Here is a 56,215-nt window from a genome sequence, read left to right as displayed (position 1 = left end):
GCGCGCGGGCTGTCGGCGCCGCTGAACATCCCCTACCAGGTGGCGTTCGTCCTGGACGTGGCCGGGGACAACGAGGCGCTGGTCGCCCGCGACGGCGCGGGCATCTCGTCGGTCGAGGACCTGCGCGGCAAGAAGGTCGGCACCCCGTTCGCCTCCACCGCCCACTACAGCCTGCTCGCGGCCCTGGACAGGGCGAAGGTCCCCGAGTCGGCCCTGACCGTCGTCGACCTGGAGCCGCAGGACATCCTGGCCGCCTGGACGCGCGGCGACATCGACGCGGCGTACGTCTGGCTGCCCGCGCTCGACACCCTCAAGAAGAACGGCAAGGTGCTCGTAAGCAGCCGCGAGCTCGCCACGGCGGGCAAGCCCACCCTGGACCTCGGCGTGGTCTCCACCGCCTTCGCGGACGCCCACCCCGACGCCGTCGACGCCTGGCGCAGGGCCGAGGCCAGGGCGCTCACGCTGATCGCGAGCGACAGGGACGCCGCGGCCACCGCCGTCGGCGCGGAGCTCAACATCAGCCCGGCGGACGCCGCGAACCAGCTCGGCCAGGGCGTGTTCCTCTCGCCGGCCGACCTTGCGAGCCCGGAGTGGCTGGGCACGCCGGACCAGGTCGGCGGGCTCGCGCGGAACCTGGTCAGCGCCGCGGAGTTCCTCAAGCGGCAGCAGAAGATCGACGCGGTGCCCGACCTCGCGACCGTGCGGAAGGCGATCTACAACAAGGGGCTTCCGAGTGCGCTCTCCTGACATCGCGGACCCGGCCGCGCGGACCGCGGAGGCCGCCGCCGTGGACGTGCGCGAGGTCGAGCACGTGTACGGCCGGGGCCAGGCCGCCGTCACCGCGCTCGGACCGGTGTCCCTCACGGTTCCGCGAGGCGCGTTCCTGGTGCTCGTCGGGGCGTCGGGATGCGGCAAGAGCACCCTGCTGCGGCTCATCGCCGGGTTCGAGCCGCCCACCTCCGGATCGGTGCGCATCGGCGGCGTCGAGCCGGTGCCGGGCAGGGGCGCGGGGGTGGTGTTCCAGCAGCCGCGGCTCTTCCCCTGGAAGAGCGTCGGCGGCAACGTCGAGCTGGCCCTGCGCTATGCGGGGGTGCCCCGCCAGGAACGCCTGCGCAGGGTTCCCGAGCTGCTCGAACGGGTCGGACTGCACGATGTGGCCGGCCGGAGGATCTGGCAGATCTCCGGAGGCCAGCAACAGCGCGTGGCCATCGCCAGGGCACTGGCGGCCGACAACCCCCTGCTGCTGCTCGACGAGCCGTTCGCCGCGCTGGACGCCCTCACCCGGGAGCGGCTGCAGGAGGACCTGCGCCAGGTGAGCGCGGACACCGGCCGCACCTCGGTGTTCGTCACCCACAGCGTCGACGAGGCGGTGTTCCTCGGCAGCCGCGTCGTCGTGCTGACCCGCCGCCCGGGACGGGTCGCCCTCGACGTCGAGGTCGGCCTGCCGAGGACCGGAATGGAGCCCGACGAGCTGCGCGCCCTTCCCGAGTACGCGTCCCTGCGCGCCACCATCGGCCACGCCGTGCGCGCCGCCGCCTGAACCCCGCAGGCCGGCCACCGGCCGGCCGGCACCATCCGAGACCGGAGGACCCGAGATGACGTACACGTCCGAGCAGCCGATCACCGGCCTGACCCTCGACCCGCTGGGCCCGCACTTCGGCGCCGAGGTCTTGGGGCTCGACCTGGCCGCCGCGACCGACGAGGAGCTGGCGGCGGTGCGGGCCGCGCTCGTCGACCGCAAGGTGCTGTTCTTCCGGGGGCAGGGCCTCGACGAGGACGGCCAGGTGGCGCTCGGGCGGCGCCTCGGCGAGCTCACCGTCTCCCACCCCGTCGTCGGAGGCGTGGACGAGGCGCACCCCGAGATCTATGCCATCGACAGCGCGGACAACGGCTTCGCCGACGTGTGGCACACCGACGTCACGTTCATGCCCCGCCCGCCGATGGGCTCCATCCTGCGCGCCGTCAGCCTGCCGGTGTCGGGCGGGGACACCAACTGGGCGGACAGCCAGCTCGCGTACGACTCCCTGGCCGCGCCCGTCCGGGAGTTGGTGGACCAGCTGACCGCGATGCACGACGGCACCCGCGAGTTCGGCTACTACCTGGCCCAGCGACGCGGCGGCAGGGGCAACGTCTGGGAGGGCGAGACCGTCACCCGGCTCGACCCGGTGGAGCACCCCGTCATCCGCGTGCACCCGGAGACCGGGCGCAAGGGGATCTTCGTCAACCCGGGGTTCACCTCCCACATCGTCGGGGTGTCGGACGCCGAGAGCCGCGCCATCCTCGACCTGCTCTACGCGCACCTGACCAAGCCGGAACACGTGATCCGCCACCGGTGGCGGGCCGGCGACGTGGCCATGTGGGACAACCGCGGCACCGCCCACTACGCCAACCGCGACTACGGCTCCGCCCACCGCGTCATGCACCGCATCACCCTGCGCGGCGACCGTCCCATCGGCCCTGCCCGGTAAGGGCGGACGGTCCCCTTCCTTGACGGCGCACGCTTTCAGTCGCTGACGGTGGGTGCGGCCCTCTGAGGCACTCCGGCGGGGTCCCGCCGGTCAGGCGTCCTCCCAGAGGACCTGCCGAGGGGGGCGGGGGAGACGTACGGCCCCGCTGCGGTCGGCCAGGGTCGCGGCCCTGAGGAACAGGGGATGCCCGTCCCCGAGCGGCGGGCGGCCGTGGGAGAGGGGCGCGCGGTCGAGCAGGGGGGCGAGGAGGTCGTCGAGCCCGTCGAACCGGCCGGTCTCGAACCGGTGGGCGGCCTCGTCGTAACGCCCTTCGAGGAGCAGCGGGTGCGCGGCGTCCAGCCCGCTCGCGGTCAGGCCGGCCAGCGCGGCGCGGTGACGTCGCGCGGCGCCCTCGTCGCCGCGCGCGTCCTCGCAGCGGGCGGTCAGCAACAGCGTACGGGCGCGTCCCGGCGGGTCTCCGGGGTCGGTCTCCGCGGCGCGGACCTTCTTCAGCGTCGCGGCGGCCGCCGTGGCGTCCCCGTTCCAGAACTGGACCTCCGCCAGGGCGCGCCGTACCGACAGGACCAGGGCGTCGGACGGCGCCGCCGCGAGAAGGGCCGCCAGCTCGGAAAGCGCGTCCAGCGCGGCGCCGGGGTCGTCCCCGAGCGCGGTCGCGAGCGCGTGCGCGACGCGGGCCTCCGCCCACAGGCGGAAGGAGACGCGCGCGGCGAACCAGTCGTCGAGCACCGGCGCGCGTTCGAGCAGCCGCAGGACGGCGCTCGGGTCCCGCAGGGCGAGCTCGGCCTGCGCCATCCGCACCGTGTCGTGGTTCGGCCAGTAGGCCGTCGGCTGGAGCAGGTCCGCGCGCTGGCGCCCGGCCTCCTGGAGCAGGTGACGCGCCTCGATCGGCTGACCGGCCTCCAGCAGGGCCTCGCCGAGGGACACCCGCGCCGCGACCACGTTGATGTCGCCGGTGTCGCCGAGCCGCGCCTGCCGGTCGGCGACCACGGCCTCGGCCTGGGCGAGGCCGTCCGCCACCCTGCCGGCGCGCGTGGCCGCGCGGGCGGCGGCCTGGGCGGTCAGGGTGAAACGCCGCCACGCCGACGAGACTCCCGTGGCGGCGTCCGCGCCCTTCGCGCGCGCCGAGCGGGCCTCCTCGATGAGCCGCGCGCCCTCGACGGGGCGGCCCTCCTCCACGAGCACCTCGCCGAGGTTGTGACGGGCCCGGGCGGCGTAGGAGGCCGCACTCTCGGGGTCGTTGACCTTCACCTCGGTCTCGGCGATCTCCAGGGAGGACTCGAAGCCGGCCCGGGCGGCGTCCAGGTCGCCGTATCTGAGCAGCGCGAGCCCCATGCGGCTCCGCACGTCGCAGCGGGACCGCAGGCCGGTCTCCGTGCCGGCCTCGGGGCCCGAGAGCAGCCGTGACAGCTCCCCGGCCTCGCGGGCGGCCCGTTCCAGCAGGATTCCGGTGTCGAGGAGCGAGCGCAGGACGTTGGCCTGGGCGTCCGCCTCGGCGGACGTGCCGTCGCCGCCCCTGCGCGCCACGTCGCGGGCCCGTTCGGCCACGTCGAGGTCGTTGATCCAGGTGCCGGCGAGCGGGATGAGGTGCCTCTCGTACCAGTGGGCGCTCAGGGCCGCCGCCTGCCGGTCGACGGGACCGTCCGGGTCGTCGGTCAGGGCGTCGAAGGCGAGGTCGGAGAGCTTCTCGGCGCACGCCCGCGCCCAGCCCGGGGGCGGGAGGCACACGGCGTGCGCCGCCGCCGAGATCACCGGGGCGAGGTGGTCGGCGTAGGCGACGACGCGGCCCGCCCAGCCCGCGGCGGCGGCCCGCCCCATCGCGCTGTCCGGCCAGCTCGGCGGCCCCTGCGGCGCGGACTGGCGCTTCTCCGACGTCGCGATGTCGCCGATGCCGAGCTGGACCTGCTGGGTGAGGAACGCCTCCGTCCGGTGGAAGCGGGCGACCAGGAGCAGCGCCTGGGTGACCAGGTCGCGCGCCTCGACGAGGCTCCCGGGGGTCGCCGGCCGCTCGGGCGGACCGTTGCGGTCCGCGAACTCGACGAAGGCGTGGTGGAGGGCGAGGGCGACCAGGACCCTGCGGCTCTTGACCTCGTTGTAGAGCCAGACGGCGCTGCGGCGCCCGCTCTGGCCCTCCCGCGAGAGCCGCACGGCCGAGGCGACGTCCTCCGCCCTGACGAGGTGGTAGTCGGTGTGGCGAAGGACCCCTGCCGCGGCCTCTCCGATCGCCGAGAGCCGTCTTTCCTGCGCCGACACCTGGAAACCTCCTCCGTCAGAGCCGCGGTTCACGCATGTGAGGGGATATCAACGGCAAAAGCCATATTGATCTCCAAAGCATATATCTCGGGCATGTAGCGGGCTTCATGGGGCTCGTGCGGGGCGGGGCCGGTTCACGAGGGGCCGGAACGAGGTTCTCATCTTTCGCCGTGCCCGGAAAGCGAACGGGAGCGGACTACGAAACCCCTGGATGTAACGGCTTTTTTGGTAATAAGCACGCAGATCTGGCATGTCCCGGCGTCGCCGGGCGGCGAGGCCCCCGCCGGGCCGCAGGCAGGGCCGCCCGGGGCCGCTCAGCCTCAGGCTCACTCCGGGTGCTCGACTCAGGCTCCTCCGGTCCGCCCAGCTCAGGCCGCTCCGGGGTGCTCAGCTCAGGCCGCTCGGGGGCCGTCCAGCCTGGGCCGCGATGGCTGTGCCTGCCTGTTACGCAACCGCCCACAACGGCGTTCCTGGCTACACACCCGCCCATAATGGCGCTGCCGGATCCACACCCGCTCACGACGGTCCTGCCGGATCCACATGGGTCTCGGCGTCCTCTCCACCGGTCCGTGAGGGGGGATGATCGGCGGTTCTCCAGTGGGGAAGCGTACGAGTCCTGATATTTCCGTCTTTAGGTGCATTTCTCAGCTAATGCCGCGTATTTCCGGTTTTGCGCTATGGCGTGCGCTCGCCCGGCGCATGCGCCGCCCAGCTCTCGTCCCGCGCGGGGATGGTGCCCTGCCCCGCCACCCCGCGGGGCAGTACGGGTCGCCGAGGAGGGCGCGGAAACGTGAGGCTGGACAGCAGCGCCGCGCTGTCGGCAGACCAGCCGGCGGGCGGGTCGGTCACCGCCCGCGCGGCCTCCGCCCGGCGAGCCTTCCGGGTGGAGTCAGCATCACCGGAATCCGGCCCCACGGTGAGTGCCGGCTACGGTCGGTCTACTCGGGCCCGTCGCGAGGAGACCGCCTCGGGCAGGTCATCCGGCGTCGCCGGTCACCCTGACCCGTGCGCCCCGGCGCGGGCGGCGCGGCCCGCCGGCCTGCTCCCCGTCCCGCCGCCGGAGCTCGGGAATGTACGCGAGGACCAGGGCGAAGTCCCGAGCGGGATCGGTGTACCACCGGCCCAGCGTGAACCCGCTGCGCATCAGCTCGCCCTCCAGCCGGTACCGGTAGAACTTGGAGCTGATCTCGGTGCGCATCTCCTCGCCGGCCTTGAACGAGACGGTCAGGTCCAGCTCGCGGAAGCGGACGCGCATGGGACGGGTGGCGCGCAGACGCATCTCGATCCTGTGCAGCCTCCCGTCGTAGAGGGCCACGTGGTCGAAGGCCTGGGGGTTGAAGTCCGCGCCCAGCTCGCGGTTCATCACGGTCAGCACGTTGCGGTTGAACGCGGCCGTCACCCCGGCGGCGTCGTCGTACGCGGCCACCAGCCGGCCGGTGTCCTTCACGAGGTCGACCCCGAGGAGGAGGCTGTCGCCCGGGGACAGGGTGGCCCGCAGCTCGGCGAGGAAGGACTCCCTGGCCTCGTGGTCGAGGTTGCCGAGGGTGCCGCCGAGGAACGCGACCAGCCGCCTGCCGACGCGGGGCAGCCGCGCGAGGTGCCGCTCGAAGTCGGCGCAGACCGCCCAGATGGCGAGTCCGGGGTAGGCGTCGGCGACGCGGTGGGCCGCGGCGTCCAGCGTGGTCGCGTCCACGTCGACCGGCGAGTACGTCTTGAGCGTCCCCGCCGCGGTGAGCGCGGAAAGGAGTATGACGGTCTTCTCGCTGGTGCCCGAGCCGAGCTCGACCAGCGTCTCGGCGCCGGCCAGCCGGGCGATCTCGGCGGCGTTCTCGCGCAGGATGGCGAGCTCGCGGCGCGTCGGGTAGTACTCGGGCAGCGTGGTGATCTGGGAGAACAGCTCGCTTCCCGTGGCGTCGTAGAACCATTTCGGCGGCAGCCACTTGGGCGCCGAGGTCAGCCCGGTGCGGACGTCGTCGGCGAGGGACTTGCGGAGGTGGTCGGGGCCGAGGTGGTTGACCGTGTACAGGAACGGCAGCGGGATCTGTGTGACGGACACGCGGGCCTCCTGGTGTGACGGTGGAAGGGTGGCTCCTGAGGATCGGAAGTCGGTCGGTCGTCCGAGATGGGCCGAAGGGTCAGAGCGGCAGGATCCGCACGCCGCCGGCGGCGGCGACGACCAGGTGGCGGTCGGGGACGGCGTCCCAGCCCGGCCGGTCGTCCAGCGGCTCGCTCGCGAGCAGCACGCCTTCACCGAGCGGCTCGCCCGTGAACCGGGAGGTGGCGGCTTCGCCCCAGCACAGGAACAGGGTTTCGTTCCAGGCGGTCGCGGCCACGGCGTCGCCGTCGGTGAGCAGCAGGTTGAGACGCGCGCCCGGGTCGTCCGCACCCGCGCGGGCCACCACCTCGGCCAGCGTGTCGCCCATCGGGACGCCCGTGCCGAGCCTGGCGAACACCGCCGCCGCCAGCCACGCCGAGTCGCAGGTGCTCTCGGGCTCGCGGCCGTCGGCGAGCGGCCTGACCGCCTTGCGCGCCACCCTGCCGTTGTGGCTGAGCAGCCACCTGCCCTCGGTGAAGGGCGCGGTGGCGGACTCCTCTATCGGCATGCCCGGGCTGGCGGAGCGCACGGCCGCGAGCAGGCACCGCGAGCGGGCCGCGGCGGCGAGGCCGGGCAGGTTCGCGTCCGTCCAGATCGGGACGCAGCGGCGGTAGCGCACCGGTTCCCGGCGCGCCGCGTCGTACCAGCCCATGCCGAAGCCGTCGGCGTTGACGGCGCCGCACCGCTGCAGGCGCGGCGCGTAGGACTGCCTGAGCAGGCCGTGCTCGGGCTCCTGGATCAGCGACGCGAGCGGCTGGGGAGTACCCAGCCACGCCGCGTGGCGGCACATGTCAGGCCTCCTCCGGAGACGCCGCCCGCGCGCACCGGAACCCGGCGAAGATCTGCCGCCGGGCCGGGTAGTCCCAGTTGCGGAAGGTCGTGCGGATGGCCGTGGGATGTGTGGCCCACGATCCGCCGCGCAGCACCCGGTAGGTCTCGCCGAAGAACACCTCGCTGTACTCGCGGTAGGGGAAGGTCAGGAAGCCCGGGTAGGGCAGGAACCACGAACCGGTCCACTCCCACACGTCGCCGATCATCTGCTCGGCCCCGTAAGCGCTGGCCCCCGCGGGGAAGGCGCCCACGGGCGCGGGCCGCGAGGCGCGGTGCCCGAGGTTGGCGTGCTCGGGCAGCGGGTCGGCGTCGCCCCACGGGTAGGCGCGCGCCCGGCCGGTCGCGGGGTCCCATCCGCAGGCCTTCTCCCATTCGGCCTCGGTGGGCAGCCTCCTGCCCGCCCACCGCGCGTAGGCGTCCGCCTCGTACCAGCTGACGTGCTGCACGGGCTCGGCCATGGGCACCGGCTCGGTCCGCCCGAAGCGTGTACGCCACCACGTGTCGCCGTCGCGCGCCCAGAACAGCGGGGCCCGCACGCCCTGGCCCACGCGCCAGGGCCAGCCCGCCGGGTCCCACCAGCGCGGGTCGGCGTACCCGCCGTCCTCGACGAACTCGGCGTACGCGCCGTTGGTCACCGGGTGGCGGTCGATCCAGTAGGCGGGCAGGTCCACCCGGTGCGCCGGTCGCTCGTTGTCGTACGCCCAGGGCCGGGTGCCGGTCCCCGCGACGAACGGGCCGGCCGGGACGAGCACCTCGCCCGCGCCATCGGCCCGTCCCGGGGGCAGCTCGCCGTCGCGCACCACGCCCGGCTCCCGCGAGAGCTGCAGGGTGGCGAGCATCGTCTCGTCGTGCTGGTGCTCGTGCTGCAGGATGAGCCCGAACACGAAGCCGTCCGACCGGAGCGGCTCGGGGTCGCGCAGGTCGACGGCGTCGAGCACGTCGAGCACGCGCCCGCGCACACCCGCGATGTACGCGCGCGCTTCTGCGGGGCCGAGCAGCGGCAGGCTCGGCCGACGCGCGCGAGGGTGCGCGAAGGCGTCGTAGATCGCGTCGATCTCCGGGCGCAGCGGGGTGGCGCCGCCGACCTCGCGCAGCACCCACAGCTCCTCGTAGTTGCCGATGTGGGCAAGGTCCCACACCAGCGGTGACATCAGGGTGGAGTGCTGGCGGACCAGCACCTCGTCGTCGGTGTCGGTGTAGGCGAGCGACCGGCTCCGCCCCTGCTCCAGCTCGGCGGCGATGCGTTCCTTGAGGCCGGTCATGCCGGGACCTCCTCGCCGAGCCAGGCCCTCCCGTGCGGGCCGGGCTCGCGCACGCGCGTCAGCAGGTCGAGGGCGGGGGAGCGGCCGGTGGTCACGTGCCGGTCGGCGAAGGCGTCCACGTCCGCGACCAGGCCCGGGCCCGCGCCGAGGCGCGGCAGCGCCCCGATGGCGGCGCGGAAGCAGTCCTCGGCGGCCCGCCGGAGGCGCGCGTCCCCGAGACCCACCTGCGCCGCCTGCCACCAGCGGTCGGCGAAGGGCTCGGCCGAGGCGAGCGCGGCGTCGGCGGCGCGGTCGTCCAGCAGGAGCGCCGAGGTCACCGCCACGCAGGCGGGCCAGGAGCGCGGGTGCAGCGCGTCGAGGTAGCGGATCTCCAGCCAGCCCCGCGGCCGTACCGGGGGGAACACCGTGGTCGCGTGGAAGGCCAGGTCGCGCTCGGTGGGCTTGCGGCCGACCAGGCCGGGGGTGGCCATCCAGTCGCCGAAGGTGGCACGGCTCGGCGGGGTGTGGTGGCGCGCGTACTTCTCGCCGACCAGCATGACGCGCGCGTCCATCAGGTACCTCGCCCATGCCGAGGCCGGGTCGCCGTCCCACACCAGGGGACGGGTCCGTGTGGGGTCCAGGTGCAGCCATACGGCCTGCCGCCCCGACATCCATCCGCACGGCCGGGAGGAGACCATGGGGGAGTTGGCGAACGCGGCGTTGAGCACGGGGCCGAGGCGGTTGGCGCGCTCCCACCGGGTCTCGGGGCGCTCACCGAAGTCCACGTTGACCTGGATGGACGCGGTCAGGCACATCATCATCGGCCCGTAGGGGACGCCCAGCAGCTCGGCCATCGCGTCGTAGCGCGGCTCGCGGATCTGGCGCAGGGGCGGCCGCACCGGGTCCAGGCCCATCCCGGCGAGCACGAGCCCCTCGTCGTGCAGCGCCTTGTGCACCGCCTCGACGTCGGCGGCGGCCCCGGAGACGGCCCGCGCCAGGGTTCCCGGCGGGCCGGAGAGCTCCAGCTGGCCTCCGGGTTCGAAGGTGACGGCGCTGCCGCCGGATAGGAGGGGAAGGGACTCGGCGATGCGCTCGACCGCGACCTGCCTGGACGGGTCGGCGCGGTCGAAGACGAGGAACTCCAGCTCGATGCCGATGCCGTCGCCTGGTGTGCCCTGAAAGCACTGTCGCGCGAACCCTTCCACGTCCGCCAGGTCGCGGACTCGCGCGTCGCTGTACTCCGTACCGATCATGGACCCTCCTACGCTGAGGTGTTTCGGTCGGCAGAGCTCTGGGAGACCTCCCGTTCGCGTGATCCGGCTCGCAAGGGCATGCGAAACCGGCAAGAGGTGAGTGGGGTAGGCGAGAGAGTGTTTCCATCCGGCGAGGTCATGCCTCGCGGGTAAGTGATCGCCGGCCGGGGTCGCGGCGTCGGCGAGATCGAACGGCCGGTGGGATGGGCTGAGCCCCCTGCGGACCTCCGAGTTCCGATCACTGCGGCGTTTGACTAAGCATCTCGTACCCGTCGTTACGCCATATCAAGCCCAAAGGGGACGTTCGCCTCAAACGATACGATCTACCCTCATAGCACCAGTCGGGTGACTCCCTCGGGAACGCGAAAGCTCCGCCGGGAACCACGGAGGTTCCCGGCGGAGCAGGTGCGGGCGGTCAGCCCTCGGAGAGCAGGCGGTCGCGCGTGGCGCGGGCGATGCCGGGGTTGTCGGAGAAGACGCCGTCCACCTTGAGCGAGTACAGCTTGTCCAGGTAGCGCATCACGTCCCCGGTGGCACGCGGGTAGACCGGGCTGTCGGGGTTGCCGAGCCGGTAGTCCACGGGAAGCTGGGAGTTCTCCGGCCGGACCGTCCAGGTGTGGACCAGGAGCCGCGCGCGGTGAGCGTCCCGCACGAGCGGCGTGGGCGCCTGCGTCCTGCCGTCGGGGCCGGTCGGGATGATCCGCGTGGTGGCCACGCCCACGCCGTCGGCGTACCGGGAGATCTCCCGCAGGCCCTCGGGCGTGACGAGGTCGGTGTACGTGCGCGGGTCGCCGGCCGCCACCAGGTCGTACGGCGCGCCGCTCGCGTTGATGAGCTGGATGAGCCGCAGGCGGGTGGCCGAGCGCAGCTCCTTGAGGTTCTTGGTCTCGAACGACTGGATGAAGACCGGGGACCGCAGGCTGTCCCAGCCGTGGCGCTTGAGGGCCGCCAGCAGGGGCTCCTCCAGCGACAGGCCGATCGAGTCGAAGTACGTCGGGTGCTTGGTCTCGGGGTAGACGCCCACGCCGTACTTCTGCGCGAGCTCGATGACCTCGTCGAACGTCGGGATCTGGGCCAGCCCGTCGAAGGCGGTGTTGTCGGGCCGCAGGTCGGGGACGCGCTCCTTGGCCCTCAGCGTGCGCAGCTCGGCCAGCGTGAAGTCCTCGGTGAACCATCCGGTCATCGGCACGCCGTCGATGGTCTTGGTGGTCTTACGATCGGCGAACTCCGGGTGGTTCGCGACGTCGGTCGTCCCGGAGATCTCGTTCTCGTGCCGGGCGACGAGCACGTGGTCCTTCGTCGACACCAGGTCCGGCTCGATGTAGTCGGCTCCGAGCTGCGCCGCCGCCTCGTACGACAGGAGCGTGTGCTCGGGACGGATGGCACTGGCACCGCGGTGCCCGATGATGACCGGTCCCCGGTCGTCGTGTCCGGCCTTCGCGGCCGTCGCGCTCGCGGGCTGGAGGGCGGCGAGCACCACCCCTCCCACGAGGACGGCCAGCGCACCGGCCAGCGTCTTGTTCCACATCAGTACACACCCCACTCTCTGGTCTCGCGGGGCACGCTAATGTCACGAGCTGTACCCGGGGTGGCGACGCAGTTAACGATCAAAGGTGTGTGCGTGCCACTTCTCGGGCGGCCGGCACCGTCACACGGAGGGGGCGCCCGCGCCGTCGAGATCGGGCGTGGCCCTGCCGGCCAGCCACTCGCGCGCCCGGGCGAGGTGGCGGTCCGTCAGGCCGGTCATGGGGTCCACCTCCACCAGCAGGAACTCGTCCACGCCCGGATGGTCCTTGAGGTACTGCCAGTCGGGGGTGCCGAGGCTGTCGTCGAACCAGACGAACGGGCGGCCCGCGACGTACTCGGCGACGTGCCGGGTCTTGAAGTGCTCGCCCGCGCGGCTGCCGGGGTCGCTGTTGACCTTGATGACCGGAAGGGAGGGCAGGCCGATGCGCGGCGCGATCTGGTCGTTGGCGTGCTGCTCCCAGGTGGTGGCCCACGCCAGCTCGGCGTCCGCGTCGCGGGCGAGCTCGGCGAGCTGGCGGCCGTGCCTGCGGTTCAGCAGGATCCGGTACGTCTGCCCGTCGAGCACGCAGTCGTGGCGCCTCAGCCACAGCGAGTGCCTCCGGGCCGGGTTGAGCACCCCGTCCACGTCCAGCAGTACAAGGGGACGCTTGGTCACGTGCCGCTCCTCGGTCGTCGGTGCTGGATGCCATGATGCCGCCACCATGGCCCAGTCTTCCAACTCCGCGGCGAGAGCGGCGGTCACGCCAAGCGTTTCCAGGTCACGCCGCGCGCCCCGCCTCCGCCCGGTCCCAGGCCTCGGCGAGCAGCTCGTACGAGCGCACGCGGTCGGCGTGGTCGTGGGCGATCGTGGTCACCAGGAGCTCGTCGGCCCCGGTCGCGTCCCTGAGCACGCGCAGTCTCTCCACCACGGTCTCCGGCGCGCCGACGAACTGCGTGTCCACCCGGTCGGCCACCAGCCGCCGCTCCTCCTCGCTCCAGGAGTGCGCGGCGGCCTCGCGCGGTGACGGGAAGGGGATCGCTCCCTCCCCGGCGCGGATGCTGCGCACCCACAGCCCGTACGGCGAGGCCAGCTCGCGGGCGGTGGCGTCGTCGGGGGCGACCACCGCGTCCGCCGAGACGACGACGTACGGCGCGGCCAGGCTCGCCGACGGCTTGAACGCGGCGCGGTAGGCGTCCACCGCCTCCAGCACGCTGGACGGGCTGACGTGGTAGTTCGCCGCGAAGGGCAGGCCGCGCTCCGCCGCCACCTGGGCGCTCTGGCCGCCGCTGCTGCCGAGGACCCAGACCTCGACGTCCGCGCCCTCCCCGGGCACGGCGTGCGCGTCGAGTCCCTCGGACGACAGGTAGGTGCCGGCCACCAGGGCGAGGATGTCGTCCACCTGGTCGGCGAAGTCGGGGGACTCGGCCCCCGGCTGCTGCAGCAGCGACGCGTACAACGCGAAACGCGGAGAGGTGAGCAGGTGCGCGAACGAGAACGGCGGCGGGATGAGCAGGCCGTGCGTCTCGCGGGCGGGCCGCGCATCCTCCGGCCGTGCCTCCTCGGGGCGGGGCTCGCCCTCCTTCAGCTCCTTGAGGGCCTCGGCCCGCCGCTGCCCCGACCGGCCGAGGCCGAGGTCGATCCGGCCCGGGTACAGGGCGTCGATCGTGCCGAACTGCTCCACCACGGCCGCCGCGGTCTGGTGGCCCAGTTGCACGGCTCCCGAGCCGACCCGGATGCGGCTCGTCGCCGCCGCCACCAGCGCGATCAGCACGGCCGGGGCCGAGCTCGCGACCCCGGGGGTGAAGTGGTGCTCGGCGAGCCAGTACCGGTGGTAGCCGAACTCCTCGGCGCGCCTGGCGAGGTCGATCGTGTTCCGCAGGGCGTCCGCGGCGGTGCCGCCGGAGACGATGGGGGCGAGGTCGAGGATGGACAGCGGGGTCCGATGGGATGACATGTCTGCCTTTCGCTGCTGGGACCGGATGTACGGGGCCGGCGCTCGACCGGTGCCTCGGGGTGGACTCCCGCCCTGCTCAGGCCGCTCGGGCCGCTCAGGCCGCTCGGGCCGCTGAGACCGGGCGGGCCGCTGAGACCGGACGGGCCGCTCAGGCCGGGCGGGCCGCTCAGGCCGGGCGGGCCGCTCAGGCCGGGGCGGGCCGCGGGAAGGGCCTGCTCGGGATGTCCTTGCGCAGCACGGGCGCGATCTCGCTCTGGAAGAGCTCCAGCGTGGCCCGGTGCTGCTTGTCGGTCAGGCCGTCCGCGTCGGCGCTCAGGTGCATGACCTCGTGGCCGAACCGCTCGTGGTAGCGGTGGACCTTGTCGATGATCTGCTGCGGGCTGCCCACCAGGATCGAGCTGCGCTCGATCGCGTCCTCCAGCGTGGGGAACACCGGCGCGAGGCCCAGCCTCCGGAACATCGCCAGCCGCGCGTCGAAGATCGGCCGGTAGGTCTCGACCGCCTCCTGGGAGGTCCTCGCGCCGTAGTAGCCCGCCGTGCCCGCCCCGACCAGCGCGTCGGCGGGATCGTGCCCGTAGAACTCCCAGCGCTCGCGGTAGTAGCGGATCAGCTCGGCGTACGGCTCGATCGGGTTGGTGACGTTGGCGGAGAACAGCGGGTCGCCGTACCGGGCCGCGAGGTCCACCGACTCCCTGCTGGTGGCGCTGCCGTGCCACACGCGGATCGGCCGCTGGAGCGGGCGCGGCCAGGTCTCGGCGTCGCGCAGCTCGGGACGGAAACGGCCCGACCACGTCACCCTGTCCTCGCGCCACAGGCGGCGGAACAGCTCGTAGGACTCGCGGTTGCGGTCCCACTGGTCCTCGCCGGTCACGTGGAACAGTTGTGCCTGCGCGGCGCCGTTTCCCTTGCCGATGATGAGCTCCAGCCGGCCCCCGGACAGGTGGTCCAGGGTGGAGTAGTCCTCGAAGGCCCGTACGGGGTCCAGCAGGCTCAGCGTGGTGACGGCGGTGAACAGCCGGATCTCGGAGGTTCTGGCGGCGATGTGGCTGAGCACCACCGGCGGTGAGGAGGAGATGAAGGGACGCTCGTGGCGCTCACCGACCCCGAAGCCGTCGAAGCCCAGCTCCTCGGCCAGGACGGCGTTGTCGACCACCTCGCGCAGCCGCGCCGTGGTCGGCTTGAGCTCGCCGGTGAGGGGGTTGGGCCCGTGGACGATCAGTGTGATGGCGAGGAACTTCATGCGGGTTCCTTTTCGGCGGCGGGATCGGGTCCAGGTCGGGTTCGCAGGGGTTCAGACGGCGGCCGAGGCGTAGCGGTTGGCCGCAACGGGCAGGCCGAGCAGGCCGCGCAGAGTCGGCGCCTCGTACGCGCGGCGGAAGGCCTCACGGGCTTGGAGCACGGGCACCAGGCCCCGGGTGATGGCCGTCAGGTCGGAAGGGAGCACGCCGGGACGCAGCCGGTAGCCCTCGATGCCCGCCTCCTGCCAGTCGAGGAGCCGGTCGGCGAGCCCCTCGGGGGTGCCGGCGAACACCGCCGCGTCCGAGACGTGCCCGGCCCCGTCAAGCGAGTCCAGCCGCGACCGGCGGCCGGCCGCCGCACGGGCGTCGGTGTCGAGGTAGACCAGCAGGTCGGCGAAGACACGCAGGGGCTCGCCCACCCGGCCCACGGCCGCCTCCGCCTCGCGCACCTCCGCGACGATGGCGCGCGCCTGGTCCTTGTCGTGCGGGGTGACGTAGACCACGTCGGCGCCGCGTGCGGCGAAGCGGTACGGCAGTGAGGCGTGCGCGAGCGCCGTGACGAGCGGCTGGCCCTGCGGAGGGCGAGGGGTGATCGCCGGGCCCTTGACGCCGAACCACCGGCCCCGGAAGTCGACGTAGTGCAGCTTGTCGCGGTCGACGAAGCGGCCGGTGGCGACGTCGCGATTCACGGCGTCGTCCTCCCAGCTGTCCCACAGGCGGCGCGCGACCTCGACCGCGTCCGCCGCCTCCTCGAACAGGTCGTTCACGTGCCGGGACAGCTCGGGGGCGTCGTGGTCCTCCGGCCGTAGAACCGGGAACTCGCGGCGGCCGAAGTGCGCGGCCTCGGTGTGGCGGCCGGAGACCTGCGCGCGCCACCCGGCGCGCCCGCCGCTGACGTGGTCGAGGGTGGCGATGCCCGTCGCGACGTGGAAGGGCTCGGTGTGGGTGGTCGTGGCCGTGGGCACCAGCCCGACGCGGGTGGTCGCCGGGGCGATCCTGGCCGCGAGGAGCACGGCGTCGAGCCGCCCGCGGACCTGGTCGGTGCGGTCGTCGGGCCCCTCGTACCGGGAGGACTGCGGACCGAGGGAGTCCTCGATCGTCACGAAGTCGAGCAGGCCGCTCTCCGCCTCGGCGGCGAGATCGGTCCAGTAGCGGGCGGAGAAGAGCTCTCGCGGGCGGGCGGACGGGTCGCGCCACGCCGCGGGATGCCAGCCGGCACCGTCGAGGGCCGCGCTGATGTGGAGGGGAGTGGGCGGCATTCGGGGCCTCTTCCTCGTGCTGCGTCGGCGGGGGCTTCGGCGAACCGCGATGCGGCCGCTCGCACCCCCCACCTCCAGCCGATCACCGCCGGCCGTGACCGGCGTTCGCTTGCGGGACGCTGCCGTCCCGCCTGGTCGTCACCTGGAGCACCCTGCGGACGCGGGTTGCCGACCAGCAAGCCAGGGCTTGTCGCTGGTCTCATGACCTGAATCGACGATAGCCACGCGCCGTGAAGTATGCAATTCCTACCTGATTAGTTCTAAAACTGGTGTGGCCGGTCGCGTCGGGGCCCGGAAACGCGTCGTGCCCCGCACCGTGAGGTGCGGGGCACGAGGTGAAGCTGAGGGCCGGTGAGCGGTCGCCTCTCGGCGGGTGGCACAACGTGGCTCCAGCCGGACGGTATTCCACGAAGGCAATAGGTGAGGCCCGGGGACACGTTCTCACCGACCATCAGGTGTAACCCATACGGGCTCCGGCGCATTCCCGGCGGCGCATACGGATTTCGGCCGGGGAAAGTCGCCTCCAGTCCAACGGCCGCTCTACATGGATGGGGGATGTGGCCCGGCGGAGGGCGGGACATGGTCGAACGGAGACGCGAGACCGCGGGGTTCCGTCCACCTGGCCACGAGCCGGGCCCTCGGAAAGGTCGGAAAGGAAGGGAGGCGGCGGGCAGGAAGTCCGGCAGTCGGGTGACACCGAGGTCGTGACCGGGCTGTCAGGGGACGGGCGGCGCGGTCGGTGACCTCGCCCGCGTCGGACTTCAGGAGGACGATAATGAAGGCACTCGTTTACCACGGACCTCGCGACGTCAGCGTGGACGACGTACCCGACCCTCGCATCGAGGAGCCGCGCGACGTCATAATCAAGATCATCACGACGAACATCTGCGGGTCGGACCTGCACATGTACGAGGGCCGCACCGACATGGAGCCGGGCAGGGTCCTCGGGCACGAGAACTTCGGCGAGGTCATCGAGGTCGGCGACGCCGTGGAGCGCATCAGCGTCGGAGACATCGTCTCGATCCCGTTCAACGTCGCGTGCGGTTCGTGCAAGAACTGCAACGCCGGGCTCACCAACTACTGCATCAGGGCCAACCCCGACTACCCCAGGCTCTGCGGCGGGGCGTACGGCTTCGCCGACATGGGCCCCTGGGAGGGCGGCCAGGCCGAGTTCCTCCGGGTGCCCTGGGCGGACTTCAACTGCTGCAAGATGCCAGAGGACGGCCTCGAGAAGCAGAACGACTACGTGATGTGCTCCGACATCTTCCCCACCGGGTACCACGCCACCGAGATGGCCGGGCTGCGCCCCGGCGAGTCGGTCGTCATCATGGGCGCCGGCCCCGTCGGGCTCATGGCCGCGCTCTCGGCCGTGGTGAAGAGCGCCAGCAAGATCATGGTGGTGGACCGCCATCCCGACCGCCTGGCCCTGGCGGAGAAGATCGGCGCCATCGCGATCGACGACTCCAAGGGCAACCCGGTCGAGCAGGTGCTGGAGCTCACCAACGGAGAGGGCGCCGACCGGGGATGTGAGTGCGTGGGCTACCAGGCCCATGACCCGCAGGGCCACGAGCACCCCGACGACACCCTCAACAAGCTGGTGGAGTCGGTGCGGTACACCGGCGGCATCGGCGTCGTGGGCGTCTTCGTCCCGGAGGACCCGGGAGGCTCCGACGATCTCGCCAAGCACGGGCGGGTGCCGCTGGAGTACGGCCTCCACTGGTACAAGGGCCAGACGATCGGCAGCGGGCAGTGCCCGGTCAAGCGGTACGACCGGCACCTGCGCAACCTGATCCACACCGGCAAGGTCGAGCCGTCGTACATCCTCTCGCACGAGCTGCCGCTCAAGGATGCGCCGGACGCCTACGCGCACTTCGACAAGCGCGAGCCCGGCTGGACCAAGGTCACGCTCAAGCCCGGCCTCGGATAGTCAGGGTCCCGGCTCCGAGCCCCTCCGGGCACCACCGCCGGAGGGGCTCGGTGCCGTCACCGCCCGCGACCCGCCGAGGCGCAGCCGGGGGAGGTCCAGCGCACCCATCCGGGGCCGGAGGCCGCGCGCCAGCCGCCGGGGTGCCCGGGCCAGGACTCCTCCGGAGGGCGCCCGGCGAGCGGGGGCACGATGACGGTGCAGGCGGCAGGCGGTGGAGGCTCGTGGGCGGCGTCGAAGGGCGTCAGTTCCGTCCACCAGATCCGGTACGCCAGCGGCAGCCTCACCTTCCACGAAAGCCCGCGGTCCACGGCCACGCCGCCTGTGGTGGGCAGCGGGCCGGGCGCGGCGCGGTGGGCGGGCCCGTCGAAGGTGCCGCCGGTCACGAACATCGCGTTCACGGCGACGAGCGCCGCGCCGGCCAGCGGTAGCCGGAGCGCGGGCATGGAGGCGGCCAGCAGGCAGGCCAGCAGGGCCATGGCGCGGACCGACGCCGCCACCATGTCCAGCGCCCCGTAGGACCCCGTGAGGAAGGAGATCTCCGGGAAGTCGAAGGCCACGAAGGCGTACCGCTGGAGCCGGTCGCCCGCGTACAGGGCGGCCACCGTCCCCGTGGCGGCCATCAGCGCGGCCGAGGCCAGCGTGTGCCGCACGGCGGCGCGCCGGGTCCCGCGGGTCAGCGCGGCCAGGCCGGCGAGGGCGAGGACGACCGCCACGCACGTCAGATACCGGCCGTAGGCGTAGTTGCCGACCCGGTGCTCGTCGGGCAGCGCGGCCGAGGAGGCGTACGCGGTGCCCGCCGTGACCAGCAGCAGCGCCAGGGCCGCGACCCGGGCCGGCGCCGGGGCGCGGCGGCACAGCGCGGTGACCGCCGTCGCGGCGATGCCGGCCCCGGCCAGGCCCCAGGTGCCGGCGATGAGGTACCACACCTGCCCGGCCGCCCCGGAAAGCGCCCAGGCCTGCCCGTCCAGGCTGGTCAGCCGGATCCACAGCAGCCCTGCGAGGTCGCGGGTGCCGGAGGGGTAGAGGGCCGCCGCCAGCGCCGTGTTGAGCGCCCGCGCCCCGGCCGCGGCCACCAGCGCGGAGGCCATGGCCGCGAGACCGGCCCGGCGGGGCAGCCGACCGCGGAGCAGGAGGCAGCCGACGATCACCGCGTGCACGAGCAGCAGGACGGTGCCGCGCAGGTGGACCGCGTACCCGTACCCGGCGAGGAGGCTCGCGACCACGCCGGGCAGGACCGCCCCGGATCGTACGAAGGCGTGCAGGGCCAGGAGCCAGCCGAGCACCAGTGTCGGCAGGATCGCGTCCGCGAGCGCGAGCTGGCCGAAGATCAGGGTCGCCGGCAGCAGCGCCGCCGCGAACGCGAGCGCGCAGGCCGCGGCCGGGGCGAGCCCGTGCGGTGGGAGCCGGCGCAGCGCCAGGTAGCCGAGGGGGAACAGCGCCGCTCCCACGACCGCGCCGACGGCGACGACCAGGCGGTAGGCGAGCGCCGGGTCGTGGACGAGCCAGAAGACCGGCGCCAGCAGGAGGGGATAGCCGCCCTGGTACAGCGTGCCGCCCGACATGTCCGTCGTGGCGCCGCCGGCCAGCCAGCGGGCCGCGGCCAGGTAGCCCACCTCGTCGGGGTTGGCGACCGGCCCGGTGCGCCACCGCGCCAGCCACACCCGCAGCAGGAGATGGGCGAGCCATCCGGCCGCCAGCATCCATCGGACGCGGGGACGGGCGGCCCGCCGCGCGGCGGGCGGGGCGGGGGAGACCGGGTGTGGGGTGACGAGCGTCATGGCAGAGACACTCCGGCGGAGATTCGACCGAACCTTCCGTGAAATGTCTGGGATTCAGGACATTGACGAAGAGCTGACACTCGTGATCGAAATAATGCGGTCATGGCCAGCATCGTGTTCGTCGAGGACGACCCGCTCATCCGGGCGTCGGTGGAGTTCGCCCTCTCCCGCCAGGGGCACAGCGTCACGGCCAGGACGACCGGCGAAGAGGGGCTGGAGTGCATCAGGGCGCGCCGCCCCGAGATCGCCGTCCTGGACGTCATGCTGCCGGGGATGGACGGGATCGAGGTCTGCCGCAGGATCCGCCGCATGGACACCCTGCCCGTGATCCTGCTGACGGCGCGGGGCGATGACCTCGACGTGGTCCTCGGCCTGGAGGCCGGCGCGGACGACTACGTGGTCAAGCCGACCGAGCCGCGCGTCCTGGACGCCAGGATCCGGGCCGTGCTGCGGCGGGTGGAGACCACGCACGGCGACGTCTCGACGTACGGAGACCTGGTGGTCGACAGGGGAGCGCTCAAGGTGACCCGGCATGGCAAGGACGTCAGGCTCACCCCCACCGAGCTGCGCCTGCTGCTCGCGCTCACGCGGCGGCCCGGGCTGGCACTGACCCGCCAGCAGCTTCTCGCCGACGTCTGGGAGCACACCTACCCGGGTGACTCGCGCATCGTGGACGCCTGCGTGCAGCGCATCCGGATGAAGATCGACGACGAGCCGTCACGGCCCGGGTACATCGAGACCGTGCGCGGGTTCGGCTACCGATTCGTCGCGCCGTGAGGGCGGCGCGGAGCGCGGGGCTGCGCCTCCGGCTCATCGCGGGTTTCGTGGTGGTGGCGCTGCTGTCATCGCTGGTCGCGTCCTGCATCGCCTACTACCTGGTACAGCGCTCCACGCTGGACAGGACCCAGGCCAACGTGATCGGGGAGTTCAAGAACACCATCGGCAGGAACGTGTCCGACGACATGCCGGAATTCTCGAACTACAACTTTTCGAGCGTCGACTACCTCCAGCAGCTCAAGTCGGCGCTGAGCGTCCAGGGGCGGTACGACGTCAAGCTCGCCCAGGTGCAGCAGGACGGGGTCTACTTCTTCCCCGATCTCGACACCCGCTACGGGGTCGACCTTCCGCCCGACTTCGTGCAGATGGCCAGGAGCAACACGGTCTACCGGCGGATCGACCACCGTGGCACGCCGTTCCTCCTCGTGGGGGCGCAGGTGTACGCGCCCCCGCTCCAAGGGGGGACCTGGCGCCCCACCCCGGTCATGGGCTTCGTCATCGTGAGCCTGGCCCGCGAGGCCGGGGACCTGCGCACTCTCACCCGGGTCCTGGCGATCGGCGGCGTGGTGACGCTCGCCGTCGCAGTCGTCTTCGCCCTGTTCGCCGCGAGGGGGGTCCTCGAGCCCGTGCGCAGGCTGGGGCGGGTCGCCCGTGCCCTCGGCGACGGGAAGCTCGACACCAGGGTCGAGGTGGCGGGCGGCGACGAGCTCGCCGACCTCGCCCGGACCTTCAACCGGACGGCCGGGGCGCTGGAGGACGGCATCGCCGAGCTGCGCGCCATGGAGGCGTCCTCCCGCCGGTTCGTGGCGGACGTCTCCCACGAGCTCCGCACGCCGCTCACCGCGATAACGGCGCTGGCGGACACCCTCGCGGACAAGGACGTCTCCGCCGCCGACCGCGAGACGGCCGGTCCGCTGGTCACCGAAGGCGTCCGGCGGCTCAGGACCCTCGTGGAGCATCTGATCGAGATCAGCCGGCTCGACTCCGGGACGGCCGCTCTGGTGCCCGACGACATCGACGTCGCCGGCGCGGTGGCGGCGTGCCTGGCGCCGCGCGGCTGGGCGGGGCGTGTGGAGGTCGAGGGTCCCGGCGGCCTGATGGCGCGTCTGGACCCCAGGAGGTTCGACGTCATCCTCGCCAACCTGGTGGGAAACGCGTTCAGGCACGGCGCGCCCCCCGTGGTGGTGCGATTCGGGGAGGAGGCGGGAGATGGCGTGCCCGGGCTGAGGCTCACCGTCGCCGACCATGGGCCTGGCATCCCCCGGTGGCTGCTGCCCCTGGTCTTCGACCGGTTCGTCAAGCAGGACCGGGCCCGTACGAGCAGCGAGGGCAGCGGGCTCGGGCTCTCGATCGCCCGCGCCAACGTCGAGCTGCACGGGGGGACGCTGGACGTGCGGAACGAGTCCTCCGGTGGGGCCGTGTTCACCGTGTGGCTGCCGCTGGGGGAGGACGCGTGAGGCGCCCCGCCGTGACCGGCCTGGTCGCGCTGACGCTGCTCGCGGCCGGCTGCGGCATCCAGCCGACGGGTACCACCGTGGAAGGGGATCCGCCGATAGCGCGGGCCAGGTCCCAGTCGAACATCGTCTACTTCGTCAAGAACGGGAAGCTGATGAAGGCTACGAGGCCGGGGTTGCCCACCGTGCCGGAGTACGGCCTCCAGCAGCTGATGGAGGGGCCGTCCGAGGTGGAGAAGGCGAGCGGCGTCACCTCCCGCGTGAGCCGCTCCACCATCTCGATCACCCGTGAGGGGGACATCCTGTCCCTCTGGGGGCAGCCGGTGATCAAGGGCATCGGACTGGCCCAGATCGTCTGCACGGGCACCGCCGTCTCCGGGATCCGCGCCGTCAGGCTGGCCAACTGGCAGACGGGAGGCCGCACGCACACCTGCGCGGAGTTCGCCGAGTTCATGTGAGCGCCGCGTCTCCTCGCGCCCGGGGCCGGTCGTTCAGGAACGCGGTTCCGGGGTGGGCCGAGGGGGGAGCGGGAAGCGGAGGGACGCGGCCACGATGTGGTCCTTGAGCTCGGTGTCGGCCAGGACGTGCTCCACCGAGCCGCCCTCGCCGATCACCGCGTCGGCCAGCTCGTCGATGACGTCCTCGGTACGCCGCGTCGGCCGCCCGCACAGCGGGCACGTGTCGCCCGATCTCGCGAGCCAGCCCGACTCGTCGCACACCACCCCGGGGGCCGTCGCCTCGTCCTGGACCAGCAGGGCCTGCACGGCGGCCACCGAGCCCGCCCACAGGCAGTCGTCCAGGCCCAGCGCGGCGGGGCGGCGCGTCGCCACCCGCTCCAGCACCTCGCCGACCCACCGGCGCTCCTCGTCGCGCTCGTACTGTTCGACGATGCGCTCGGCGCTGTGGCGGATGTCGGCGGGCGTGGCCGTCCTGAGGTCCACGGTGAACGTCCCCGCGACCTTCGGCCGCAGGTGCTGGGGGAGGAAGTCCAGGAAGGTCGGCACCTCCTCCGGGTGCCCGCCGATGATCAGCAGCTCGTGGTCGCCGGCGCGGAACAGCTCGTCCAGCAGCCGCACGGCGTTGCGGTAGTGCCGTTTCGTGAGGTCGTCGGCGCGGTTGCGCACGCGGTGCTCGGTGAGCCCGTACCAGCCGGCGTAGTTGGGCTTGCGCAGGGCCGGGTCCTGGACGCCGCCGAGCTCGCGCAGCTCGTCCTGGTACAGCTCCCAGGCCGACGCGGACCGCCGGTCGACCACCATGACGCAGGCGCGGTGGTACTCGTCCAGCACGGCGAGCATGGGACGCACCCAGGCCGTGGCGTCCACCATGATCCGGTCGCGCACGGCGCGCGGCAGGACGACCTGCTCGAACAGGTCGCCCTCGCTGCAGGAGAAGACGGCCACGGCGCCGGTCTCCACCCGTTCGAGGCCTTCGAGGTTCTCGATGCGCTCGATGTCACCGCGTATCGACAGGCGCGCCCGGCGTCCCAGGGAGCCGTCCCGCTCCAGGGGGCGGATCTCGTGGAGCAGGCTGTTGATCTGGGTCGAGAGGGCGGTGGGGCCGTCCCGCCCCACCCCGGCGTACAGGGAGACCACGGGCAGGTCGCCCCCGTTGAACCTGAGGATCCGGTCGACCGTCTCTGTGGTGATCATGCGTCGCCCCCGTCGCTGGTCCTGACCTCAGTATTCGCTACTCGTCACTCCTCGCTCGTGGACGCCCCCCGCGTCCGGAGCGGAGCGCCCGCCTCGTGCATGTGGCGAAGGGCCTGGGCGTATGAGCTGTACAGGCTGCTCTCCAGATAGGGGATACCCAGCTCGGCGCAGTAGGCCCGGACGATCGGCTGGGCCCGGCGCAGGTTCGGCATCGGCATGCTCGGGAACAGGTGGTGCTCGATCTGGTAGTTGAGCCCGCCGAGGGCGATGTCCACGATCCGGCCGCCCCGCACGTCGCGGGAGGTGAGCACCTGGCGGCGCAGGAAGTCGGGGCGCTCGTCGCCGGTCATCATCGGCATGCCCTTGTGGTTGGGCGCGAACGTGGAGCCCAGGTAGATGCCGAAGATCGCCTGGTGCGCGGCGATGAACAGCAGGCCCTTGCCGAATGGCAGGACCGCGAAGACGGCCGCGAAGTAGGCCACGAAGTGGACGACGAGCAGCGTGCCCTCGACCCACCGGTGCTTGAGCGACGGCCGCCCGAGGGCACGGAAGCTGGCCACGTGGAGGTTCAGGCCTTCCAAGGTCAGCAGGGGGAAGAACAGGAACGCCTGCCAGCGGCCGATGTACCTGGCCACGCCCCGGCTGTCGGCTGCCTGCCGCTTCGACCAGACCAGGACGTTGGGGGAGACGTCGGGGTCGTGGTCCTCGTGGTTGGGGTTGGCGTGGTGCCGGGTGTGCTTGTCCATCCACCAGCCGTAGCTCATGCCGACGCCGAGGTTGCCCGCCACCCAGCCCGCGAGCTCGCTGGGACGCCTGGACCGGAAGACCTGCCGGTGGGCCAGGTCGTGGGCGACCAGCGCCACCTGGGCGAAGACCAGCGCGAGGAACGCCGCGACCAGAAGCTGGTACCAGGAGTCGCCCACCATGAAGAACGCGACCCAGCCGGCCACGAACAGGCCTCCGACGACGCTCAGCCGCAACGCGTAGTAGGCGGGGCGCCTGTCCAGCAGCCCTGCCTCGGTGATCCGGCGGGAAAGCCGGGCGAAATCGCTGCCGCGCGTCTCCCGCTCCGGGGCTTCGATCGTGGATGAGCTGGTCACGGGTCTCCTCACGTGGTGGCGTATCGACAACCGAGCCAACCCCGGGAAAAGCACCGCGTAGCGTTTGAGGTGGGTTGGAGGCGGCACGTCCAAGACTGTCGGGATCGCCGGTTGCGCGATATCCAGGCACCATGCCGGTGCACGGTAGTGCTAGCCCCACCATGAGGATGCTTCCGCCGGCCGGCAGGCGGTCCCGGCGACGCGTGCCGCCTTCGTACATCCGCTTCCCGGGGTGGCCGGGCCCGCCCTGTGATGGGGATGGTTGACAGCAAAACCTATTTTTCCTACCTTTTAACTAGGTTTGTGCACGCGGGTGAGGGGACGGGGGACGTGAGCGTATGGCACACGAGATCGGCATCATCGGGGCGGGCGTCCACGGGGTCAGCGCCGCCTTCCACCTGGCACGCAGGGGCGTCTCCACGGCCGTATTCGAGCGGCGCACCCCGGCCTCGGGGCCGACGGGGCGTTCCGGCGGGATCTGCCGGGCGTACTACACCGACCCGTTCCTGGCGGAGACGGCCCGCGACGGCATCGCCTTCCTCGCGGACTTCGGCGAGCGCACGGGCGGCGGCCAGTCCGGCTTCCGCCGTACCGGGGCGTTCTACCTGCACGGGCCCGGCGACGTCGCCGCGGCGCGGGAGACCGCGAGCCGCCTGGCGTCGGCGGGGATCGAGAGCGAGCTGGTGCCGGCGGACGCGCTGCCAGGACTGCTGCCCGCGCTGAGCCTCGACGGGGTGGCGGTCGGCGTCTGGGAGGCGGGTGCCGGGTACGCCGACCCGTTCAGCACGACCCTCGGCCTGGCCGAGGCCGCCCGGCGGCACGGGGCCGCGTTCCACCTCGGCCACCCGGTGACGGCCCTGGCCGAGGAGCCGGGCGGGGTGGCGGTCACCACGGGCGACGGCGAGACCCACCACGTCGGCCGCCTGCTGGTCGCGGCGGGACCGTGGACCTCGGGCCTGCTCGCCGGGCTCGGGATCAACCTGCCCCTGACGGTCGAGCGGCACGTGGTCGCGGTGCTGGAACACGATCCCGCGGACACCGAGGGCCTGGTGCCGCACGTGCTCATCGACGTCGCCGGCGGCTACTACTCCACGCCGCAGCCCCGCACGCAGTTCCTCGTCGGCGGGGTCATCCCCGCCTCGCCCGCCGACCCGGACGCCTTCGGCAGCGCCACGAGGGAGTTCGAGGTCAGGCGGCTCGCCGCCGTCGCCGCCCGCCGCACCCCCGCCAGGCGGCGCGCGTCCCTGGTGGGCGGCTGGGCGTCCCTGTACGACGTCAGCCCCGACTGGCAGCCCGTGACCGGGCGGGTCGGCGAGAGGATCTTCGTGGACGCCGGCACCAGCGGGCACGGGTTCAAGATCGCCCCCGCCTGGGGCGACCACGTGGCGCGGCTGCTCCTGGACGAGCCCGCCGACCCCCGGCTGGCCGCCTTCGCCCCCCAGAGGTTCGCCGCGGGCGCGGAGCTCGCCGCGGGGTTCGGCGCCGCCCGCATCCTCGGGTGACGCCGGAGATGCGCGCGGAGCGCGTGACCATCCCGCCGAGCCCGTCCCGGGCCGGCACACCGAGCAGGAGGATCCCCCGATGAGCAGGCCGCGCAAGCAGGTTCACCTGGCGGCGCACTTTCCCGGCGTCAACAACACCACCGTCTGGGCCGATCCCCGGTCCGGGAGCCAGATCGACTTCGCCTCGTTCCGCCACCTCGCCGCGACGGCCGAGCGCGGGAAGTTCGACTTCTTCTTCCTGGCGGAGGGGCTGCGGCTGCGCGAGCTCAAGGGCCGCGTCCACGACCTGGACGTCGTCGGCCGCCCGGAGTCCCTCACCGTCCTGTCCGCGCTCGCCGCCGTCACCACGCGGCTGGGCCTGGCCGGCACGGTCAACGCCACCTTCAACGAGCCGTACGAGCTGGCGCGGCGCCTGGCCACCCTCGACCACCTGAGCGACGGCCGCGCCGCCTGGAACATCGTCACCACCTCCGACGCCTTCACCGGGGAGAACTTCCGGCGCGGCGGCTTCCTCGACAGGGCCGACCGCTACAGCCGCGCCGCGGAGTTCCTCCAGCTCGCCCGCGAGCTGTGGGACTCCTGGCGGCAGGACGCCGTCGTCGCCGACCCCGCCTCCGGAGCGTTCGTACGGCCGGACGGCATCACCCCGGTGCGGCACGACGGCGCCCAGTTCGACGTCTCCGGGACGTTCAACGTCCCGCGCGGCCCGCAGGGGCACCCGGTGATCATCCAGGCCGGCGACTCCGGCGAGGGACGCGAGTTCGCCGCCTCCACCGCGGACGTCATCTTCAGCAGGCACGGCACCCTCCACGAGGGCCAGGCGTTCTACCGGGACGTCAAGGGCCGGATGGCCAGGTACGGCCGCGCGGAGGACCGGCTGAAGATCCTTCCCGCGACGACGTTCGCGCTGGGCGACACCGAGGAGGACGCGGCGGAGAACGCCGCCGAGATCCGGCGGCGCCAGGTGGGCCCGCAGACGGCGATCGCCTTCCTGGAGCAGGTCTGGGGACGGGACATGTCCGCTTACGACCCCGACGGCCCGCTGCCGGACGTCGACCCCGACCTCTCGGGCGGGGTGTCGGCGGGACGGGTGCCGCTGGGCGACCGGGCCGAGGTGGCCGCCAAGTGGCGGGCCCTGGCCGACGAGAAGAAGCTCAGCATCCGCGAGCTGGTCATCGAGGTGACGGGCCGCCAGAACTTCGTCGGCACCCCGGCCTCCGTGGCCGCCCGCATCGACGAGTTCGTCCAGTCGGACGCCGCCGACGGCTTCATCCTGGTGCCGCACCTGACCCCGGGAGGCCTGGACGACTTCGTCGACCACGTGGTGCCGCTGCTCCAGGAGCGCGGGGTGTTCCGGGCCGACTACACAGGGACGACGCTCCGCGACCACCTCGGGATCCCCATGCCCGGCGGCTGACCGCCGGGCATGGGGGCCGCGTTCTCACGGGCCCTGGGTCAGCCCCGGACGGCGGCCTGGATCTCTTCGAGGAGCCGGACCTCCTCGTCGATGCCGGTCCCGGCGATGTTGGCGAGGAGCACGTGGTCCACGCCGGCGCCCTCCAGCCGCTTGAGGTCCTCGGCGATCTGGCGGGGCGCGCCGCCGAGGAACGGGCGCTCGCCGCCCAGCGGCTCGCGGGTGATCGGCACGTTGGCCCGCGCGACCACGGTCAGGGCGGAGGGGTCGCGCCCGGCCTCGCGCGCCGCCTCCCGGAAGCCGCCGGCGAGCTGCCGCAGCACCTCCTCGGAGACGGCGATCGGGTTCAGCCCGTCGGCGATGCGCCCGGCCCGCCGGATCCCCGCGGGCGTCATGGCGCCCAGCAGGATGGGGATCGTGGCCTGCACCGGCTTGGGGTTCACCTCCGAGGAGGCGATCCGGTAGAAGCGGCCCTCGTACTCCACCGGGTCGGGACCCCAGCACGCCCGCATGGCCGCGACGACCTCGTCCATGCCGGCGCCCATCCGGCGGATCGGCACGTTGGCCGTCTCGAACTCCTGGGGCATCCATCCCTGCCCGAGACCCGCGATCACGCGCCCGCCGCTGAACTGGTCGAGGGTGGCGAACCGGCGCGCCAGCACGACCGGGGGATGGAACAGCGCGTCGATCACGCTGGTCCCGAGCTTGATGCGGTCGGTGAGCGCGGCGACGTAGCTGAGCGTTTCGAGCGGCTCGTACGTCAGCCTGTAGATCTCGGGGATCCGCTGCGGCGGGCCTCCGCCGGGCTGCGGGAGCTCGGCGAACGGGCGCAGAAGCCGCTCGTAGGTCCACAAAGAGTCGTAGCCCAGCCTCTCGGCCTCCTGGGCGAAACGGGCAATGTTCGCGGGTGACGCGAGCGCCCCCGATGTGGGCAGCGCAACACCGAGCTCCATACGCGATCCTCAGGTAGTGGGGAACGGAACGATCGCCGATATTCCTGGTCGGTTCACAGGGTAGCCTCCTCGATCTTGAGACCCGCGGCCTCTCCGCCGGTCTCTCGCCGATCGGCTCCCGCCCCATGCCCAGCCTCCCAAGGGGCCGTGCGTATTCCTCAAACAACCGGAAAAGGATGCGCCCATCGCGGTCGCCCCGCCCTCGTGAGTGCGGCCACGCCCCATGCCGCCCGGCACCGGTCGCATATCCTCTACGGCACGTCACATTTCGCCCGGCGAGTGGCATGAGCGGGTCCGGCGGAGCAGGATGACCTGATCCGCACCGGCCCGGTGCGCCACACTCCCGGTGCTTGGGACGGCCCGAGTCCCGGCATCCACCAGATCCAGCTACCGCGAGGAGACCCCGTTGAGCACCGCACCGAGGACAGACAACCTCGATCTCGCCACCACCGCCCGGGAGATCGCGGACAGCGTGCCCGCCGGATCCCTGAGCCACGCCGCGGCCACGTCGGTGGCCATCACCTGCGCCACCACCAGGGACATCTCCGAGGCCCGCGCCGCGCTCGACGGCGTCACCCCCGCCGACGTCCGCGAGGCCGCGCTCGACCTCTTCGTCCGCCTGACCGCCGGCGCCGAGTAGGCCCCCGCGCGCACCCCGGGCCGCCGTCCGCAGCGCACGGCTCAGGCCCGGGTCAGGGTCTGGACGAAGTCGCCGGCGAACCCGGCGGAGTCGACCGCGGTGACCACCCGGGTGCCGGGCGCCGGCTCGTACGGGAAGGGCGGGGGCAGGCCCTCGGGGGTCCGCATCAGCCGGGCGCACCAGAGCGACCCCTCGCGGACGACGTTGACCGGCCCGAGGACGGCGGCGGTCGCGCGGGCGGGGTCGAGCAGGATCCCGGCCGCCAGCGGGTCGTGCAGCGGGACGACCCGCCGGCCCCGCTCCTTCTCGTAGAAGTCCAGGTAGGGGCCCAGGATCTCGGTGGCGAACCGCGCGACGGGGGTGCCGGCCGCGCGCAGGGCCGCGATGGCCGGTTCGTCCAGGATCGTGGTGGCGGTGACGTTCACCCCCACCATGACCAGCTCGCCGCGCGGGGCGGAGACGACCACGCGGGCCGCCACGGGGTCGCCGGCGGTGTTGACGTCGGTCATGAGCAGGTCGCCGGGGATGGTGTACGGCCCGGAGCCGCCCATCTGCACGACCGAACGATACTTTGTAAAGAGCCCCGGATCGATGCGCAGTGCCAGGGCCAGGTTGGTCGGCGGGCCGAGCGCCAGCAGATCGAGCTCGCCCGGCCGCTCGCCCGCCAGCCGTACGAGCAACTCGGCGGCGGTCTCGTCGGTCACGGGGGGCATCGGGCGGTCGTAGCCGCGATCACCGAGGCCGTCCTCGCCGTGGGCCCCGCGGGTGACGCGCGGGGTGCCGGACAGTGGCTCGGCCGCGCCGCGCGCGATCGGCACGCGGAGCCCGAGCAGCCGGGTGACGTACCCGATGTTGCGCACCGCGTCCCGCTCCGCGCAGTTGCCGGACACCGAGGTCACGGCCACGATCTCCGCGTCAGGGCGTCCGGCCAGGTAGAGCAGCGCGAGGGCGTCGTCGATCCCGGTGTCGGTGTCGACGACCACGCGGTGGCTCATCGCGCGGGTCGCTTCCCATCGCCCCCACCGGCCGCCGGTCCTGACCCGGCGAAGTGGTCCGACACGCGGGCGGGCTCGAAGGCGCCGCGCGCGGTCACGATGCGGGTCACCAGGTGGGGCGGCGTGGCGTCGAAGGCCGGGTAGTAGCCACGCGTGCCCTTGGCGGCGGTGCGCCTGCCGAGCACGTGCAGGACCTCCTCGCCGTCGCGGTGCTCGATCTCGACGTCCCCTATGCCGGGCGAGAGCGGGTCTGGGGCGTGGGAGAGCGCGTAGAACGGCACGCCGAACGCGCCGGCGGCCAGCGCCACCGCGAGCGTGCCCACCTTGTTGACCACGTGGCCGTCCATGGTCACGCGGTCGGAGGCGACCAGCGCGACGTCGGCCAGCCCGTCCGCCAGCGCGGACGGCACCATGCCGTCGGTGATCACGGTGGGCCGGTAGCCCATCTCGACCAGTGTGGCGGCGGTGAGCCTCGCCCCCTGCAGGTAGGGCCGGGTCTCGGTGCACACGAATTCGAGCCGCTTGCCCATCTGCTCGGCCGCCTGGACGGCGCCGATCAGGTAGGCGTCGCCCCAGCAGTGGGTGAGCACCCGCGCGCCGTCCTCAAGCAGCTCCGCGGCGTACCGGCCGAGGGCTCTGGTGCCCGCGCGGTACTCCTCGTCGTACCCGGCCGCCGCCTTCTCCACGGCGGCGACCAGCTCGTCCCCGTGTACGCCGGCGAGCGGGCCGTCCACGGTGCCCGCCAGGATCGCGCGCACGGCGTCGCGGATGTGGTTGTTGGTGGGCCGGGTGGAGATCAGCCTGCGGCCGGCGGCGCGCAGCCGATCTGCGGCGGCTCCGGGCGCGGCGTCCCTCGCCTCCCGGGCGGCGAGAACCATGCCGGCGGTCGTGGCGAAGGCCGGCCCGGAGCTCTGCGTGACCATCAGCTCGATGGCCACCGCGACGTCCTCCATGGTGGCGCAGTGCACCCACCGGCGTTCGAACGGGTAGACGCGGCGGTCGAGGATGTCCACCCCGTCGCCGGTCGTCCGCACCGAGTCCGCCAGTGCCGGTACGTTCCGGAGGTCACTCACCGGGTCATCCCCTTTCGCGTGGACCGTGCCGGGTCGTGAGGGCGTTCCGCCCGGGCGGCCGCGCTCCGTCCGGCGCTCATCCCCTCACTGAACAGCGACACGCCGCCGCGGGGCAACCCGGCGGCCTTCCTTCCCCCGGTTTCCGGCAGTAGGGGTCCGATGGCACGAACGGCCGTCCCGCTAGGGGTAGCCGTACGAATAGGGGTGACGGAAGACTTCGCTTAACCGGCGGACGAAGTTTGTGAGATTGTTCTGGTGCGGCGGATGACGAGGTCTGCCGTGCGCCCGTGAACGGATGCCCCGCAATTGCATAGTTTTCCTACCAAATTCGTGGGATACTAGGGGGTGTAGAGGAGGCGACATGAGCCCGGACCGGAACCACCCGTCATGGCCACGCGCCGAGAGCCCCTTCACCGCGGCGGTCATGGCGGGCCGCTGGATCCGGTCGGCGGCGGTCGACGACGAGCGCGGGCGCCACTGGCACGCCAACCCCGATCCCCGGCGCCAGTCGGCCAGGTCGGGCCATCCCGGCTCGCTGTACGCCGGGGCCGCCGGCATCGTGCTCTTCTTCCTGGAGCTCGCCGCGGCGACCGGGCACGAGGCCTACCTGGACGACGCCAGGCAGGGCGCGCGCTACCTGGCCTCCACCCTCGGGGACGAGGCGGGCCTGTCCCTCTACCACGGCCTCACCGGCATGGTCTTCGCGCTGGCGGAGGCGGGGTGGGCGACCGGGGACGAGAGCCTCGAGGTCGCGGCCAGGGCCGGGGCCGACCGCGTCGTCCGGAGCCTGCGCAGGACCGGCGACGGTGTGGGCTGGACCGGCGATCCCGCGCAGCGCGGCGACGGCGGCATCATCCTCGGCCTGCTGCACGCCTCGGGCATCCTCGGCGTCTCGGCGTACGAGGAGGTCGCCGTCGAGGCAGGGGCGCGGGTCGCCGACCAGGTGGTGCCCGGCCACAGGTTCGGCGAGGACGGGTGCCCCGACCTCCCGGTGGACGCCGTCACGCCCGGCTTCCTGTCCGGCACGGCCGGCACGGCCTTCCTGCTCGCCCGGCTGTACGGCGTGACGCGCGACAGGCGGTTCCTCGACGCGGCGCGCAGGGGGGCCGACTTCGTCCGCACCGTCAGCACCGTGAGCGACAAGCACGTCCTGGTGCCGCACCACGTCCCCCAGGGGCGTGGCCTGCACTACCTCGGCCTGTGCTCGGGGTCGGCGGGGGTGGCCCGCATGTTCTACGAGCTCTACCGGGTGACGGGAGACCAGGGCGACCTCGACTGGGTGCGCAGGCTCGCCGCCGGCATCATGTGCAGCGGCGTCCCGCGCCGCCAGACCGCCGGGTTCTGGAACGTCGCCTGCCAGTGCTGCGGCTCGGCGGGCCTGCTGGAGACCTTCGTCGGGCTGTGGGCCGCGACCGGGGAGGTGTCCTACCTGGACTTCGCCAGGACCCTCGCCGACAACCTGATCGGCCGCGCCACCGGGCACGACGACGCCGGCTACCGGTGGTACCAGGCCTACCGGCGGCTGAGGCCGTGGGAGGTGACGGCCGACACCGGTTACATGATCGGCGCGGCGGGCATCGGCTCCGCGCTCCTCCATCTGGACGCCGCGGGGGCGGCGGGCGAACCTCGCAGGCTCATCCTGCTCCCTGACAACCCGTTCCCCGCCATCCCGGTGCCGGCCTCGGCGCTGCGCCGCTCGCCCTGACCCCTGGCCGCCCGCCGTCAGACGTCGGAGGCCCCGGAGCGGCGAGTGCGGCCGGAGCCGGCTTCGGCGTCCCTGGCGGACGGCGGGGCGAGGGGCAGCCGGACCACGAAGCGCGCGCCCCGCTTGCTCGGCTCGATGGTGAGGGTTCCGCCGCCGGTCTCCGCGATCTGCCGGGCGATGGGCAGGCCGAGCCCGGTGCCGCCCGAGTCCTTGCTGCGCGCCGCGTCCAGCCGGGCGAACCGCTGGAAGACGTACCCCCGCTTGTCGGGATCGATGCCCGCCCCGTCGTCGAGCACCTCCAGCACCGCGGCGCTGGGGAGGGAGCCCGGGCCGCCGGGCTCCCGGCGCACCATCACAGATACCGACGAATCGGCGTGCCGCTCGGCGTTGTCCAGCAGATTGGTGAGCAGCCTGGCCAGCCGCAGGCGGTCGCCGATCACGAGGACGCCTGGCTCGACGTCACGCTTGATCATCTTGGCCGGGTGGCGGCGGTCCAGCTCGGAGCCGACCAGCTCGGACAGGTCGAGCGGCTCGCGCACGCCCGGCGCGCCGGCGTCCAGCCGCGCCACCATCAGCAGGTCGGCCACGATGGCCTGCAGCCGGTCCAGGCTGCCGAGCAGGGACGATCCCATCGTGGTGACGTCGGTATGGGCGGGGGCCATCATCGCGTCCTCCACCTCGGCGCGCATGGCCGTGATCGGGCTGCGCAGGTCGTGGGAGGCGTCCGAGGCGAACTGGCGCTGCCGCTCCATCGCGCTCTGCAGCCGGTCGAGCGTTCGGTTCACGCTCTCGGCCAGGTCATGGATCTCGTCCTTGCTGGGCGGGACGGGCACGCGCCGGCCGAGGCAGGTGGCGTTGATCTCGTCCAGCTCGGACCTGATGGCGTCCACCGGCGTCAGTGATCCCCTGACGACGCGGTAGCTGACGTAGGTGACGGCCCCGGTGAGGAAGACCGCCCCGCCGATCAGCACCAGCGCCAGCCGGGGATGGACCAGGTACGGGACCACTGGCGCGGCGCTGTAGACGATCCACGGCTCCCCTGAGCGGTAGACCCGCTGCGCCACCACGATCTGGCACTGGTCAGGGGGGAAGACGCGGTCGCACACCACGGAGGTCTGGGTGCTCCTGCCGTTGGAGGGGGTGAAGCTCGCCATCGGGGGCTTGCCCTGGAGTCGCGGGGTGGAGGAGACCACCTTGCCCCGGGGGTCGACGACCTGGAGGTTGTCGACCAGGCTGTGGGGGAGCGGGTTGAGGGGAGTCTCCCGGTCGACCACGGAGGCGACGCGGCCGGCGGCGGCGGCGATCTCGTTCGTGAGGTAGTCGGTGGCGAGGCGGTTGACGGCCACCATGAGGACGGTGGCGAGCAGCATGGAAAGCAGGGCCGCCACGACGCCGGCGAACAGCGTGAAGCGAACCCTGACCGACCACCGGTGCCGAAGACCCACCGTTTCGCCCCCTGAGACCAGTCGACCACACGGGCCGGCGGCCCTCGCGGCGGGGGCGGGAGAGGGGCGCTCAGTCGGCGGGGCGGGCGGTGCCCGCGTCGCCGTTCTGCCCTGTCAGGGTTCGCACCGTCTCGGTGAGATGGGCCACCTGGAGCTCTAGGCTGTGGACCCGGGCCTCCAGTTCGACGGAGCTGGGGGGCTGGTATGCGGCGATCTGCCTGGGCATCGGCGACCGGTCCCTTCCGTGGTGGTCAGTGCGCGGGCGTGAGGGGACGCGGGGGGTGTCCGTCGCGATCCCAGCCTCCTACCTCTGCCCACACAGCTGCCTGGCAAGCACAAACGGTCCTTTCAGGCTACGTGACTTTGCGATGATCTACCTTGAGCCGCGCCGCGCGGCGCGCGGAGGACCGTCCGGGCGTCACTCCCGCGACCGCGCGGGATAGGCGTGCGTCTCGGCGGCCCTGATGGCGGCCCAGACCTTCTGGCCCAGGGAAAGGCCGAGGTCGGCGACGGCGGCGGCGGTGAGGTCGGCGGTGGTGGTGATCGGGCCGTCGAGGTGGACGCGGATGCGGTCGCCGTGCCGCTCGATCCCCTCGACACTGCCCTGCCACATGTTCCGGGGCGAGCCCTCCGGCCGCGCCGCGTACAGCGTGACCGCCGAGGGCGGGAAGGCGACGAACACCGGGCCGCGCAGGTCCTCGGTCACGTTCAGCGTGAGCGCGCGGCCGGTGGCCGGGTCCTCCGGGGGCCCGTCGATCGCCACGTCGTGCCCGTGGGCCTCGCCCCGGTAGAGGTTGAGCCCGACGAGGCGGGCGACGTGGCCGGTGCGCGGGTGGCGGGCCACCTCCGAGGGCGTGCCCTCCTGCACCAGGTGGCCGTCCTCGATCACGATGAGCCGGTCGGCCAGCGCCATGGCGTCCACCGGGTCGTGGGTGACCAACAGGCAGGCGCCGGCGAAGCCGGACAGATGGTCCCGGAGCCGGGCCCGGACCGGCAGGCAGGTGTGCGGGTCGAGGGCGGCCAAGGGCTCGTCCAGGAGCAGCACGCGCGGCCGTACGGCGAGCGAGCGGGCCAGCGCCACCCGCTGGGCCTGGCCGGCGGACAGGTCCCCCGGCATGTCCCCGAGGTGGTCGCCGAGCCCGACGTGCCGCAGCCAGGCGGTGGCGGCGCGCCGGGCCTCGGCCCTGGTCGCCCCGCGGCACCGGGGCCCGAAGGCGACGTTCCGCAGGGCGTTCATGTGGGGGAACAGCAGGGGGTCCCGGCAGACCATGCCGAACGGGCGCTGCTCGGACGGGCGTGCGTGCACCGCCGCGCCGTCCAGCAGGATGTGGCCGCCCGACGGCCGGGTGAGGCCGGCCAGGACCCGGAGGGCGGTGGTCTTGCCGGCGCCGGCCGGGCCGAGCAGGGCGACGACCTCTCCGGGGCCGAGGCGGATCTTGAGGTCGAGCCGGAAGCGGGGGCGCTCGACGAGCAGGTGGGCGTCCATCATGCGACGTTCACCCAGCGTCCGCGCAGGCAGGCGAGGACGGCGACGCACACCAGGAGCATCAGCAGGCTGAGCGCGATGGCGGCCTCCGGGTCGCTCTCCAGGGCGTGGTAGACGGCCAGGGGCATGGTCCGCGTACGCCCGGGGAGGCTCCCCGCGAAGGTGACCGTCGCGCCGAACTCGCCGAGGGCGCGGGCCCAGCACAGCACGGCTCCTGCGGCGACTCCCGGAGCGACCAGGGGCAGAGTCACCCGGCGGAAGACCGTCCATCGCGAGGCGCCGAGGATGGCCGCGGCCTCCTCGAAGCGCGCGTCGGTGGCCCTGAGCGCGCCCTCCACGCTGAGGACGAGGAACGGCATCGCCACGAAGGCCTCCGCGAGCACGACCGCCGCAGTGGTGAAGGGGAGCCCGGCGCCGGAGCCCAGCCACGCGCCCACCAGGCCGCCCCGGCCGAGCGCCAGCAGCAGGGCGACGCCGCCGGCCACCGGAGGCAGGAGCAGCGGCACCGTCACGAGGGCCCTGACCAGCCGCCTGCCGCGGAACGCGACGCGGGCCAGCATCCAGGCCAGCGGCACCCCGGCCAGCAGGCAGGCGACGGTGGCGGCCGTGGAGGTCACCAGCGACAGCCGGAGGGCCTCCAGCACGTGGGGATCGCCAAGGCGGGCGCCGAGCGTGCCCCAGGGCGCCCGTACGAGCAGCCCGGCGAGCGGGAGCGCCAGGAACGCGAGCCCGATCGCGGCGGGCACCATCAGGACCACGGGAACGCCGCCCGCTCCGTCATGGACGGCACGGTGGCCGTCGTCCCGCGATCTTCGCCGAGTGGCTGTAAATACCCTCATGCCGCTTTCATCCCCTGGTTACCGCTTCGGAACTCCCCTCCGGCGTGGCGGCAGGCGCGGCGGGGACGTTTAGCTTCGCCCGAGATGTGTAGATGGGGGGACGAATCGAAAGGAGCGGGCCCATGAACTCCGTGACCTCAGCCGGTAACCAGGCGCGGGGAGCCGCGCGGCAAGCGACCAACAGCCGGACGTTCGAACGGCTGACGCGGTTCGGGATGGCGTGCCGGGGTGTGCTCTACGCGCTGATCGGCATCCTGGCGCTGCAGATCGCCTTCGGGGGCGGAGGGAAAGAGGCGGACAAGACCGGCGCCGTGCGCACGGTCGCCGAGCAGCCGTTCGGCACCGTCCTTCTCTGGCTGCTCGCCATCGGTTTCGTCGCCCTCGCGCTGTGGCAGGCCTCCGAGGCGCTGATGGGAGGGCTCAAGGCCAAGGACCGCGTCGAGGCCGTCGCGCACACCGTCGTCTACGCCCTGGCCGTCGGCACCATCCTCGGCTTCCTGCTGCACGGCACCACCGGCAGCTCGACCGACGAGCAGTCCAAGGACCTCACCGCCACCGTCATGGACTGGCCGGGCGGCCGGCTCATCGTGGGAGCGGTCGGCCTCGGCGTCATCGCGCTCGGCCTGTACTGGATCTACGAGGGCGTGACCAAGAAGTTCTGCCACAACCTGCGTACCGGCGAGATGTCCCCGAAGACCCGGGGCGTCGTCGAGAAGCTCGGCATGGTCGGGTACTCGGCTCGCGGCGTCATCGCGGCGGCGGCGGGCGTCTTCCTCATGCAGTCGGCGATCACCTACGACCCCAAGGAGGCCAAGGGCATCGACTCCACGCTGCGGTCGTTCGCCGACACCCCGCTCGGGCCGTGGCTGCTCGTCGTGGTCGCGCTCGGCCTGGTCGTGTTCGCCGTCTACTGCTTCTGCGAGTCCCGCTGGCGCAGGACCTGACACCCTTCTCACCGCACGTCACGACGGACCCGGCCGGCGAAGCGCCCGGGTCCGTCTTCGCGTTCGTCCCTAGACGTTGCGCCGGTACTGGCCCCCCGCCTCGAACAGCGCCTCGGTGATCTGGCCCAGCGAGCAGACGCGGGCGGCGTCCATCAGGGCGGCGAAGGCGTTCCGGTCGGCCATCGCGGCCTCCCTGAGCCGCCGGAGCGCCTCGGGCGCCTCGGCCGCGTGCCGCCCCTGGAACTCCCGCAGCCGGGCGAGCTGGCCGCGCTTCTCCTCCTCGGTGCCCCTGGCGAGCTCCAGCGTGCCGTGCTCGGCCGCCCCCTCGGGGTTGCGGAAGGTGTTGACCCCGATGATCGGCAGTGACCCGTCGTGCTTGCGGGTCTCGTACAGCATCGACTCGTCCTGGATACGGCCCCGCTGGTAGCCGGTCTCCATCGCGCCGAGCACGCCGCCCCGGTCCGACAGCCGCTCGAACTCCGAGAGGACGGCCTCCTCGACCAGGTCGGTGAGGTCGTCAACGATGAAGGATCCCTGCAACGGGTTCTCGTTGACCGCCAGGCCCCACTCCCGGTTGATGATCATCTGGATCGCCATGGCCCGGCGAACGGACTCCGGGCTCGGGGTGGTCACCGCCTCGTCGAAGGCGTTGGTGTGGAGGCTGTTGCAGTTGTCGTAGATGGCGATCAGGGCCTGCAGGGTGGTGCGGATGTCGTTGAAGTTCATCTCCTGCGCGTGCAGCGACCGGCCCGAGGTCTGGATGTGGTACTTCAGCTTCTGCGACCGCTCGCCCGCTCCGTACCTGTCGCGCATGGCGACCGCCCACACGCGGCGGGCCACCCGGCCGAGCACGCTGTACTCCGGGTCCATGCCGTTGGAGAAGAAGAACGACAGGCTCGGCGCGAAGTCGTCCACCGCCATGCCCCTGGCGAGGTACGCCTCGACGTAGGTGAAGCCGTTGGCCAGCGTGAAGGCCAGCTGCGTGATCGGGTTCGCCCCCGCCTCGGCGATGTGGTAGCCGGAGATCGACACCGAGTAGAAGTTGCGCACCTGGTTGGCGATGAACCACTCCTGCACGTCGGCCATCATCCGCAGGCTGAAGTCCGTCGAGAAGATGCAGGTGTTCTGCCCCTGGTCCTCCTTCAGGATGTCGGCCTGCACCGTGCCGCGCACCGTGGCGAGCGTGGCCTTCCTGAGGGCCTCGGCCTCCTCGGCGTCCGGCTCGCGCCCGTTGCCGGCCTCGAACCGCGCAAGGGCCTGGTCCATCGCGGTGTGCAGGAAGAACGCCAGGATGGTCGGGGCGGGCCCGTTGATGGTCATCGACACCGACGTGTTCGGCGAGGACAGGTCGAAGCCGTCGTACAGCGCCTTCATGTCGTCCAGGGTGGCGATCGACACCCCCGAGGTGCCCACCTTGCCGTACACGTCGGGCCGTTCGGCGGGGTCGTTGCCGTACAGGGTGACCGAGTCGAACGCCGTCGACAGGCGCACGGCGGGCTGGCCGTCCGACAGCATCTTGAACCGCCGGTTCGTACGGAACGGGTCGCCCTCGCCGGCGAACATGCGGATCGGGTCCTCGTCGTCCCGCTTGAAGGGGAACACCCCGGCGGTGAAGGGGAACCGCCCGGGCAGGTTCTCCGAGCGCAGGAACCGCAGCAGCTCGCCGTGGTCGGTGAACCTCGGCAGCGCCACGCGCGGCACGCGGCTGCCCGACAGCGAGGTGCGCCACAGCGGCGTGCGCAGTTCCTTGCCCCGCACGGTCACCACCAGCTCCTCGGCGGAGTAGGCGGCGACCGTCTCGGGCCAGCCGTCCAGCAGGGCGCGGCCGTCGCCGGGCAGTTCGGCGTCGGCGCGGTCGCGCAGCGCGTCCAGCGCCGAGGCGTCGCCGCCCTCGGCGGCCAGCAGGCCCCGCACCTCGGCGAGCTGCTGGCGGCGGCGCGCCACCTCGGCCTGCCGCGTGGTCTGCCGGTGGTAGTCCCGCACGGTCTCCGCGATCTCGGCGAGGTACCTGACCCGGGCCGGGGGCACGATCGCGGCGCCCAGGCTGGAGGTCTTGACCGACGTCCCGGGAAGCAGCCCGGGGCTGGGCGGCAGGCCCTTGTCGCCGAGCAGCTCGCGCAGCAGCTGGTAGAGCGCGGTGACGCCGTCGTCGTTGAACCGCGCTGCCACGGTGCCGTACACCGGCATGTCCTCTGGGGCGGTGCCGAAGGCCTGGCGGTTGCGCACCATCTGGCGGCGCACGTCGCGCAGGGCGTCCTCCGCGCCGCGCCGGTCGAACTTGTTGATCGCGACGACGTCGGCGAAGTCGAGCATGTCGATCTTCTCAAGCTGGGAGCTCGCGCCGAACTCGGGGGTCATGACGTACAGCGAGATGTCGCTGAACGGCACGATCGCGGCGTCGCCCTGCCCGATGCCGGGGGTCTCCACGATCACCAGGTCGTTCCCGGCGGCCCGGCACACGGCGATCACGTCGGCGAGGTGCTCGGGCAGCTCGTGGGACCCGCGGGTGGCCAGCGAGCGGAAGAACACGTCCGAGCCGAGGCTGTTCATCCGGATCCGGTCGCCGAGCAGGGCGCCGCCGCCCCTGCGCCGGGTCGGGTCCACCGCGACCACCGCGACGCGGAGCTTGTCCTCGTAGTCGACGCGCAGCCTGCGGATCAGCTCGTCGGTGAGCGAGGACTTGCCCGACCCGCCGGTGCCGGTGATGCCGAGCACCGGGACGTGTCGTCCCGAGGCGGCGGCGCGCACCGCGTCCAGGTACGGCCGCCCGGCCTTGCCCGCCTCGACGAAGGTGATCGCCCTGGCCACGGCCCCGTGGTCGCCGCCGGCCACGGCGGGCGGGTCGGCGCCCTCGGTCAGGTCGACGTCGCACGCCTCGATGACGCGGTTGATCATGCCGGCGAGGCCGAGGCGCTGGCCGTCCTCGGGGGAGAAGATCTTGGCCACCCCGTGGCCCTCCAGGGCGGCGATCTCGTCGGGGACGATGACCCCGCCGCCGCCCCCGTAGACCTTGACGTGCCCGGCGCCCCGCTCGCGCAGCAGGTCGACGAGGTAGGTGAAGAACTCGACGTGACCGCCCTGGTAGGAGCTGATCGCCACGCCCTGCGCGTCCTCCTGGACGGCCGCGGTGACGATCTCGTCCACCGACCGGTCGTGGCCGAGGTGGATCACCTCCGCGCCCTGGGACTGCAGGATGCGGCGCATGATGTTGATCGCCGCGTCGTGCCCGTCGAACAGGGCCGCCGCGGTGACGACTCGCACGGGATTGGCAGGTACGTACACCGGCGCTCCTCAGGAAGTTACTAGGACGTCCTACTAAATTGTAGGACGTCCTAGTAACGCATGGGAACCCGCACGGGGTGCGGCCGGGGGTGGGCTGGCTATCGTTTGCCGGCAAGTGATCTCGCCGACGGGAGAAGACATGTCCGAGTACACGGGGACGGCACGCAGGGTCTGGCACCACCTGGAGCCGGTGCACGCGGCGCTGTACTTCGCGCCCGAGGCCTTCAAGGAGGCCGCGGCGCTGGGGTACGACGTGGAGAGCCGCTGGCCGAGCTACTTCGCCTGGCGCGCGGCCCCGCTCGGCGCCGCGGGCGCCGACCTGGTGACCGCCACCTTCTACAGCTTCAGCCCTCGCGTGATCGCCGAGCACGTGCCCGCCGTCTGGTCGGTCGCCGCGCCCGAGGAGGTGCTGGCGGCCAGGCTGCGAGCGGTGGACGCCGTCTTCCGCGCCATCCTCGGAGACCGGCTCGCCGACGACGGCCTGAGGGAGGCCGCCGGCCTGGCGCGTACGGCCGCGGAGGCCGTGACCGTCGCGGGCCGCCCCCTCGCCGCCGCCAACCGCGACCTATTCTGGGCCGGCGAGCCCCATCTGGTGCTCTGGCAGGCCGCGACCGTGCTGCGCGAGCACCGCGGCGACGGGCACATCGCCGCCCTGCTGGCCGCCGGGCTCGACCCGTGTGAGGCACTGGTGTCCTTCGCCGCGATCGGCGCCGCTCCGGTGGCGAACTTCGCCGGCCGGGGGTGGACCGCCGAGGAGTGGGCGGCGGCCAACGACCGGCTCGCCGCCCGGGGCTGGGTGAACTCCGAGGGCCTGGCCACCGAGGAGGGGCGGCGGGGGCGCGACGCGGTGGAGCGCCTGACCGACGAGCTGGCCGCGGCGCCCTGGCGGGCCCTCGGCGCGCGGGCCGCCGACCGGCTCGCCGAGCTGGTCGTGCCCGTCTTCGCGGCGGTGCTGGAGTCGGGCATGCTTCCCGCGCAGAGCACCCTCGGCATCGGCGCCGTCCAGGCCCCGTCCAGCGGTAAGTAGACGCACCTGGACCAGAACGGCGTCTCGTTGCGCACCGGGGGTGACGAGCCCGCCGGTGCCTGCCGCCGCTTCCTGCCGCCGTGCTGCGCCGAAGAGGTGACGGCGGGACGGGAAGGACGCAGCGGCAGGCGTGGAGACTTCCGGTCAGGCCGCGGCCCTGTCCGGCGAGGACTCGCGAAGCGTCTTCAGCGCGCCGCTCCAGGAGACGACCTCGTCGAGCATGGCGTTGACCGCCTGCTCCTGGTGGGGGGCCGGCGTGAACGCCGTCATGTCGGTGAAGTCCGTGAACAGCGACAGCGCGACCTGGCCGCGGACGTCGGCGATCTTCAGGTTGGCCATGATCATACGCAGGTGCTCGACCGCCCGCGTCCCGCCGGACGCGCCGTAGCCGACGAACCCCGCCGCCTTGTCGTTCCACTCGGCGTACAGGAAGTCGATGGCGTTCTTCAGCACGCCGGACGGCGCGTGGTTGTACTCGGGGGTGACGAAGACGTAGCCGTCGAAGGTCCCGATCTTGGCGGCCCAGGCAGCAGTGTGCGCCTTGCCGTACTGACCGGCGGCCGGGGGCAGAGCCTCGTCGAAGTGCGGTAGGTCGAAGTCGGCGATGTCCACGACCTCGTAGTCCGCGTCACCGCGCTTGGACGCGATCTCGTGGACCCACCGAGCGACGACCTCGCTCTTGCGTCCCAGGCGGGTGCTTCCGGTGATGATTGCCAGTTTCATGATGCTGTGACGTTTCCTGATGGGTGGAAGGCGGCGGGATCAGGCGGCGGGGGTCACCTTGACGGCGGAGATGTCGAACTCCAGGGTGATCTTCTCGGAGACCATGACGCCGCCGGCCTCCAGCACCGCGTTGAAGTTGATGCCGTAGTCCTTGCGGTTGACCACGGTGCGGCCCTCGAAGCCGGCGCGCTCGGCCCCGAAGGCGTCCTTGGCCGAGCCGGTGTACTCGAAGTCGATGGTGATCGAGCGGGTGACGTCCTTGATGGTCAGGTCGCCCGTGACCCGGAACTCCGTCGCGCCGACCTGCTCGACGGCGGTGCTGGTGAAGGTGATCAGCGGGAAGGCGGGGGCGTCGAAGAAGTCGTTGGTGCGCAGGTGGCCGTCGCGCTGCTCGTTGCGGGTGTCGACGCTGGCGACCTGGACCGTCACCTTGGCGTGCGACTTCGACGGGTCGGCCGCGTCGAGGTAGGCGCTGCCCTCCCACTCGTTGAAGGCGCCGTAGACCTTGGTGACCATGGCGTGCCGGGCGACGAAGCCCAGGCGGCTGTGCGCGGTGTCGAACTGGTACTGGCCGGTGAGCTCGGGGCTGAGGGTGCTCGTCGACATATGGGGACTCCCTTGAAAACGGGGTTGGATGCGTTTGACGTGCGCTTTCACGCGATGTTGATGCATCAGCAAGTTAATCGAAAGATGTTGATGCGTCAACATTCGGTATGATCGATGATGTGACCGAGACCCGGTGGCTGGACGAGCGCGAGCAGCGCATGTGGCGCGCCTTCGGGAACATGCGCCGCCGGCTCGACAGCGCGATGGAGCGGCACCTCAACGGCGAGAGCCTGTCCATGGCCGACTACCAGCTCCTCGTCCCGCTGTCGGAGGCCCCCGGCGGCAGGATCCGTGCCCGCGAGCTGCGCCGGTCGATCAGCTGGGACCGCAGCCGCCTGTCCCACCAACTCCGCCGCATGGAGCAGCGCGGGCTCATCACCCGTGAGGACTGCCCGGGAGACGCGCGCGGCACCGTGATCCGCCTGACCGCCGAGGGCCGCCGCACGATCGAGGCCGCCGCCCCCGGCCACGTCGAGACCGTGCGGCGCCTGTTCGTCGACGCGCTGACCCCGGACGAGATCGAGACCCTGACGTCGATCGCCCACCGGGTGCTCGCCCGCATCTCGGACGACGCCGCGGAGCCCTGCGACTCCGTCGAAAGGACCGGCCCGTGCGCGCCGGCGGATGAGGAGCCGGGCGAGGCCGGTTGCGAGCCGGGCCGTTGAGGCTCAGCGCGCCGCCGCGTCCCTGAGCGCGGCGAGCAGCCCGCGGAGCGCGGGCCGGCCCAGCGAGGTCTCCCGTACGGCCGCGTGGATCGCCCTGATCGGCTCGGGCTCGCGGACCCTGCGCACGACGACGGCGGGGTGGCGGTTGGCCAGACCCATGTCGGGGATCAGGCTGATCCCGAGGCCGGCGGCGACGAACCCCTGCGCCGTGGCGTAGTCCTCGCTCTCCACCACGAAACCGGGGCTGAAGCCCGCCGCGGCACAGCCGTCAAGCAGGGCGTCGACGCAGGGGCTGGGCCGCTCGCTGCCGACCCACGGCTCATCGGCCAGGTCGGTGAGGTCGAGCACGCGCTTGGCGGCGAGCCGGTGCCCCTTGGGCAGGACGGCGCGGTAGGGGTCGTCGAGCAGGTGGACGAGGTGGACGCCTTCGTGGACCAGGCCGTGGGGCCGGACCACGATGGCCAGGTCGGCCCGTCCCTGCGTCACCTCAGGCAGCGGGTCCTGCGGGTCGGTCATCTTGAGGTCGACCCGCACGCCCGGGTGCGCCCGGCGGAACCGGCCGAGCGCGGGCGCCATCAGGGTGGCGCCCGACGTGGCGAAGTAGCGGACCGCCAGCCGTCCCGCGCGCCCGGCCCGCAGGTCGGCAAGCGCCGCCTCCGCCTCGGACACCTGCCTGCCGATGACGGCCGCGTGCTCGGTGAGCAGCCGCCCGGCCTCCGTCGGCCGCACGCCCCGGCCGACCCGCTCCAGCAGCGCGGTGCCCGCCTGCTTCTCCAGCGCCGCCACCTGCTGGCTGACGGCGGAGGGGGTGTACCCGAGGCTCGCCGCCGCGGCGGTCACCGACCCGCTGGTGACGACCGCGTGCAGCACCTGCATCCTTCGCACGTCAAGCATGTAGCTCAGCTTAAAAGTATGTGCATGACTTTGCACTTGTCCTGTCGGGTCGTCTCCGGCAACGTTCATGTCGGCCGGCTGAGCAGGGAGGCGAAGGGTGATCATCTCTCCATGGCGGATCGCCGACTTCCGCACGTTGTTCACCGCTTCCATCCTCAGTCAGCTCGGCACGAACATCGGCTATGTCGCCGTCCCGCTCATCGCCGTGTCCGCGCTCGACGCGAGCCCCGGTCAGGTCGGGGCGCTCGCCACGCTGAGCACCGTCGCCTTCCTCCTCATCGGCCTGCCCGCAGGGGCATGGGTCGACCGGATGCGCCACCGGCGTGTGCTCATCGCCGCCGACCTGGCACGAGCGGGGCTGTTCGCCTCCGTCCCCCTGGCCTGGTGGCTGGGCACCCTCACGCTCGGGCAGCTGTACGCGGTGGTCCTGCTGAACGGCTGCGCCACGGTCTTCTTCGACGTCGGCTCGCAGAGCGTGCTGCCGCGACTGGTCGGCCGCGACGGCCTCGTCCAGGCGAACGCCGCCGTGATGAGCCTCATAGCCGTCGGCAACGTGGCGGGGCGCAGCGCGGGCGGAGGGCTCGTCCAGGTGCTCACGGCGCCGGTGGCCGTGGCGTTCACGGCCGCGAGCCACCTGGCCTCGGCCCTCAGGCTCACCGCCATGCGCCGCACGCCCGCACCGCCCCCGCCTCTCCCCGGGCGGTCCACCAGGCTGGGAGCACAGGTCGCCGAGGGAGTGCGTCACGTCTTCGGCAACCCGGAGCTGCGGGCCCTCGCGCTCACGGCGGCCCTCAACAACCTCGGCTCCCAGATCGTCAACACCATGCTCCCGGTGCTGTTCATCCGCGAGCTCGGCCTCCCTGCGGGTGCGCTCGGCCTGTTCTGGGCCGTGGGGGGAGCGGGCCTGCTGCTCGGCGCCCGCTGCGCCCGCCCGGTCGCCGTGCGGCTCGGCTATGGCCGCGCTCTCGGCCTCGTCGGCCTGTGCTCGGCGCCCGCGGGACTGCTCGTGCCGCTGTTCATCGACGACGGCCCCGGGCTGTGGGTGGCGGCGACCGGCTACCTGATCGCCATGTTCAAGACGGGCATGGACAACGTGCTCGGCGTGAGCCTGCGGCAGCGCATGACGCCGGACTCGCTCCTCGGCCGCATGAACGCCACCTTCCGCTGCCTGCTCACCGGCGCGCTCGCGGTCGGCGCCGCCGTGGCCGGGCTGATCGGGGAGCTGGTCACGGTGCACACCACCCTGTGGGTGGGTGGCGCCTTCTTCGCGGTGGCCTTCCTGCCGGTGTTCCTGTCTCCCGTGCGCACGCGGCGCGAACTGCCGGAGCGGCAAGTGCAGGACGCCGTGACGAGTATCACCTGACTTTACTTCCCGTAGAACCCTAAACTGCCCATAGGCGACATATGGTATTTAACCGGACATGAAAGCGTCCGTATGGGGCCTTCCGCGCCAAGGGAGGCCCTCGGTGATCAAAAGGCAGGCGGCTCCGCCCCGTCCCCACGGTGGCTGAGCGGCGAGGTGCCCCGCCGATCACCTCATCTCTGTTCATCGTTCTACGGGAAGTCGTCTCATGAGCCACGGCAGCGGTCGCGCGCACATCGTCTTCGAGATGGACCTCGCGCTCCACGAGGCGCGCAGGCGGGCCGAGGTGGTCGCCGCGCTGGGCCCGGACTGGGACCCCGTGGCGGTCATGCGAGCGGAAGAGGAGGCGTACGACCTCCTCTACTCCGATCTCGACGAGGAGCAGCGCGCGACCTACGACATGCTCGTGGCCGAGGGCGTGCTCCCGCGACGAGAGGCGGGCCGTGCTTCCGATTGACCCCCACGCCGACATCGCCCGTCGAGCCTGGATCTCCTGCCCCCGGTGCCTGGACGACAGGGACTGCACGGACTGCGGCACCGGCCGCAACTGCCGGGACCACTGGCGCTACCTGCTGAGCACCACCGGGAGCGTCCTGCACGTGCAGTGCCCGGGATGCGCCCACCTCTGGGCACACGAGACCCACTTCGGAGCGGGCGGCAGGCCCTCCTCCCTCTGAGCAGGCCGCCAAGAAAGGCCGGGCTCTGAGCAGGCCGCCAAGAAAGGGCGGGCCGCGCCTATGGCTCGCTCACGGCCGCCGGGCGACGCCGCCGGGCTCGATCGACGCCTGGTCGCCGACATGGACCGTGCCCGGCTGGACCACCCGCGTCATCAGGCCGAACTTGTTCCCGTGCTCGGTGATCAGGTGCTTCTGCAGCTCGGGCAGGCGCTCGCGCCCGTGAGGGTCCCAGCTCGGCACCACACACCGGATGGCCGGGCCGGTATGGTCGCCCGTCACGGCCAGGACCACGTCTCCGACGGAGAGCGTGGCCCCCTCGCCGAAGGACTCCTCCGCGAACGCCGGGGCGTCGCCGAGCAGGTGCACGTTGGGGCGGAAGCGCAGCAGGTCGACCGCCGCCCCCAGCTCCTCCTCCAGGCCGAGACGCGAGGCCTCGAAGGTGACCAGGACCGTCGGCCCGCGATCCTGCTGCCCGTCCGCCGCGTAAAGGGACAGCGGGATGTCATATGCCTCCGACAGCGCGGCCGGAAGGTCAGGATCGTCCCAGGCCCACGCCGCGCCGCCCGCGGAGTACAGCACGGGAGGGCCGGGCGGCTCGGGGGAGCCGTCGCAGGTGGCGGGGTAGGCCGCCTCCCACGCGAGCATTCGCGGGATCTGCCGCACCGTGAGCAGGTTTCCCTCGCGGCCGGGACGCTCGTCGACCAGGGAGTACGCCCGGTCGCCCGCCATCCCGCGGTGGTCAAGGCGGGCGGAGGCGACGCGCTCCCCGCGCAGCGACTTCACGGGCCAGCGGTAGAGGCCGTCGATCTTCCCCCGGTACATGCCTCCGATCCTACGGGCGGTGCGAACACCTCTTCGACCCCGGGAGCGCCGGGGGCCGGGGGGCGGACCGGCGCTAACCTGTGCGCATGGCCGAGCCGTACCTCACCGTCAGCGCGTTCACCGAGCACGAGATCGAGGTCAGGCGCTCCCGGTTCATCTGCGCGCTCATGCCGGTGACCGAGGAGGGCCAGGCGGCCGGTTTCGTGGCCGCGCGCAGGAAGGCCCACCACGCCGCGCGGCACACCTGCTCGGCGTACGTCATCGGGGGCGACCGGCGCATTCAGCGGGCCGACGACGACGGCGAGCCCTCCGGCACGGCCGGCATCCCGATGCTGGAGGTGCTGAACCGGCGCGGCCTCGCCGACACGATCGCGGTGGTGACCCGGTACTTCGGCGGCATCCTGCTCGGCGCGGGCGGCCTGGCCCGGGCGTACGGCGGCGCCGTCGCCGAAACGCTCGACCGGGCCGAGATCCTCACCATGGTCCCCGCGCGGGTCATGACCGTCCGCGTCGGGCACGCCCAGGCCGGGCGGCTGGAGAACGACCTGCGCGCGTCCGGCCACGCCGTGCGGGACGTCTCCTACGGCGCGGACGTTGCCGTCCAGGTCGGGGTCGACGTCGCGCGGGTGGAGGAGTTCACCGCCTGGGTCGCGGGCGCCATGGCCGGCCAGGCCGCCGTCGCGCCCGGCCCGCTGGTGTACGTCCAGACCTAAGAGCGCCGCCTCCGGGTCATCGCGGGGGAGCGTACGCGGCTCCGGGGGCCCTGGCGTCCGGCACGGTGAGGCCCGGGCGGTGCGCGGCGTCGGAGGCGGGCAGCGTGAAGACGAAACGGGTGCCCTCGCCGCGCTCGGTGTCGAGGTGGATCTGCCCGCCGTGGTACTCGACGATCTTCTTGCAGAGGGCGAGGCCGATGCCCGTACCCTCGTAGTCCTGCCGGTTGTGCAGCCGCTGGAAGATCACGAAGATCTTCTCCGCGAACCGCGGCTCTACGCCGATGCCGTTGTCGCCGATCGACAGCTCCCAGAAGTCGCCGGCGCGGGCGACGCTGATCCGCACCTCGGGTGCGCGGTCGGGGGAGCGGAACTTCACGGCGTTGCCGATGAGGTTCTGCCACAGCATGGTGAGCAGGTTGGGGTCGCCGAGGACCTCGGGCAGCTCGGGCCGTACGACGACGGCCCCGGACTCCTCCGTCAGCGTCTCCAGGTTGGCGAGGGCGCGGTCGAGGGGCTGGTCCAGCGGCAGGGGGACGTGCTCGCTCTGCTCGCGCCCCACCCGGGAGAACGCCAGCAGCTCGGCGATCAGTGACTGCATCCTCCTGGCGCCGTCCACGGCGAAGCCGATGTACTCGTTGGCCCGCTCGTCGAGCTGGGCGGCGTACCTGCGCTGCAGCAGCTGGCAGAAGGCCGTCACCTTGCGCACGGGCTCCTGGAGGTCGTGGGAGGCGACGTAGGCGAACTGCTCCAGCTCGGAGTTGGACCTGCGCAGCTCCTCCGCCTGCTCGCTCAGCAGGTCGGCCTGCTCCTGCAGGCGCTGCTGGGCGTCGCGCGAGATGGCGAGCTCGGCGGAGATGCGCCGCCGGATGGCGTCGACGTCGGCGGCGAGCATCGTGATGTCGCTCGGCCCCCTGATGTCGATGGCGTGGCCGAAGTCACCGTCGGCGACCTTCCGCGACGCCGCCCCGAGGCGGTCCATGGGACGGAGCACGGCGTAGCGGAGCAGCAGGGCGACCGAGACGAGCGTGAGGACGAACATCGCCAGGATGGCCGCGAAGACGGTGTTCCGCCACAGGCGCGCCCGTCCGATCTCGACGGTCGCCGCCGTCCGCGCCCGCGACAGGTTGTCCGCCTGGCGGGCCAGGGCGGCGCGGATCAGGTCGAAGGAGGCCTTGCCGTCCTCCACCTGGACGAGCCCGACCGTGCCGGGCCCCTGCCTCCCGACCGCGTCCAGGACCGGTCGCGCGTACCCCGACCGCCAGGCGTCGGCGCGCGTCTCGATCTCGCCGAGGTCGGCGAGCGGCGAGCCGGCCGTGATCGACCGCCTCAGGGTGGCGACGGCGGCCTGCTCCTGCGCGATGCCCTGCTCGAAGCCGGCGAGGAACTCCTGGCGCCCGCTGAGGACGTAGCCGTGCACACCGGCCTCCTGGTCGAGCAGGGCGCTTCGCAACCGCTCGGATGCCAGTAGGGCGGGGGTCATGCGCTGGATCAGCTCGTCGGAGGCCCGGGTGGTGCGGTCGAGCGCCCAGGTGCCGAGCCCGGCGGAGACGGCCAGCAGCAGTGTCATGATCGCCATGGTGCCGCTGAACCAGGAGCGCGTGGTCAGGCGAGGCCACCTCGCCGCTCGGCCGTAGCCGGAAATGCTCAACCTTTGGCCCTCCTTCTGGGACCTACCGGGTCGCGAACCCGCTGACGCGACCGGCAGTGATGACATGGACGTCCTACGGACGTTCCCGCGCGAGCGGTGACGGTGGGCACCGCCCTGTTCCGCTTCCTCGGAGGTCTCCGTTCAAACCCCCTCTGACCTGGCTCCGCCTCCGGCGTACGCCATAATCGCTTGACGGAGTGAGTACTCACTCCGTACCGTTGGCGGTATGACAGACACCAAAGTCCAGCGCAGGGCGCCGGGAATGAGCCCGGAACAGCGGCGCGACATGATCGTCAAGGCGGCCTTACCTCTGGTGGCCGAGCGCGGTGCCGCCGTGACCACCGCCGAGGTCGCCAAGGCCGCCGCCATCGGAGAGGCGACGATCTTCCGCGTGTTCGCCGACAAGGAGGAGCTCCTGAACGCCTGCGTGCTGGAAGCGCTCAACCCCGCTCACGCGCTGGAGGAGATCGCGGCCGTGCCGCTCGACCAGCCTCTCGCCGCCCGGCTCACCGAGGCCGCGGAGGCGCTGAGCGCCCACCTCGAACGCATGGGGTCGGTCATCGGCGCGCTCCACGCCTCGGGCCTGCGGCGCGGCAGGCCCGGCCCCCATCAGCGCGGCGCGGAGCCCGGCGGGGAGGTCGAAGAGGCGAGCGCGGGCGGCGAGGGCTCAGCGCCGGGCGGCGGCGGTGGCCACGAACGGGAGGGAGGGCTCGGCCGGGAGGCCTCGGTGACCCAGACCGTGGAGGCCCTCGCCGACCTGTTCGAGCCCGAGCGGGAGTCCCTCCGCCTGCCGCCCGAGCGCCTCGCGGCGATCTTCCTCGGCATGCTGTTCAGCCGCCCGCGATTCCCGGCCGGCACGGCGCCCGCCGGAATGGGCGAGCTCGTCGACGTCTTCGTCAACGGAGCCGTGCGATGAGCGTCGTCCTCGGCCGCACCATCGTCGCCGCCAACGAGCGGGAGCCGCCTGTACGAGCTCATCTCACCTGAGTGACCCGGGCGCGAGCCCCGTCAGTGGCCGGCGGCGGGGCAGCGCTCGATGAGCTCCAGGGCGACCTCCAGGGCCGCGGCCTTGCGCTCCTCGTCGGCGAGGTCCTCGTCCTTCAGCAGGAGCCAGGCGGCGTGCAGGGTGAAGATCGCCATCGAGCTCCTGAGGCGCTGCGCCGTGGAGTCGCCCTCGTCCCACAGGATCCCCACGAGGCTGGTCATGAGGTTGCGCATCTTCTCGACCTTGGGGTGGTCGCGGAGCGCCGTCTGGTTGCGCTCCATGAACCTCATGAACGCGTGGTGGTGGCCGCCGTAGAGCTGGTCGGCGTAGCGCCTGACGAACTCCCGCCTCGTCTCGATCGTGCGGGGCTGCTCCTGCCCCCACTTGATCAGGCGTTCCACCATGGCCTGCCGGTCCTCGGCCAGGCTCGCCACGATGTCATCCTTGGTCCGGAAATGGTAGTAAAGCGCGGCCTTGGTCACCCCGAGGGACTCCGCTATCTCCCGCAGCGATGTCGCCTCGTAGCCCTGCTCGGTGAAGAGCTTGAGGGCGATCTCCTGGATGCGAGCACGCGTGTCGGTGGTTTCCCTCATGGCCTCTCAGACGCTCCCTGTATCCCCTAATTAACTTGACGGTCGGCAAGTAAGTTATCTACCTTGGAGTATAGTCACTAGCCGGTCGGCAAGTAAGTAAGCACTCTCAAGGGGGCGTAAAAGAATGACGGAGACCGCGGCCGAACCCGTTCCAGGGCGTCGGCGGGAGGTCATGGTGGTCCTGCCGGGGCTCATGCTCGCCATGATCCTCGCCATGCTGGACAACATGATCGTCGGCACCGCCATGCCGCGCATCGTCGGCGAGCTCGGCGGCCTGGCACACCTTTCCTGGGTCGTCACGGCGTACGTGCTGGGCACCACGGTCTCGACGCCGATCTGGGGGAAGATCGGCGACCTCTACGGCCGCAAGACGATCTTCCTGGCGTCGATCGCCATCTTCATGGTCGGCTCGATGCTGTGCGGCATGGCCGGGTCCGACCTGCTCGGGGGCACCTCCGGCGGCATGGGCGAGCTCATCGGCTTCCGCGCCATCCAGGGTCTCGGGGCGGGCGGCCTCATGGTCAACGCCATGGCCATCATCGGTGACCTCGTGCCGCCTCGCGAGCGTGGCCGCTACCAGGGCATCATGGCCGCGATGATGTCGCTCGCGATGATCGCGGGCCCGCTGGTCGGCGGCTTCATCACCGACCACCTGAACTGGCGCTGGGCCTTCTACGTCAACCTGCCCATCGGCGCCGTGGCCTTCATCTGGCTCGTGTTCCGGCTGCACCTGCCGAAGTACCGCACGGAGCACCGCATCGACTGGCTGGGCGCGGGCCTGCTCGGCGTGGGCATCACCGCGCTCGTGCTCATCACCACCTGGGGCGGCAACCAGTACGCCTGGGGCTCCTGGCAGATCCTCGGACTCGTGGCCGTCGCCGTGGTCACCTTGGCGGCCTTCATCCCGGTCGAGCGCCGGGTCGCCGAGCCGATCATGCCCCTGCACGTGTTCAAGAACCGCAACTTCACCCTCATCTCGCTGATCGGCTTCCTGCTCGGCTTCGCGATGTTCGGCGCGATCAACTTCCTGCCCCTGTTCCAGCAGACCGTCCAGGGCGCCTCGGCGACCAACTCCGGCCTTCTGCTGCTCCCGATGATGGCGGCGGCCATGGTGGTCTCGCTCTTCGTCGGGCAGGCGATCACGAAGACCGGCAAGTACAAGATCTTCCCGATCGTCGGCGGCGCGCTGATGGCGGTCGCCATGTGGCTGCTCTCGCTGCAGGACGTCAACACCACCCGCTGGGAGACCGGCCTGTTCATCGCCGTCCTCGGCCTCGGCATGGGCGGTCTCATGCAGACCACGATGCTGATCGCGCAGAACAGCGTCGAGCAGAAGGACCTGGGCGTGGCGAGCAGCGCCTCCACCTTCTTCCGCTCCATCGGCGGATCGTTCGGGGTGTCGCTCTTCGGAGCGATCTTCAACAACCAGCTCACGTCCAACCTGACCGAGAAGCTCGGCCCGCAGGCGGCGCAGATGGCGCAGGGCGGCAGCGGCCATCTCGACCCCGCGTCGCTGGCCAAGCTCCCCGCCCAGGTGAGGATCGGCTTCCTGGAGTCGCTGGCCTCCTCCATTTCCAGCGTGTTCTTCTGGGCCATCCTCTTCGCGATCCTGGTGCCGCTGCTGGCGGCCTTCGTCAAGGAGATCCCGCTGCGCGGCGGCCCCGCGGCCGCGGCCCCGGCCTCCGGGTCCGGCGACGACCCCGCCAAGGAGACGGCGGCCGTGGGCGCCCTCGACTGACGCCCTCCCGCCGCCTCACCCCGACGGCCGTGACCACCACCGTGGTCACGGCCGTCCTCGTCCCACCCGCCGCCCATGGGGCGGTCGGGCCGTCAAGGGCATGGCAAGTCGCACGCAAGGCCGGGCTCCTAGCGTGGGGGCGCCCCCCTGCGGAACAAGGAGTTCGTGTGTCCACCACCGCCTGGCTCGTGCTCGTCTTCGGCCTCGTCGCCCTGATCTTCGGCGGCATCGGCACCGGGATGCTGATGTCCCAGCGTGACTTCCGCCGGATCGCCCAGCGCGTGCCCGGTCAGGTCGTACGGCTGCGCCCCAGCCACTCCAGCGAGGGGACCGTCTACTACCCGACCATCAGGTTCACGACGGTGAGCGGCCGGCCCGTCGAGGTCGAGACCAGCGTCGGGAGCAGCCCGCCGGTGGCCCCGGTCGGCGGCGAGGTGGCGGTCCTGTACGACCCCGCCAACCCGGCCCGTATGCGCGTCGACAGCCTCCTGGGCGGAAACCTCCTAGGAATGGTCTTCGCGGGCACAGGTGCGGTATTCCTGCTGGTGTCCATCGCCGTGGTCGCCTTCGGAGGATGACCGCCCTCCGCCACACCCGGGAGCCGCCGTGGCCGTCGAGCTCGTGTACGAGACCCACTCGACCACCACCCCGGGCACTCGCGTGATCGCCCAGCAGGCGATCGACGGCGCCAAGTGTGCGTTCGAGAGGTGGTGTCCGCCGGGTGATCGAGGAGAGGCTGGCCGGTGGGGGAGTGAACGAGGTGGTGCGGGTTGGGGGGACGGTTCGGCGGCCTGTGGGGGACTGGACGCCGGCGGTGCATCGGCTGCTCGGCCACCTGGCGGACCGGGGCTTCGCCGGAGCGCCGCGTGTCCACGGGTTCGACGAGCGGGGTCGAGAGGTGCTCGACTTCGTTCCCGGTGAGGTGGCGCACTACCCTCTGCCCGCGTACGCGTGGAGCGACGCCTCGCTCGCGGCGGTGGCCGCGCTCCTGCGCGGCTACCACGACGCCTGCGCCGGTTTCGTCTCTCCTCAGGACGCGGTCTGGTACTTCCCGGCACGCGAGCCGGTCGAGGTGGTCTGCCATGGAGACGCCGCCCCGTACAACTGCGTTTTCCGCGACGGCCTGCCGGTGGCGTTCATCGACTTCGACACCGCCCATCCCGGCCCCCGGCTGTGGGACGTCGCCTACGCCGCGTACCGGTTCGTCCCGCTGACCGCCGTGGGGAACGGCGAGGCCATGCTCCCGGTGGACGAGCAGGCGCGGCGGCTGCGGCTGCTGTGCGACGCGTACGGTGTGGACCAGGCGGGCAGGGCCGCGCTGCCCGAGATGGTGGGAGAGCGGCTGCGGGCGATGGTCGACCACATGTACGAGCGGGCGGAAGCGGGCGTCGAGGCCTTCGCCCGCCATGTCGCCGACGGGCACGCCGAGCTGTACCTGACCGACCGCGACCACGTCGCCCACCACGCCGACCTTTTCCGGCCCATGTGAAGGCCCACCGCGTCCGGTCCTTCTGAGAGCGGTGCCGCGACGCTCGGGAGCGGGACGTCTTCCCCTGTGAGGGTGACACCTCAGGTGAGGGTCTCGCGGATGACCTGGGCGATCGCGGGGTGGGCGAGGTACTCCTCGATCAGGTGGGCGCGTTCGAGCGGGTTGTCCACGGCCGCCTCCTCCAGGGGACCGCTCCAGTCGTCGCGCAGCGGGCACCCGATCGCGACCGGGTCGGCCGGGCTCCACACGTTGAGCCAGCGGGTCACCTGGGCGGGGCGGTGGGGGCCGCCGGAGAGCAGGCGGGTGTACACGGTGTCGAGGCCGAGCGGGCTGCCCGCGGTGACCAGGAGCGGCACCTCCAGCGTGGAGGGGAGCCGGGTGAGCAGGTCCATGGCCACCACCGTGCCGAGGCTGTGGGTGACCAGCACGATCGGACCGGATGCGGGGAGCGTCTCGCACACCGCGTCCAGCACCGTGCGCCTGATGTCGGGGTTGTCGAGGTAGGCCGCGACGTCGCGGAAGATCTTGGCGATGAGGAAGCGGTCCAGGTTGGTGGTGGCCGCGAGCCAGCTCAGCATCCGCTGCAGCGGGGTGGTGAGCCCCTCGCTCACGCTGTCGGCGGGCATGCGCGCCTTGGCGGCGGCCTCGGCGATCAGCTGCTCGTACAGCAGCCGGGTCGTCGGGGACGACGGGGCCAGGGCCGCGGCGACGTTGTCGGTGACCGCCCCCGCGAGCACCGGCGCCGCCTCCAGTGCCGTCACCGCGTCGAGGAAGCGGTCGCCGTAGAACGGGAGCCACACGTCTCCGGGGTCGACAAGGGGAGCGCCCGCCAGGGTGAGGCCCTTGTTCAGCCCGGCGGTCCACTCCCTGCGGATGGCCTCGGGGTCCCTGCCCTCCTGGCTGCGCCCGTGGACGAACACCAGGCGGCCGGTGCCGCCGAACGCGGAGGGGCGTCCCGCGAGCCCGGAGACCTTCGAGGCCCCGGCGGATGCTCCGAGCGCCTCGGTCCAGGCGGGGGACGCGGTGAGCCCGGCCGCCGGGCCCATCTCGGCCAGCAGGGCCTGGGCCGGCGCGGGGGGACGGAGCTGGGCGAGGCGGGCGAGGATCACGCTGACCCGCACGCCCTCGTTGGCCACCCAGTCGACGGCGTCGTCGCCGTCTCCCGGCGCCCAGGGCCGCCCGTCCTTGCGGATCCAGCGGCCCTGCTCGTCCA

The 56,215-nt window shown here is 72.5% G+C and carries 50 protein-coding genes and 1 riboswitch (2 of these 51 only partly in view); of the genes, 22 read left to right on the top strand and 28 right to left on the bottom strand.

The annotated features are described in order from the left end of the window. The 3 genes in view from OG589_RS15565 to OG589_RS15555 are tightly spaced (at most 55 nt apart) and all read left to right on the top strand, a layout consistent with a single transcriptional unit that may run on beyond the window. On the top strand, positions 1 to 747 hold the 3' portion of the coding sequence (locus OG589_RS15565) for a glycine betaine ABC transporter substrate-binding protein (RefSeq protein ID WP_405149715.1). 315 nt of this gene lie to the left of the window's left edge; the window shows 747 of its 1,062 coding nt (coding positions 316-1,062); its start codon lies off the left edge, out of view; it ends in the stop codon at positions 745 to 747. Continuing rightward, entirely contained in the window at positions 734 to 1,540 is an 807-nt protein-coding gene (locus OG589_RS15560) for an ABC transporter ATP-binding protein (protein WP_405149714.1), read from the top strand. The genes OG589_RS15565 and OG589_RS15560 overlap by 14 nt, the downstream gene beginning before the upstream one ends. A 55-nt stretch (positions 1,541 to 1,595) precedes the next feature. After that, complete coding sequence (locus OG589_RS15555; RefSeq protein WP_405149713.1) at positions 1,596 to 2,468, top strand: TauD/TfdA dioxygenase family protein; 873 nt, start codon at positions 1,596 to 1,598, stop codon at positions 2,466 to 2,468. Positions 2,469 to 2,558: 90 nt separating this feature from the next. Here the strand turns inward: OG589_RS15555 and OG589_RS15550 are convergent, their stop codons facing one another. From OG589_RS15550 to OG589_RS15505, 10 genes are all read right to left on the bottom strand, one after another. Then, positions 2,559 to 4,718: a hypothetical protein gene (locus OG589_RS15550; protein ID WP_405149711.1), complete on the bottom strand. Its 2,160-nt coding sequence runs from the start codon at positions 4,716 to 4,718 to the stop codon at positions 2,559 to 2,561. A gap of 976 nt (positions 4,719 to 5,694) precedes the next feature. After that, positions 5,695 to 6,774 (bottom strand): L-histidine N(alpha)-methyltransferase, encoded by a 1,080-nt coding sequence (gene egtD / locus OG589_RS15545; RefSeq protein WP_405149710.1) that lies wholly within the window; start codon positions 6,772 to 6,774, stop codon positions 5,695 to 5,697. A 79-nt stretch (positions 6,775 to 6,853) separates the two neighbouring features. Further along, positions 6,854 to 7,603, bottom strand: coding sequence for an ergothioneine biosynthesis protein EgtC (gene egtC / locus OG589_RS15540; RefSeq protein WP_405149708.1), 750 nt, complete (start codon positions 7,601 to 7,603; stop codon positions 6,854 to 6,856). Between the two features lies 1 nt (position 7,604). Next, positions 7,605 to 8,906 (bottom strand): ergothioneine biosynthesis protein EgtB, encoded by a 1,302-nt coding sequence (gene egtB, locus OG589_RS15535; protein WP_405149707.1) that lies wholly within the window; start codon positions 8,904 to 8,906, stop codon positions 7,605 to 7,607. Continuing rightward, positions 8,903 to 10,138 (bottom strand): ergothioneine biosynthesis glutamate--cysteine ligase EgtA, encoded by a 1,236-nt coding sequence (gene egtA / locus OG589_RS15530; RefSeq protein ID WP_405149705.1) that lies wholly within the window; start codon positions 10,136 to 10,138, stop codon positions 8,903 to 8,905. Before egtA ends, egtB begins: the two co-directional genes overlap by 4 nt. A gap of 415 nt (positions 10,139 to 10,553) precedes the next feature. Continuing rightward, positions 10,554 to 11,666, bottom strand: coding sequence for a glycerophosphodiester phosphodiesterase (locus OG589_RS15525; protein WP_405149703.1), 1,113 nt, complete (start codon positions 11,664 to 11,666; stop codon positions 10,554 to 10,556). Positions 11,667 to 11,786: 120 nt separating this feature from the next. Then, complete coding sequence (locus OG589_RS15520; protein WP_405149701.1) at positions 11,787 to 12,320, bottom strand: HAD domain-containing protein; 534 nt, start codon at positions 12,318 to 12,320, stop codon at positions 11,787 to 11,789. Positions 12,321 to 12,423: 103 nt separating this feature from the next. Then, a complete protein-coding gene (locus OG589_RS15515) occupies positions 12,424 to 13,599 on the bottom strand; it encodes an MsnO8 family LLM class oxidoreductase (protein ID WP_405149699.1) in 1,176 nt (391 codons plus the stop codon). 184 nt (positions 13,600 to 13,783) lie between these two features. Continuing rightward, positions 13,784 to 14,839, bottom strand: coding sequence for an LLM class flavin-dependent oxidoreductase (locus tag OG589_RS15510; RefSeq protein ID WP_405149698.1), 1,056 nt, complete (start codon positions 14,837 to 14,839; stop codon positions 13,784 to 13,786). A gap of 51 nt (positions 14,840 to 14,890) precedes the next feature. After that, positions 14,891 to 16,096: an LLM class flavin-dependent oxidoreductase gene (locus tag OG589_RS15505; protein WP_405149696.1), complete on the bottom strand. Its 1,206-nt coding sequence runs from the start codon at positions 16,094 to 16,096 to the stop codon at positions 14,891 to 14,893. Positions 16,097 to 16,196: 100 nt separating this feature from the next. Further along, positions 16,197 to 16,303, bottom strand: a riboswitch (SAM riboswitch). 568 nt (positions 16,304 to 16,871) lie between these two features. On the opposite strand from OG589_RS15505, the gene OG589_RS15500 reads away from it, so the two are divergent. Further along, positions 16,872 to 18,023 (top strand): glutathione-independent formaldehyde dehydrogenase, encoded by a 1,152-nt coding sequence (locus OG589_RS15500; RefSeq protein ID WP_405149694.1) that lies wholly within the window; start codon positions 16,872 to 16,874, stop codon positions 18,021 to 18,023. Positions 18,024 to 18,079: 56 nt separating this feature from the next. Here OG589_RS15500 and OG589_RS15495 read toward each other — a convergent pair whose 3' ends face one another. Next, on the bottom strand, positions 18,080 to 19,801 hold the full coding sequence (locus OG589_RS15495; protein WP_405149692.1) for a hypothetical protein: 1,722 nt from the start codon (positions 19,799 to 19,801) through the stop codon (positions 18,080 to 18,082). Positions 19,802 to 19,903: 102 nt separating this feature from the next. On the opposite strand from OG589_RS15495, the gene OG589_RS15490 reads away from it, so the two are divergent. Genes OG589_RS15490 through OG589_RS15480 form a run of 3 tightly spaced genes read left to right on the top strand, consistent with a single transcriptional unit; the run spans position 19,904 to position 22,490 of the window. Continuing rightward, positions 19,904 to 20,578, top strand: a complete 675-nt coding sequence (locus OG589_RS15490; RefSeq protein ID WP_405149690.1) for a response regulator — start codon at positions 19,904 to 19,906, stop codon at positions 20,576 to 20,578. Then, positions 20,575 to 22,035: an ATP-binding protein gene (locus OG589_RS15485; protein ID WP_405149688.1), complete on the top strand. Its 1,461-nt coding sequence runs from the start codon at positions 20,575 to 20,577 to the stop codon at positions 22,033 to 22,035. The genes OG589_RS15490 and OG589_RS15485 overlap by 4 nt, the downstream gene beginning before the upstream one ends. Continuing rightward, positions 22,032 to 22,490: a hypothetical protein gene (locus tag OG589_RS15480; RefSeq protein ID WP_405149686.1), complete on the top strand. Its 459-nt coding sequence runs from the start codon at positions 22,032 to 22,034 to the stop codon at positions 22,488 to 22,490. The genes OG589_RS15485 and OG589_RS15480 overlap by 4 nt, the downstream gene beginning before the upstream one ends. Positions 22,491 to 22,523: 33 nt before the next feature. Here the strand turns inward: OG589_RS15480 and OG589_RS15475 are convergent, their stop codons facing one another. After that, positions 22,524 to 23,681, bottom strand: a complete 1,158-nt coding sequence (locus OG589_RS15475; RefSeq protein ID WP_405149684.1) for a hypothetical protein — start codon at positions 23,679 to 23,681, stop codon at positions 22,524 to 22,526. Positions 23,682 to 23,725: 44 nt separating this feature from the next. Beyond that, a complete protein-coding gene (locus OG589_RS15470; protein WP_405152049.1) occupies positions 23,726 to 24,688 on the bottom strand; it encodes a fatty acid desaturase family protein in 963 nt (320 codons plus the stop codon). Positions 24,689 to 25,119: 431 nt separating this feature from the next. On the opposite strand from OG589_RS15470, the gene OG589_RS15465 reads away from it, so the two are divergent. Together OG589_RS15465 and OG589_RS15460 are read left to right on the top strand one after the other, a co-directional pair. After that, positions 25,120 to 26,283 (top strand): NAD(P)/FAD-dependent oxidoreductase, encoded by a 1,164-nt coding sequence (locus OG589_RS15465; RefSeq protein ID WP_405149682.1) that lies wholly within the window; start codon positions 25,120 to 25,122, stop codon positions 26,281 to 26,283. A gap of 79 nt (positions 26,284 to 26,362) precedes the next feature. Further along, a complete protein-coding gene (locus OG589_RS15460; RefSeq protein WP_405149680.1) occupies positions 26,363 to 27,700 on the top strand; it encodes an NtaA/DmoA family FMN-dependent monooxygenase in 1,338 nt (445 codons plus the stop codon). Positions 27,701 to 27,738: 38 nt separating this feature from the next. Here the strand turns inward: OG589_RS15460 and OG589_RS15455 are convergent, their stop codons facing one another. Next, positions 27,739 to 28,650: a TIGR03619 family F420-dependent LLM class oxidoreductase gene (locus tag OG589_RS15455; protein ID WP_405149679.1), complete on the bottom strand. Its 912-nt coding sequence runs from the start codon at positions 28,648 to 28,650 to the stop codon at positions 27,739 to 27,741. A 406-nt stretch (positions 28,651 to 29,056) separates the two neighbouring features. Between OG589_RS15455 and OG589_RS15450 the strand changes: the two genes are divergently transcribed. Then, positions 29,057 to 29,290, top strand: coding sequence for a hypothetical protein (locus OG589_RS15450; RefSeq protein ID WP_405149677.1), 234 nt, complete (start codon positions 29,057 to 29,059; stop codon positions 29,288 to 29,290). 41 nt (positions 29,291 to 29,331) lie between these two features. Here the strand turns inward: OG589_RS15450 and OG589_RS15445 are convergent, their stop codons facing one another. Together OG589_RS15445 and OG589_RS15440 are read right to left on the bottom strand one after the other, a co-directional pair. Continuing rightward, a complete protein-coding gene (locus OG589_RS15445) occupies positions 29,332 to 30,285 on the bottom strand; it encodes a nucleoside hydrolase (RefSeq protein WP_405149676.1) in 954 nt (317 codons plus the stop codon). Then, the gene (locus OG589_RS15440; protein WP_405149674.1) at positions 30,282 to 31,358 is read right to left on the bottom strand and encodes a hypothetical protein; all 1,077 of its coding nucleotides are present in this window, start codon (positions 31,356 to 31,358) and stop codon (positions 30,282 to 30,284) included. Before OG589_RS15440 ends, OG589_RS15445 begins: the two co-directional genes overlap by 4 nt. Before the next feature lie 361 nt (positions 31,359 to 31,719). Here OG589_RS15440 and OG589_RS15435 point away from each other — a divergent pair, with 361 nt between their 5' ends. After that, entirely contained in the window at positions 31,720 to 33,063 is a 1,344-nt protein-coding gene (locus OG589_RS15435) for a lanthionine synthetase LanC family protein (RefSeq protein ID WP_405149672.1), read from the top strand. A gap of 17 nt (positions 33,064 to 33,080) precedes the next feature. Here OG589_RS15435 and OG589_RS15430 read toward each other — a convergent pair whose 3' ends face one another. The 4 genes from OG589_RS15430 to OG589_RS15415 form a co-directional block, all read right to left on the bottom strand. Beyond that, positions 33,081 to 34,508 (bottom strand): ATP-binding protein, encoded by a 1,428-nt coding sequence (locus OG589_RS15430; protein ID WP_405149671.1) that lies wholly within the window; start codon positions 34,506 to 34,508, stop codon positions 33,081 to 33,083. Between the two features lie 70 nt (positions 34,509 to 34,578). Further along, positions 34,579 to 34,734, bottom strand: a complete 156-nt coding sequence (locus tag OG589_RS15425; RefSeq protein WP_405149669.1) for a hypothetical protein — start codon at positions 34,732 to 34,734, stop codon at positions 34,579 to 34,581. A gap of 192 nt (positions 34,735 to 34,926) precedes the next feature. Further along, positions 34,927 to 35,997: an ABC transporter ATP-binding protein gene (locus OG589_RS15420; protein WP_405149668.1), complete on the bottom strand. Its 1,071-nt coding sequence runs from the start codon at positions 35,995 to 35,997 to the stop codon at positions 34,927 to 34,929. Beyond that, positions 35,994 to 36,743: an ABC transporter permease gene (locus tag OG589_RS15415; protein WP_405152048.1), complete on the bottom strand. Its 750-nt coding sequence runs from the start codon at positions 36,741 to 36,743 to the stop codon at positions 35,994 to 35,996. The genes OG589_RS15420 and OG589_RS15415 overlap by 4 nt, the downstream gene beginning before the upstream one ends. Before the next feature lie 212 nt (positions 36,744 to 36,955). Between OG589_RS15415 and OG589_RS15410 the strand changes: the two genes are divergently transcribed. Continuing rightward, positions 36,956 to 37,777: a DUF1206 domain-containing protein gene (locus OG589_RS15410; RefSeq protein ID WP_405149666.1), complete on the top strand. Its 822-nt coding sequence runs from the start codon at positions 36,956 to 36,958 to the stop codon at positions 37,775 to 37,777. A gap of 69 nt (positions 37,778 to 37,846) precedes the next feature. Here the strand turns inward: OG589_RS15410 and icmF are convergent, their stop codons facing one another. After that, positions 37,847 to 41,059 carry a fused isobutyryl-CoA mutase/GTPase IcmF gene (gene icmF / locus OG589_RS15405; protein WP_405149664.1) on the bottom strand — a complete coding sequence of 1,071 codons (3,213 nt, stop codon included), beginning with the start codon at positions 41,057 to 41,059 and terminating at the stop codon, positions 37,847 to 37,849. A 139-nt stretch (positions 41,060 to 41,198) separates the two neighbouring features. Here icmF and OG589_RS15400 point away from each other — a divergent pair, with 139 nt between their 5' ends. Beyond that, positions 41,199 to 42,086 (top strand): SCO6745 family protein, encoded by an 888-nt coding sequence (locus OG589_RS15400; protein ID WP_405149663.1) that lies wholly within the window; start codon positions 41,199 to 41,201, stop codon positions 42,084 to 42,086. A gap of 144 nt (positions 42,087 to 42,230) precedes the next feature. Here OG589_RS15400 and OG589_RS15395 read toward each other — a convergent pair whose 3' ends face one another. Then, positions 42,231 to 42,809 (bottom strand): NADPH-dependent FMN reductase, encoded by a 579-nt coding sequence (locus tag OG589_RS15395; RefSeq protein WP_405149661.1) that lies wholly within the window; start codon positions 42,807 to 42,809, stop codon positions 42,231 to 42,233. A 39-nt stretch (positions 42,810 to 42,848) separates the two neighbouring features. Beyond that, positions 42,849 to 43,415, bottom strand: coding sequence for a YceI family protein (locus OG589_RS15390; RefSeq protein WP_405149660.1), 567 nt, complete (start codon positions 43,413 to 43,415; stop codon positions 42,849 to 42,851). Between the two features lie 119 nt (positions 43,416 to 43,534). Here OG589_RS15390 and OG589_RS15385 point away from each other — a divergent pair, with 119 nt between their 5' ends. Next, positions 43,535 to 44,080 carry a MarR family winged helix-turn-helix transcriptional regulator gene (locus OG589_RS15385; protein WP_405149658.1) on the top strand — a complete coding sequence of 182 codons (546 nt, stop codon included), beginning with the start codon at positions 43,535 to 43,537 and terminating at the stop codon, positions 44,078 to 44,080. 3 nt (positions 44,081 to 44,083) lie between these two features. Here the strand turns inward: OG589_RS15385 and OG589_RS15380 are convergent, their stop codons facing one another. Beyond that, entirely contained in the window at positions 44,084 to 44,974 is an 891-nt protein-coding gene (locus OG589_RS15380) for a LysR family transcriptional regulator (protein ID WP_405149656.1), read from the bottom strand. 97 nt (positions 44,975 to 45,071) lie between these two features. On the opposite strand from OG589_RS15380, the gene OG589_RS15375 reads away from it, so the two are divergent. The 3 genes from OG589_RS15375 (at position 45,072) to OG589_RS15365 (ending at position 47,014) form a co-directional block, all read left to right on the top strand. Beyond that, positions 45,072 to 46,337, top strand: a complete 1,266-nt coding sequence (locus OG589_RS15375) for an MFS transporter (protein ID WP_405149654.1) — start codon at positions 45,072 to 45,074, stop codon at positions 46,335 to 46,337. 208 nt (positions 46,338 to 46,545) lie between these two features. Beyond that, positions 46,546 to 46,794, top strand: a complete 249-nt coding sequence (locus OG589_RS15370) for a DUF6400 family protein (RefSeq protein WP_405149653.1) — start codon at positions 46,546 to 46,548, stop codon at positions 46,792 to 46,794. Then, complete coding sequence (locus OG589_RS15365) at positions 46,781 to 47,014, top strand: hypothetical protein (protein WP_405149652.1); 234 nt, start codon at positions 46,781 to 46,783, stop codon at positions 47,012 to 47,014. Before OG589_RS15370 ends, OG589_RS15365 begins: the two co-directional genes overlap by 14 nt. Before the next feature lie 69 nt (positions 47,015 to 47,083). Here the strand turns inward: OG589_RS15365 and OG589_RS15360 are convergent, their stop codons facing one another. Continuing rightward, positions 47,084 to 47,836 (bottom strand): MOSC domain-containing protein, encoded by a 753-nt coding sequence (locus OG589_RS15360; protein ID WP_405149651.1) that lies wholly within the window; start codon positions 47,834 to 47,836, stop codon positions 47,084 to 47,086. An 86-nt stretch (positions 47,837 to 47,922) separates the two neighbouring features. Here OG589_RS15360 and OG589_RS15355 point away from each other — a divergent pair, with 86 nt between their 5' ends. Next, positions 47,923 to 48,549, top strand: a complete 627-nt coding sequence (locus OG589_RS15355) for a YigZ family protein (protein ID WP_405149649.1) — start codon at positions 47,923 to 47,925, stop codon at positions 48,547 to 48,549. Positions 48,550 to 48,565: 16 nt separating this feature from the next. Here the strand turns inward: OG589_RS15355 and OG589_RS15350 are convergent, their stop codons facing one another. Continuing rightward, positions 48,566 to 50,197, bottom strand: coding sequence for an ATP-binding protein (locus OG589_RS15350; protein ID WP_405149647.1), 1,632 nt, complete (start codon positions 50,195 to 50,197; stop codon positions 48,566 to 48,568). 226 nt (positions 50,198 to 50,423) lie between these two features. Here OG589_RS15350 and OG589_RS15345 point away from each other — a divergent pair, with 226 nt between their 5' ends. Beyond that, positions 50,424 to 51,113, top strand: coding sequence for a TetR/AcrR family transcriptional regulator (locus OG589_RS15345; protein ID WP_405149645.1), 690 nt, complete (start codon positions 50,424 to 50,426; stop codon positions 51,111 to 51,113). Positions 51,114 to 51,205: 92 nt separating this feature from the next. Here OG589_RS15345 and OG589_RS15340 read toward each other — a convergent pair whose 3' ends face one another. Continuing rightward, positions 51,206 to 51,775 (bottom strand): TetR/AcrR family transcriptional regulator, encoded by a 570-nt coding sequence (locus tag OG589_RS15340; protein ID WP_405149644.1) that lies wholly within the window; start codon positions 51,773 to 51,775, stop codon positions 51,206 to 51,208. Between the two features lie 124 nt (positions 51,776 to 51,899). Between OG589_RS15340 and OG589_RS15335 the strand changes: the two genes are divergently transcribed. From OG589_RS15335 to OG589_RS15325, 3 genes are all read left to right on the top strand, one after another. Continuing rightward, the gene (locus OG589_RS15335) at positions 51,900 to 53,513 is read left to right on the top strand and encodes an MDR family MFS transporter (protein WP_405149643.1); all 1,614 of its coding nucleotides are present in this window, start codon (positions 51,900 to 51,902) and stop codon (positions 53,511 to 53,513) included. A gap of 167 nt (positions 53,514 to 53,680) precedes the next feature. Next, complete coding sequence (locus tag OG589_RS15330) at positions 53,681 to 54,091, top strand: DUF3592 domain-containing protein (RefSeq protein ID WP_405149642.1); 411 nt, start codon at positions 53,681 to 53,683, stop codon at positions 54,089 to 54,091. A gap of 143 nt (positions 54,092 to 54,234) precedes the next feature. Continuing rightward, the gene (locus OG589_RS15325; protein ID WP_405149640.1) at positions 54,235 to 55,002 is read left to right on the top strand and encodes a phosphotransferase; all 768 of its coding nucleotides are present in this window, start codon (positions 54,235 to 54,237) and stop codon (positions 55,000 to 55,002) included. An 80-nt stretch (positions 55,003 to 55,082) separates the two neighbouring features. Here the strand turns inward: OG589_RS15325 and OG589_RS15320 are convergent, their stop codons facing one another. Next, on the bottom strand, positions 55,083 to 56,215 hold the 3' portion of the coding sequence (locus tag OG589_RS15320) for a trypsin-like serine peptidase (RefSeq protein WP_405149638.1). 847 nt of this gene lie beyond the right edge of the window; only the last 1,133 of its 1,980 coding nucleotides appear in the window; the start codon falls outside the window, past its right edge; it ends in the stop codon at positions 55,083 to 55,085.

The organism is Sphaerisporangium sp. NBC_01403 (assembly GCF_045040145.1).
Lineage (GTDB): Bacteria > Actinomycetota > Actinomycetes > Streptosporangiales > Streptosporangiaceae > Sphaerisporangium > Sphaerisporangium viridialbum.
The sequence above is the reverse complement of the archived record's forward strand: the minus strand, read 5'-3'. Positions and strand labels throughout refer to the sequence as shown.

Excerpts from the sequence above, each read along its gene's own strand:
- OG589_RS15415 (WP_405152048.1), bottom strand. The coding sequence starts at position 36,743 with ATGGTGCCCGCCGCGATCGGGCTCGCGTTCCTGGCGCTCCCGCTCGCC.
- egtB (WP_405149707.1), bottom strand. The coding sequence starts at position 8,906 with ATGACCGGCCTCAAGGAACGCATCGCCGCCGAGCTGGAGCAGGGGCGG.
- OG589_RS15390 (WP_405149660.1), bottom strand. The coding sequence starts at position 43,415 with ATGTCGACGAGCACCCTCAGCCCCGAGCTCACCGGCCAGTACCAGTTC.
- OG589_RS15500 (WP_405149694.1), top strand. The coding sequence starts at position 16,872 with ATGAAGGCACTCGTTTACCACGGACCTCGCGACGTCAGCGTGGACGAC.
- OG589_RS15435 (WP_405149672.1), top strand. The coding sequence starts at position 31,720 with ATGAGCCCGGACCGGAACCACCCGTCATGGCCACGCGCCGAGAGCCCC.
- OG589_RS15380 (WP_405149656.1), bottom strand. The coding sequence starts at position 44,974 with ATGCTTGACGTGCGAAGGATGCAGGTGCTGCACGCGGTCGTCACCAGC.
- OG589_RS15360 (WP_405149651.1), bottom strand. The coding sequence starts at position 47,836 with ATGTACCGGGGGAAGATCGACGGCCTCTACCGCTGGCCCGTGAAGTCG.
- egtC (WP_405149708.1), bottom strand. The coding sequence starts at position 7,603 with ATGTGCCGCCACGCGGCGTGGCTGGGTACTCCCCAGCCGCTCGCGTCG.
- OG589_RS15395 (WP_405149661.1), bottom strand. The coding sequence starts at position 42,809 with ATGAAACTGGCAATCATCACCGGAAGCACCCGCCTGGGACGCAAGAGC.
- OG589_RS15490 (WP_405149690.1), top strand. The coding sequence starts at position 19,904 with ATGGCCAGCATCGTGTTCGTCGAGGACGACCCGCTCATCCGGGCGTCG.
- OG589_RS15355 (WP_405149649.1), top strand. The coding sequence starts at position 47,923 with ATGGCCGAGCCGTACCTCACCGTCAGCGCGTTCACCGAGCACGAGATC.
- OG589_RS15465 (WP_405149682.1), top strand. The coding sequence starts at position 25,120 with ATGGCACACGAGATCGGCATCATCGGGGCGGGCGTCCACGGGGTCAGC.
- OG589_RS15335 (WP_405149643.1), top strand. The coding sequence starts at position 51,900 with ATGACGGAGACCGCGGCCGAACCCGTTCCAGGGCGTCGGCGGGAGGTC.
- OG589_RS15445 (WP_405149676.1), bottom strand. The coding sequence starts at position 30,285 with ATGAGCCACCGCGTGGTCGTCGACACCGACACCGGGATCGACGACGCC.
- OG589_RS15340 (WP_405149644.1), bottom strand. The coding sequence starts at position 51,775 with ATGAGGGAAACCACCGACACGCGTGCTCGCATCCAGGAGATCGCCCTC.
- OG589_RS15475 (WP_405149684.1), bottom strand. The coding sequence starts at position 23,681 with ATGATCACCACAGAGACGGTCGACCGGATCCTCAGGTTCAACGGGGGC.
- OG589_RS15345 (WP_405149645.1), top strand. The coding sequence starts at position 50,424 with ATGACAGACACCAAAGTCCAGCGCAGGGCGCCGGGAATGAGCCCGGAA.
- egtA (WP_405149705.1), bottom strand. The coding sequence starts at position 10,138 with ATGATCGGTACGGAGTACAGCGACGCGCGAGTCCGCGACCTGGCGGAC.
- OG589_RS15420 (WP_405149668.1), bottom strand. The coding sequence starts at position 35,997 with ATGATGGACGCCCACCTGCTCGTCGAGCGCCCCCGCTTCCGGCTCGAC.
- OG589_RS15410 (WP_405149666.1), top strand. The coding sequence starts at position 36,956 with ATGAACTCCGTGACCTCAGCCGGTAACCAGGCGCGGGGAGCCGCGCGG.
- OG589_RS15510 (WP_405149698.1), bottom strand. The coding sequence starts at position 14,839 with ATGAAGTTCCTCGCCATCACACTGATCGTCCACGGGCCCAACCCCCTC.
- OG589_RS15515 (WP_405149699.1), bottom strand. The coding sequence starts at position 13,599 with ATGTCATCCCATCGGACCCCGCTGTCCATCCTCGACCTCGCCCCCATC.
- OG589_RS15495 (WP_405149692.1), bottom strand. The coding sequence starts at position 19,801 with ATGACGCTCGTCACCCCACACCCGGTCTCCCCCGCCCCGCCCGCCGCG.
- OG589_RS15425 (WP_405149669.1), bottom strand. The coding sequence starts at position 34,734 with ATGCCCAGGCAGATCGCCGCATACCAGCCCCCCAGCTCCGTCGAACTG.
- OG589_RS15505 (WP_405149696.1), bottom strand. The coding sequence starts at position 16,096 with ATGCCGCCCACTCCCCTCCACATCAGCGCGGCCCTCGACGGTGCCGGC.
- OG589_RS15400 (WP_405149663.1), top strand. The coding sequence starts at position 41,199 with ATGTCCGAGTACACGGGGACGGCACGCAGGGTCTGGCACCACCTGGAG.
- OG589_RS15370 (WP_405149653.1), top strand. The coding sequence starts at position 46,546 with ATGAGCCACGGCAGCGGTCGCGCGCACATCGTCTTCGAGATGGACCTC.
- OG589_RS15460 (WP_405149680.1), top strand. The coding sequence starts at position 26,363 with ATGAGCAGGCCGCGCAAGCAGGTTCACCTGGCGGCGCACTTTCCCGGC.
- OG589_RS15455 (WP_405149679.1), bottom strand. The coding sequence starts at position 28,650 with ATGGAGCTCGGTGTTGCGCTGCCCACATCGGGGGCGCTCGCGTCACCC.
- OG589_RS15525 (WP_405149703.1), bottom strand. The coding sequence starts at position 11,666 with ATGTGGAACAAGACGCTGGCCGGTGCGCTGGCCGTCCTCGTGGGAGGG.
- OG589_RS15555 (WP_405149713.1), top strand. The coding sequence starts at position 1,596 with ATGACGTACACGTCCGAGCAGCCGATCACCGGCCTGACCCTCGACCCG.